General features: G+C 60.4%; 46 protein-coding genes. 20 read left to right on the top strand and 26 right to left on the bottom strand.

Going from position 1 to position 55,763, the window contains the following annotated elements:
- Window positions 1-287 precede the first annotated feature (287 nt).
- The 4 genes from DW58_RS07625 to licT form a co-directional block, all read right to left on the bottom strand.
- Window positions 288-1,679, bottom strand: coding sequence for a glycoside hydrolase family 1 protein (locus tag DW58_RS07625; RefSeq protein ID WP_024547724.1), 1,392 nt, complete (start codon window positions 1,677-1,679; stop codon window positions 288-290).
- A 10-nt stretch (window positions 1,680-1,689) separates the two neighbouring features.
- Window positions 1,690-3,162 (bottom strand): glycoside hydrolase family 1 protein, encoded by a 1,473-nt coding sequence (locus DW58_RS07620; protein WP_024547725.1) that lies wholly within the window; start codon window positions 3,160-3,162, stop codon window positions 1,690-1,692.
- Window positions 3,163-3,171: 9 nt separating this feature from the next.
- On the bottom strand, window positions 3,172-5,028 hold the full coding sequence (locus tag DW58_RS07615) for a beta-glucoside-specific PTS transporter subunit IIABC (RefSeq protein WP_024562568.1): 1,857 nt from the start codon (window positions 5,026-5,028) through the stop codon (window positions 3,172-3,174).
- 145 nt (window positions 5,029-5,173) lie between these two features.
- Window positions 5,174-6,016 (bottom strand): BglG family transcription antiterminator LicT, encoded by an 843-nt coding sequence (licT, locus tag DW58_RS07610; protein WP_024549987.1) that lies wholly within the window; start codon window positions 6,014-6,016, stop codon window positions 5,174-5,176.
- 306 nt (window positions 6,017-6,322) lie between these two features.
- Here licT and dinG point away from each other — a divergent pair, with 306 nt between their 5' ends.
- Both dinG and ybiB read left to right on the top strand, forming a co-directional pair.
- On the top strand, window positions 6,323-8,473 hold the full coding sequence (gene dinG / locus DW58_RS07605) for an ATP-dependent DNA helicase DinG (RefSeq protein WP_024562569.1): 2,151 nt from the start codon (window positions 6,323-6,325) through the stop codon (window positions 8,471-8,473).
- 32 nt (window positions 8,474-8,505) lie between these two features.
- A complete protein-coding gene (ybiB, locus tag DW58_RS07600; RefSeq protein ID WP_024550722.1) occupies window positions 8,506-9,471 on the top strand; it encodes a DNA-binding protein YbiB in 966 nt (321 codons plus the stop codon).
- An 87-nt stretch (window positions 9,472-9,558) separates the two neighbouring features.
- Here ybiB and ybiJ read toward each other — a convergent pair whose 3' ends face one another.
- The 3 genes from ybiJ to DW58_RS07585 form a co-directional block, all read right to left on the bottom strand.
- Window positions 9,559-9,819, bottom strand: a complete 261-nt coding sequence (gene ybiJ, locus DW58_RS07595) for a DUF1471 family protein YbiJ (protein ID WP_024550721.1) — start codon at window positions 9,817-9,819, stop codon at window positions 9,559-9,561.
- 269 nt (window positions 9,820-10,088) lie between these two features.
- Window positions 10,089-10,355, bottom strand: a complete 267-nt coding sequence (locus DW58_RS07590) for a DksA/TraR family C4-type zinc finger protein (RefSeq protein WP_024550720.1) — start codon at window positions 10,353-10,355, stop codon at window positions 10,089-10,091.
- Between the two features lie 93 nt (window positions 10,356-10,448).
- Window positions 10,449-11,075: a flavin reductase family protein gene (locus DW58_RS07585; protein ID WP_024550719.1), complete on the bottom strand. Its 627-nt coding sequence runs from the start codon at window positions 11,073-11,075 to the stop codon at window positions 10,449-10,451.
- 115 nt (window positions 11,076-11,190) lie between these two features.
- Between DW58_RS07585 and rlmF the strand changes: the two genes are divergently transcribed.
- Window positions 11,191-12,117: a 23S rRNA (adenine(1618)-N(6))-methyltransferase RlmF gene (gene rlmF, locus DW58_RS07580; protein ID WP_024550718.1), complete on the top strand. Its 927-nt coding sequence runs from the start codon at window positions 11,191-11,193 to the stop codon at window positions 12,115-12,117.
- Here rlmF and ybiO read toward each other — a convergent pair whose 3' ends face one another.
- From ybiO to rhtA, 6 genes are all read right to left on the bottom strand, one after another.
- A complete protein-coding gene (gene ybiO, locus DW58_RS07575) occupies window positions 12,118-14,373 on the bottom strand; it encodes a mechanosensitive channel protein (RefSeq protein ID WP_024550717.1) in 2,256 nt (751 codons plus the stop codon).
- Window positions 14,374-14,517: 144 nt separating this feature from the next.
- Window positions 14,518-15,240, bottom strand: coding sequence for a glutamine ABC transporter ATP-binding protein GlnQ (glnQ, locus tag DW58_RS07570; RefSeq protein WP_024550716.1), 723 nt, complete (start codon window positions 15,238-15,240; stop codon window positions 14,518-14,520).
- On the bottom strand, window positions 15,237-15,896 hold the full coding sequence (gene glnP, locus DW58_RS07565) for a glutamine ABC transporter permease GlnP (protein WP_024550715.1): 660 nt from the start codon (window positions 15,894-15,896) through the stop codon (window positions 15,237-15,239). Before glnP ends, glnQ begins: the two co-directional genes overlap by 4 nt.
- 86 nt (window positions 15,897-15,982) lie before the next feature.
- Complete coding sequence (glnH, locus tag DW58_RS07560; protein WP_024550714.1) at window positions 15,983-16,729, bottom strand: glutamine ABC transporter substrate-binding protein GlnH; 747 nt, start codon at window positions 16,727-16,729, stop codon at window positions 15,983-15,985.
- 364 nt (window positions 16,730-17,093) lie between these two features.
- Window positions 17,094-17,597 carry a DNA starvation/stationary phase protection protein Dps gene (dps, locus tag DW58_RS07555; protein ID WP_024550713.1) on the bottom strand — a complete coding sequence of 168 codons (504 nt, stop codon included), beginning with the start codon at window positions 17,595-17,597 and terminating at the stop codon, window positions 17,094-17,096.
- Between the two features lie 365 nt (window positions 17,598-17,962).
- A complete protein-coding gene (gene rhtA, locus DW58_RS07550) occupies window positions 17,963-18,850 on the bottom strand; it encodes a threonine/homoserine exporter RhtA (RefSeq protein ID WP_024550712.1) in 888 nt (295 codons plus the stop codon).
- Window positions 18,851-19,210: 360 nt separating this feature from the next.
- Here rhtA and ompX point away from each other — a divergent pair, with 360 nt between their 5' ends.
- Entirely contained in the window at window positions 19,211-19,723 is a 513-nt protein-coding gene (gene ompX, locus DW58_RS07545; RefSeq protein ID WP_024550711.1) for an outer membrane protein OmpX, read from the top strand.
- Window positions 19,724-19,782: 59 nt separating this feature from the next.
- Here ompX and DW58_RS07540 read toward each other — a convergent pair whose 3' ends face one another.
- A complete protein-coding gene (locus tag DW58_RS07540) occupies window positions 19,783-21,366 on the bottom strand; it encodes a phosphoethanolamine transferase (RefSeq protein WP_029592662.1) in 1,584 nt (527 codons plus the stop codon).
- Between the two features lie 291 nt (window positions 21,367-21,657).
- Window positions 21,658-21,786: a manganase accumulation protein MntS gene (gene mntS / locus DW58_RS07535; RefSeq protein ID WP_035885530.1), complete on the bottom strand. Its 129-nt coding sequence runs from the start codon at window positions 21,784-21,786 to the stop codon at window positions 21,658-21,660.
- Between the two features lie 189 nt (window positions 21,787-21,975).
- Between mntS and mntR the strand changes: the two genes are divergently transcribed.
- The 5 genes from mntR (at window position 21,976) to DW58_RS07510 (ending at window position 27,843) form a co-directional block, all read left to right on the top strand.
- On the top strand, window positions 21,976-22,443 hold the full coding sequence (mntR, locus tag DW58_RS07530; RefSeq protein ID WP_024549778.1) for a manganese-binding transcriptional regulator MntR: 468 nt from the start codon (window positions 21,976-21,978) through the stop codon (window positions 22,441-22,443).
- A gap of 2 nt (window positions 22,444-22,445) precedes the next feature.
- Window positions 22,446-23,552, top strand: coding sequence for an SLC13 family permease (locus DW58_RS07525; protein WP_024549777.1), 1,107 nt, complete (start codon window positions 22,446-22,448; stop codon window positions 23,550-23,552).
- A gap of 101 nt (window positions 23,553-23,653) precedes the next feature.
- Window positions 23,654-24,751: an HlyD family secretion protein gene (locus DW58_RS07520; RefSeq protein ID WP_024549776.1), complete on the top strand. Its 1,098-nt coding sequence runs from the start codon at window positions 23,654-23,656 to the stop codon at window positions 24,749-24,751.
- Window positions 24,748-26,319, top strand: a complete 1,572-nt coding sequence (locus DW58_RS07515) for a DHA2 family efflux MFS transporter permease subunit (RefSeq protein ID WP_024549775.1) — start codon at window positions 24,748-24,750, stop codon at window positions 26,317-26,319. The genes DW58_RS07520 and DW58_RS07515 overlap by 4 nt, the downstream gene beginning before the upstream one ends.
- Complete coding sequence (locus tag DW58_RS07510; protein ID WP_029592661.1) at window positions 26,320-27,843, top strand: efflux transporter outer membrane subunit; 1,524 nt, start codon at window positions 26,320-26,322, stop codon at window positions 27,841-27,843.
- Between the two features lie 83 nt (window positions 27,844-27,926).
- On the opposite strand, the gene ldtB is transcribed toward DW58_RS07510, so the two are convergent.
- Window positions 27,927-28,847 (bottom strand): L,D-transpeptidase, encoded by a 921-nt coding sequence (gene ldtB / locus DW58_RS07505; protein ID WP_024551163.1) that lies wholly within the window; start codon window positions 28,845-28,847, stop codon window positions 27,927-27,929.
- A 234-nt stretch (window positions 28,848-29,081) separates the two neighbouring features.
- On the opposite strand from ldtB, the gene DW58_RS07500 reads away from it, so the two are divergent.
- Window positions 29,082-30,677 carry an ABC-F family ATPase gene (locus DW58_RS07500; protein WP_024551162.1) on the top strand — a complete coding sequence of 532 codons (1,596 nt, stop codon included), beginning with the start codon at window positions 29,082-29,084 and terminating at the stop codon, window positions 30,675-30,677.
- Between the two features lie 77 nt (window positions 30,678-30,754).
- On the opposite strand, the gene DW58_RS07495 is transcribed toward DW58_RS07500, so the two are convergent.
- Both DW58_RS07495 and DW58_RS07490 read right to left on the bottom strand, forming a co-directional pair.
- Window positions 30,755-33,118, bottom strand: coding sequence for a glycoside hydrolase family 31 protein (locus tag DW58_RS07495; RefSeq protein WP_024549830.1), 2,364 nt, complete (start codon window positions 33,116-33,118; stop codon window positions 30,755-30,757).
- Window positions 33,119-33,133: 15 nt separating this feature from the next.
- The gene (locus tag DW58_RS07490) at window positions 33,134-34,435 is read right to left on the bottom strand and encodes an MFS transporter (protein ID WP_024549831.1); all 1,302 of its coding nucleotides are present in this window, start codon (window positions 34,433-34,435) and stop codon (window positions 33,134-33,136) included.
- Window positions 34,436-34,745: 310 nt separating this feature from the next.
- Between DW58_RS07490 and DW58_RS07485 the strand changes: the two genes are divergently transcribed.
- On the top strand, window positions 34,746-35,816 hold the full coding sequence (locus tag DW58_RS07485; protein ID WP_024549832.1) for a LacI family DNA-binding transcriptional regulator: 1,071 nt from the start codon (window positions 34,746-34,748) through the stop codon (window positions 35,814-35,816).
- 4 nt (window positions 35,817-35,820) lie between these two features.
- Here the strand turns inward: DW58_RS07485 and DW58_RS07480 are convergent, their stop codons facing one another.
- The 4 genes from DW58_RS07480 to moeA all read right to left on the bottom strand — a co-directional run bounded on the left by DW58_RS07480 (window position 35,821) and on the right by moeA (window position 40,268).
- Window positions 35,821-37,086: a DUF1479 domain-containing protein gene (locus DW58_RS07480; protein ID WP_029592655.1), complete on the bottom strand. Its 1,266-nt coding sequence runs from the start codon at window positions 37,084-37,086 to the stop codon at window positions 35,821-35,823.
- A 150-nt stretch (window positions 37,087-37,236) separates the two neighbouring features.
- The gene (locus tag DW58_RS07475) at window positions 37,237-38,052 is read right to left on the bottom strand and encodes a Cof-type HAD-IIB family hydrolase (protein ID WP_024551124.1); all 816 of its coding nucleotides are present in this window, start codon (window positions 38,050-38,052) and stop codon (window positions 37,237-37,239) included.
- A gap of 223 nt (window positions 38,053-38,275) precedes the next feature.
- Window positions 38,276-39,034: a molybdopterin-synthase adenylyltransferase MoeB gene (gene moeB, locus DW58_RS07470; protein WP_024551125.1), complete on the bottom strand. Its 759-nt coding sequence runs from the start codon at window positions 39,032-39,034 to the stop codon at window positions 38,276-38,278.
- A gap of 1 nt (window position 39,035) precedes the next feature.
- Window positions 39,036-40,268: a molybdopterin molybdotransferase MoeA gene (moeA, locus tag DW58_RS07465; RefSeq protein WP_024551126.1), complete on the bottom strand. Its 1,233-nt coding sequence runs from the start codon at window positions 40,266-40,268 to the stop codon at window positions 39,036-39,038.
- A gap of 205 nt (window positions 40,269-40,473) precedes the next feature.
- Between moeA and DW58_RS07460 the strand changes: the two genes are divergently transcribed.
- From DW58_RS07460 to gsiD, 5 genes are all read left to right on the top strand, one after another.
- Window positions 40,474-41,412 (top strand): isoaspartyl peptidase/L-asparaginase, encoded by a 939-nt coding sequence (locus DW58_RS07460; protein WP_024562445.1) that lies wholly within the window; start codon window positions 40,474-40,476, stop codon window positions 41,410-41,412.
- Between the two features lie 9 nt (window positions 41,413-41,421).
- Window positions 41,422-43,287 (top strand): glutathione ABC transporter ATP-binding protein GsiA, encoded by a 1,866-nt coding sequence (gene gsiA, locus DW58_RS07455; RefSeq protein WP_024547728.1) that lies wholly within the window; start codon window positions 41,422-41,424, stop codon window positions 43,285-43,287.
- Between the two features lie 33 nt (window positions 43,288-43,320).
- Window positions 43,321-44,865, top strand: a complete 1,545-nt coding sequence (gene gsiB / locus DW58_RS07450) for a glutathione ABC transporter substrate-binding protein GsiB (protein ID WP_024547729.1) — start codon at window positions 43,321-43,323, stop codon at window positions 44,863-44,865.
- 217 nt (window positions 44,866-45,082) lie between these two features.
- On the top strand, window positions 45,083-46,003 hold the full coding sequence (gsiC, locus tag DW58_RS07445) for a glutathione ABC transporter permease GsiC (protein ID WP_024547730.1): 921 nt from the start codon (window positions 45,083-45,085) through the stop codon (window positions 46,001-46,003).
- 2 nt (window positions 46,004-46,005) lie between these two features.
- Window positions 46,006-46,917, top strand: coding sequence for a glutathione ABC transporter permease GsiD (gene gsiD, locus DW58_RS07440; RefSeq protein WP_024547731.1), 912 nt, complete (start codon window positions 46,006-46,008; stop codon window positions 46,915-46,917).
- Window positions 46,918-46,990: 73 nt separating this feature from the next.
- On the opposite strand, the gene rimO is transcribed toward gsiD, so the two are convergent.
- Window positions 46,991-48,304, bottom strand: coding sequence for a 30S ribosomal protein S12 methylthiotransferase RimO (rimO, locus tag DW58_RS07435; protein WP_024547732.1), 1,314 nt, complete (start codon window positions 48,302-48,304; stop codon window positions 46,991-46,993).
- Between the two features lie 225 nt (window positions 48,305-48,529).
- Here rimO and DW58_RS07430 point away from each other — a divergent pair, with 225 nt between their 5' ends.
- Both DW58_RS07430 and DW58_RS07425 read left to right on the top strand, forming a co-directional pair.
- On the top strand, window positions 48,530-48,913 hold the full coding sequence (locus DW58_RS07430; protein ID WP_024547733.1) for a biofilm formation regulator BssR: 384 nt from the start codon (window positions 48,530-48,532) through the stop codon (window positions 48,911-48,913).
- Window positions 48,914-49,053: 140 nt separating this feature from the next.
- Entirely contained in the window at window positions 49,054-50,130 is a 1,077-nt protein-coding gene (locus DW58_RS07425; protein WP_152525622.1) for a PQQ-dependent sugar dehydrogenase, read from the top strand.
- Between the two features lie 116 nt (window positions 50,131-50,246).
- Here the strand turns inward: DW58_RS07425 and DW58_RS07420 are convergent, their stop codons facing one another.
- Window positions 50,247-50,873, bottom strand: a complete 627-nt coding sequence (locus DW58_RS07420; RefSeq protein WP_024547735.1) for a glutathione S-transferase family protein — start codon at window positions 50,871-50,873, stop codon at window positions 50,247-50,249.
- Between the two features lie 232 nt (window positions 50,874-51,105).
- Between DW58_RS07420 and dacC the strand changes: the two genes are divergently transcribed.
- Window positions 51,106-52,311, top strand: coding sequence for a serine-type D-Ala-D-Ala carboxypeptidase (gene dacC / locus DW58_RS07415; protein ID WP_024547736.1), 1,206 nt, complete (start codon window positions 51,106-51,108; stop codon window positions 52,309-52,311).
- A 9-nt stretch (window positions 52,312-52,320) separates the two neighbouring features.
- On the opposite strand, the gene deoR is transcribed toward dacC, so the two are convergent.
- Both deoR and ybjG read right to left on the bottom strand, forming a co-directional pair.
- Window positions 52,321-53,082 carry a DNA-binding transcriptional repressor DeoR gene (gene deoR, locus DW58_RS07410; protein ID WP_024547737.1) on the bottom strand — a complete coding sequence of 254 codons (762 nt, stop codon included), beginning with the start codon at window positions 53,080-53,082 and terminating at the stop codon, window positions 52,321-52,323.
- A gap of 93 nt (window positions 53,083-53,175) precedes the next feature.
- Window positions 53,176-53,784 carry an undecaprenyl-diphosphate phosphatase gene (ybjG, locus tag DW58_RS07405; RefSeq protein ID WP_024547738.1) on the bottom strand — a complete coding sequence of 203 codons (609 nt, stop codon included), beginning with the start codon at window positions 53,782-53,784 and terminating at the stop codon, window positions 53,176-53,178.
- 367 nt (window positions 53,785-54,151) lie between these two features.
- Between ybjG and DW58_RS07400 the strand changes: the two genes are divergently transcribed.
- On the top strand, window positions 54,152-55,387 hold the full coding sequence (locus DW58_RS07400) for an MFS transporter (protein WP_024547739.1): 1,236 nt from the start codon (window positions 54,152-54,154) through the stop codon (window positions 55,385-55,387).
- The last annotated feature ends 376 nt before the right edge of the window (window positions 55,388-55,763 follow it).

Raw genomic sequence — 55,763 nt, 5'->3', positions numbered from 1 at the left:
CGGGAACCGCCAGAGGGCGCGAGCCCCGGGATGGGGTATCGCGCCCGACCGGAGCGAGACGCCGGAGGCAAGGGGAGCCCGCAGGGCCGGTTTTTTGGCCGGGAGCCGGGATAGCAAAGGGGGCGGCGGCGAGCCCCCTTTGCACGTTCACGGGCATCCAGGGTCACATAAGCGTGCGGTCGCCCGGTGAACGGAACATCACCGCACGTTCATAGACCAGAGTGCCACGCTCAGCACAGAGCTGCACAGTGAATGGAACCTATAGACTACTACGCCACGCCAGCCCTCTATAACACCTCCCCATGACTGGCAATCACCTGCTGATACCACCCAAAACTGCGCTTCCTGCTGCGCGCCAGCGTACCCCTGCCGTCGTTGTCCTTGTCGACATAGATAAACCCGTAGCGTTTTTTCATCTCGCCGGTACCGGCGCTGATGATATCGATCGGCCCCCACCAGGTGTACCCGATAATGTCGCAGCCGTCGGCGATGGCTTCGGCCATCTCGAGAATGTGCTGCCGGGCATACTCGATGCGCTCGACGTCATCGATGGTGCCGTCCGGCGCCACTTCATCCACGCCGCCGTAGCCGTTCTCGACGATAAACAGCGGCTTGCGGTAGCGGTCCGCCAGCTCGTTACACACCGTGCGCAGCCCCTTCGGATCCACCGGCCAGCCCCAGGCGGTCTTTTTCAGCCAGGGATTGTCTTCCCCCTTTGCGCCGCCGGTGTCGATCTGCATCTGCGCCCCGGCCTTGTGCACCACGCTGCGGTAGTAGCTGAAGCCGAGATAGTCCGAGGGATAGCGGGCGATAAGCTCCAGGTCTTCCGGCTCCATCGCCAGCGTGATGTTGTTGTCGCGGAACAGGCGGGCGCTCCAGGCCGGGTACTCACCGTTCATCATCACGTCGGAATAGAACAGCGACCGGCGGCGCAGCTGCTGGGTTTCAAAAATATCGTCCGGATGGCAGGTCGCCGGGTAGACGGTGCTGAGCGACAGCATGCAGCCGATCTGCGCCTCGGGGATGATCTCATGGCACAGCTTGTTGGCCAGCGCGTTGGCGACGAACTGATGGTGGTTGGCCTGATAGATCTCCTGCAGCGAGGCGTCAGCGTCAACCGCGCCGGTGGCGAACGGCATGCGGTTCATGTTGTTCAGCTCGTTGAAGGTCATCCAGTATTTCACCTTGCCACGGTAGCGGCGGAACACCGTCTCGCAGTAGCGGGTGAAGTGGGTAATCAGCGCCCGGTTTGTCCAGCCGCCGTACTCCTGATAGAGCGCCAGCGGCGTCTCATAGTGCGAGAGGGTGATCACCGGCTCAATGCCGTACTTCAGCAGCTCATCAAACAGTCTGTCATAGAACGCCAGCCCGGCCTCGTTCGGTGTCTGCTCATCGCCGCGCGGGAAGATGCGTGACCAGGCAATGGAAGTGCGGAAGCACTGGAAACCCATCTCGGCAAACAGCGCCACGTCCTCTTTATACCGGTGATAGAAGTCCACCGCCTCGTGGCTGGGGTAGTAATGATTCGGATCAATCACCGCGTCATGCTGGCCGGAGGCGATACCGCCGCGTATCACGTCGGCGATGGACGGCCCTTTGCCGTCCACGTTCCAGGCGCCTTCGGCCTGATTGGCGGCTATCGCGCCGCCCCATAAAAAGTGCTGTGGAAACCGTGCCATCTGCTGCTCCTTAATCACTGAGATCCTGACCGTTGGTGGCGATCACTTTTTTGTACCAGCCGAAGCTTTTCTTGCGCGAGCGGGCGAGGGTGCCGTTGCCCATGTCATCCTGATCGACGTAGATAAACCCGTAGCGCTTGGACATCTGGGCTGTCCCGGCGCTTACCACGTCGATGGGGCCCCACCAGGTGTAGCCAAACAGATCCACCCCGTCGGCGATCGCCTCCTGCATCTGCTCAATGTGCTGGCGCAGATAATCGATGCGGTAGTCGTCACGGATGCTGCCGTCCGGGTTGACCTCATCCACCGCCCCAAGGCCGTTCTCGGCGATAAAAAGCGGCTTCTGATAGCGGTCATAGAGCTGGTTCAGCGCCAGACGCAGGCCTTTCGGGTCGATCTGCCAGCCCCAGTCGCTGGTTTCCAGGTACGGGTTGCGGATACCGCCGGTAATCAGGTTGCCGGTCGCGCCCTGCAGTTTTTCCGGATGGGCGCTGACGGTGCTCGACATGTAGTAGCTGAAGGAGACGTAGTCCACCGGGTACTGGCGCAGGATCTCCTCATCGCCCGTCTCCATCTTCAGGGTGACGCCTTTCTCATCCAGCATGCGCTTCGCCCAGGAGGGGTAGTAGCCGCGCGCCTGCACGTCGCTAAAGAACAGCGACACCCGCTGGGCATCCTCGCAGGCCAGCTGGTCATCCGGGTGGCAGGTGTGGGGGTAGAGGATCTGGTAGCTGATCATGCACCCCACCTGCGAGCCGGGGATAATGGCGTGGCAGGCTTTGGTCGCCAGCGCGCTCGCCACAAACTGGTGATGCGCCCCCTGATACTTGTCCTGTTCAATGTTCGGGTGGTTCTCTTCGATAACCCCCACGCTGACATAGGGGTGATGCTTCACGCAGTTGATCTCATTGAAGGTCATCCAGTACTTCACCTTTTTGCGATAGCGGGTGAAGACGGTGGTGGCGAAGCGCACGTAGAAATCCACCACCTGACGGTTCGGCCAGCCGCCGTAATCGGTGACCAGTGCCAGGGGCATCTCGTAGTGCGACAGCGAGACGATGGGCTCGATGCCGTGCTGGCGCAGGGTGTCGAATACGTCATCGTAAAACGCCAGCCCGGCCTCGTTGGGGGTCGTCTCATCCCCGCGCGGGAAGATACGCGTCCAGGCGATGGACATGCGAAAGCATGTGAAGCCCATCTCGGCGAACAGCGCGATATCCTCTTTATAGCGATGGTAGAAGTCGTTGCCGTTGCGCTTGGGGTAGTACTTTGTGCTGGTGGGATCCTGCGCCTCGGCAACCTGCTGATGGGTCATGCCCAGCCACTGATCCAGCCAGCGCTCCTTCGGGGTGTTGATATCAAAGGTGTAGACATCAGACACCGACAGCCCTTTGCCGTCGACGTTCCAGGCGCCTTCAAGCTGGTTGGCCGCGGTAGCGCCGCCCCACATAAACCCCTCGGGGAATGCTTTCGACATCGTCATGGTTCTCCCTTAGACCGCCGGAGCGGTCAGTTTCAGACAGGCTTCGTTAATGCCGATATCGCCCTGTTTTACCGGGGTAATATCGCCGTAGTTTTCGCTGTTGGTGACAATCACGATCACGCTGGTGTCAATCTGCTGCTGGCGCAGGGCCGCAAGGTCGAAGCTGATGAGCGGCTGGCCGACCTCAACGATATCGCCCGGCGCGATATGGCTGACAAAGCCCGCGCCGCCGAGCTTCACGGTGTCGATACCGATATGGATCAGCACCTCCGCGCCGGTATCGCTCATCAGCGTCAGGGCGTGGCGGGTTTCAAATACCGACTCCACGCGGCCGTTTACCGGCGAGAGTAGCTCGCCGCTCGTCGGTTCGATGGCGATGCCTTTGCCAAACACCTCATCAGCGAACACCGGATCGCTCAGGCGGCTCAGCGGCTTCAACTGCCCGCTCACCGGGGCGAAGATCTGCTCGTCCCTGGCGTTCAGCGGCAGAGGGGCGCCCTGGCTGGCCTCCTGCGGCGGGCTCGCCTCCTCAAAGCCGACCACCACGGTCAGCAGGGCGGCCACCCCAAAGGAGATAGCGAGGCTGACCAGCGCCCAGAGAAACGTCGGACCGACCAGCGCCGGCAGGCCGGAGAGGCCGCTCAGCGCAAAGGCATAGGTTTTTACCCCCATCATCATGGCGAACGCGCCGCCGCAGGCACCGCCAATCAGGGCGCAGGCAAACGGACGTTTGAAGCGGATATTGATGCCGTACATCGCCGGTTCGGTAATGCCGAGCGAGGCGCTGAAGCTGGTAGAGAGCGCCAGGGTTTTGGTCTTCTTGTTACGCGAACGCAGGAACACCCCGAAGGCCGCCCCGGCCTGCCCAAGGTTGGCGACGTAGAACAGGATTTTGAACGGGTCGTAGCCGAGACGGCTGATGTTGTTGATCATCACCGGTACCAGCACGTAGTGCATCCCGGTAATGATCATCAGCGACAGGGTGCCGCCCACCACCACGCCCGCCAGCATCCCCATGTTGGCGACCAGCCACAGAATGCCGCCTGACAGGGCGTTACCGAGCCAGATACCCAGCGGCCCGATGGTGATGAGGGTCACCGGCGTGACGATCGCCAGCGAGAGCAGCGGCACAAACATGGTTTTCAGCGGACCGGGCATCAGGCGATCGATAAACCGCTCGACGTAGCTCAGCAGCCAGACCGCCAGCAGGATGGGGATCACGGACGACGCGTAGGAGACCGGCGAGACCGGCATTCCGAAGAAGGCGATCGGCTCTCCGGCGGCGAACAGCTTGAGCAGCGTGGGGTGGAACAGCGCCGCCGCCATGGCGACCGCCACATAGGGGTTGGCGCCGAACTTGTGCCCGGCGCTGAAGGCCAGCACCAGCGGCATAAAGAAGAACACGCCGTCGCTGATGGCCGACAGAATCAGGTAGCTTTGATTGGTGGCATCGAGCCAGTTCAGGGCCACCAGCAGCGACAGCACCCCTTTGAGGATCCCGGCGCCGGCAATGGCCGGAATGATGGGGGAGAAGATGCCGGACAGCCCCTCCAGCACCGCCGATACCGGATTGCGCCGCTTACGCGGTGCGTCGGCCGCCGGGGGCCGGGCGTCGCGCAGATGGGGGAGCTGGTTAAGGATGGCGTCGCACAGCGGGGCGACCTCGTTGCCGATGATCAGCTGATACTGATCCCCGGAAATGTTAACCCCCATCACGCCGTCAATCTCTTCGAGCGCGGCCCGATCCGCCCGATCCTGGTCGCGCAGCGTAAAACGCAGGCGGGTAATGCAGTGGAACAGCGAGACGATATTATCGGCCCCGCCGATGCGCGCGATAATCGCCTGCGCGGTGTCTGAATAGTGCATTGCCATTCCTCCAGAGCGCGAGGTCAATCGCGCGTAAACAATCGCCGGCAGGGCCGGTCGTCTTGCTTCCTCTGGGGTTTGCCTGATTTAACAGTAACAAGCCTGAACGGAACCGATGGGATAATTCCCGGGGAAATAACCCGCCTCAGGCGGGCGTCATGCGTTTAATAACGTTATCGATATGCACCGTCAGATAAAGTTTTTCCGACTGGCTCATCGTGTGCTGATAATTCTTTTGCACGAAGGCGTTAATCGCCTCAACGCAGGCGACGGTTTGTTTATACCGCTCCTGCACCATGGCAAATAATTCCGCGTCGTCATTATCAATAATCTCGCCGTCTATTACCCGCTGGGCGAAAAATTTCAGATGGGTAATAAAGCGCTGGTAGTTCAGGCTCTCCTCATCCGGATCCACCCGAAACCAGTACTTAACGATATTCTGCACCTGATAAATAAGCTGCGTTATCTGGCTGGTTTTCGCCGTGGTGCTGTTGATGCCCGCATTGACGAGGTGCAGAGCAATGCTACAGGCTTCCGCATCCGGCAGCAGCGTGCCGGTGCGGGCGGCAATCAGCGCCAGCGCCTGCTGGCCGACGCCATATTCCGCCTGATAAAAGTGGCGCACTTCCCACTGCAACGGATTGTGCAGCGGCATATTTTCCTCGCTGCGCTGCAGGGCGAAATGCAGGTGATCGCTGAGGCTGACGTACAGCCCTTCGCTTAATTTATGCGGCAGCGCCTGACGCGCCAGCGCCACGATATCATCGGTCAGCTCGACTATTTCCAGCGGCAGTTCATCCACCAGCACTTTAAATCGCGCGGACACGCTGTCGTCGTGCAGACGAAACGTTTTTTCTATTTTTTGCGCATTAACCCGTTCCCCGGTGGACGCGGAAAACCCTAATCCGCGTCCGGTGAGGATCAATTCCTGACCCTGTTCATCCACCGCGCTGACGACATTGTTATTAAGGATTTGCTTAATAAACATCAACGGCTCCTGAAAGCAAAAACGGGCAAAACATCAATACAGGCTACGGGGAAAAAAGTCCCGCAGTCCGCATTCAGGTTTTGCCCGCCGAACGGTAACAAGCTAATGCATAATAAAAAACCTAACACCCGACTACGGGGGGGTCAATGTAGCGGACGGGGAAAGGATATATTTCAGCCTGAAATGTGATCCGCTTTGCGTATTCATGTTGTGAATTTTTAAGCGCCGCGGGCGGAAAAAAAGGTCAACCTCGACGGCAAAAAATGCCACAATAGTGGCTGTTTATACAGTATCTCAGGTTTCCCGATGGCCCTTTCGAGCGCGCATAAAGCGCAAATTGCCGCCTGGTATAAGGCGCTACAGCAGCAGATCCCCGACTTTATCCCCCGTGCGCCACAGCGGCAGATGATTGCCGAAGTGGCGAAAACGCTGGCCGGGGATGAGGGGCGGCATCTGGCCATCGAAGCGCCAACCGGCGTCGGGAAAACCCTCTCGTATCTCATCCCCGGCATCGCCATTGCGCGCGAAGAACAGAAAACCCTGGTGGTCAGCACCGCCAATGTGGCGCTGCAGGACCAGATCTTCAGCAAGGATCTGCCCCTGCTGCGCAAGATTATCCCGGATCTGAAATTCACCGCCGCCTTTGGGCGCGGGCGCTACGTCTGCCCGCGCAATCTCGCGGCGCTCTCCACCGACAGCCTGGCGCAGGGCGATCTGCTGGCGTTTCTCGACGACGAGCTGACGCCCAACAGTAAAGAGGAGCAGCAGCGCTGCGCGAAGCTGAAAGCCGATCTCGACAGCTACCGCTGGGACGGCCTGCGCGACCACACCGATCAGGCCATCGACGACACCCTCTGGAAGCGGCTCAGCACCGACAAGGCGAGCTGCCTGAACCGCAACTGCCACTATTACCGCGAGTGCCCGTTCTTCGTGGCGCGCCGTGAAATTCAGGAGGCGGAAGTGGTGGTGGCGAACCACGCGCTGGTGATGGCGGCGCTGGAGAGTGAAGCGGTGCTGCCCGAGGCGAAAAACCTGCTGCTGGTATTGGATGAGGGCCACCACGTGCCGGACGTGGCCCGTGATGCGCTGGAGATGAGCGCGGAAATCACCGCGCCCTGGACCCGGTTACAGCTTGACCTGTTCGTCAAGCTTATCGCCACCTGCGTTGAGCAGTTTCGCCCGAAAACCCTGCCGCCGCTGGCTAACCCTGAGCGGCTCAACGCCCACTGCGAGGAGCTTGCGGAGCTGATTGGCTCGCTCAACAGCATTCTCTCCCTCTACCTGCCAGCGGCGAGCGAGGCCGAATATCGCTTTGCCATGGGCGAACTGCCGGCCGAAATCATGGAGATCTGCCAGCGGCTGGCGAAGCTGACCGAAACGCTGCGCGGGCTGGCGGAGCTGTTCCTGAACGATCTCAGCGAAAAGACCGGGACGCACGACATCGTGCGTCTGCACCGGGTGCTGCTGCAGATGAACCGCGCACTCGGCCACTTTGAGGCGCAGAGCAAGCTGTGGCGGCTGGCGTCGATGGCCCAGGCGTCCGGGGCGCCGGTGTCAAAATGGGTTACCCGCGAGCTGCGCGACGGCCAGCCGCACCTGTGGTTCCACTGCGTGGGGATCCGCGTCGCCGATCAGCTGGAAAAGCTGCTGTGGCGCAGCGTGCCGCATGTGGTGGTGACCTCGGCGACCCTGCGCTCGCTCAACAGCTTCTCGCGCCTGCAGGAGATGAGCGGCCTGCGCGAGAAAGCCGGGGACCGTTTTATCAGCCTCGACTCGCCGTTTAATCACGTTGAACAGGGGCGCATCGTCATTCCCCGCATGCGCTATGAACCGCAGATGGAGCACGAAGCCCACCATATTGCCGAGATGGCGGCCTATTTCCGTGCCGAAGTGGAAAAGGGCGAGCACAAAGGGATGCTGGTGCTGTTCGCCAGCGGGCGCGCGATGCAGCAGTTTCTGACGCACCTCACCGATCTGCGTCTGCTGCTGCTGGTGCAGGGCGACCAGCCACGCTACCGGCTGGTGGAGCTGCACCGCAAGCGCGTGGAGGGCGGGGAGCGCAGCGTGCTGGTGGGGCTGCAGTCCTTTGCCGAAGGGCTGGATCTGAAAGGGGAGCTGCTCACCCAGGTGCACATCCATAAAATCGCGTTTCCACCGATAGACAGTCCGGTGGTGATTACCGAAGGGGAGTGGTTAAAAAGCCTCAACCGCTACCCGTTCGAAGTGCAAAGCCTGCCGAGCGCGTCGTTTAACCTGATTCAGCAGGTCGGCCGCCTGATCCGTAGCCATGAGTGCTGGGGCGAAGTGGTGATCTACGACCGCCGTCTGTTCACCAAAGGCTACGGGCAACGGCTGCTGAACGCGCTGCCGGTATTTCCCGTTTCGCAGCCTGACGCCCCAGACGTTATAGTAAAGACAGAGAGCAAAAAAGCCGTGCGCCGCCCTCGTCGGCGCTAAGACGCCTGACAGCATGACGTAAGGAGTAATGGATGGACTACCGCACAATCATCAAAGAAATCGGCCGGGGCAAGAACCACGCTCGCGATCTGGATACCGACACGGCGCGCGCCCTGTATACCCATATGCTGAACGGCGACGTGCCGGAGCTTGAGCTGGGCGGCATCCTGATTGCCCTGCGTATCAAGGGGGAAGGGGAAGCCGAGTTGCGCGGCTTTTATGAGGCGATGCAGCACCAGACGCTGCGCCTGACGCCGCCGGTTGATAAACCGATGCCGATCGTCATCCCGACCTACAACGGCGCGCGCAAGCAGGCCAACCTGACGCCGCTGCTGGCGATGCTGCTCAACCGTCTCGGCTTTCCGGTGGTGGTACACGGCGTCAGCCACGACGGTACGCGGGTGATCAGCGAAACGATATTCACCATGCTGGGTATCAGCCCGACGCTGCACGCCGGGCAGGCGCAGGCGAAGCTGGACGGGCATGAGCCGGTCTACATCCCGGTTGGCGCCCTGTGTCCGCCGCTGGAGAACCAGCTGGCGCTGCGCTGGCGCATGGGCGTGCGCAACAGCGCGCATACGCTGGCGAAGCTGGCAACGCCGTTTGCTGAGGACGCGGCGCTGCGCCTCTCCAGCGTATCGCACCCGGAGTACGTGACCCGTGTCGGGGGCTTTTTTGCCGCCCTTGGCGGACGGGCGCTGCTGATGCACGGCACCGAAGGGGAAGCCTACGCCAACCCGCAGCGCTGCCCGCAAATCAATATCATTGATGAACAGGGCATTCGCGTGCTGTATGAGCGCGCGGCGGAAAGCGATGCCTCCGTGGTGCTGCCCGACTCCCGGGATCCTGACGTCACGGCGCGCTGGACCGAGCGCTGCCTGACCGGCCAGCTGCCGGTGCCGCAGGCGCTGAAGATACAGCTTGCCTGCTGCCTGGTGGCGACGGGCAGGGCGGTGTCGGTGGAGGAGGGGCTGGCGCAGGTGGCCCGGACGTTCTGATCCTGAGACGAAAAAAAGCCCGCGTGGCAGCGGGCAAAAATGAGGGTCAATCTAAATAAAGCAGGTTCAGAGAGGGTAAGGCATAAATCAGTTGTAGATCACCGCGGTGCCGCTCACCTTGTTGTGGCTCATCGCAGAGGTGATGCTGTAGGCTTTGGCGCCCGCCGCGTCGGCTTTGGCACCCAGCTCCGCTTCCAGACCTTCCAGCGTGCTCGCACCCTGCGCAGACACTACGCCAACTTTGTTCAGGTTCTGGGTATCGGCGTTACCGATAAGCTCCGCGGCACCCGCGGTCAGGGAGAAAGCGGTAAGGGCAAGGGCGGCTACAGCATATTTGATGGTTTTCATGGCTAATTTCTCGCAGGTTATTCTGTTTGGGTGACGTTGTTCCGTCGATGTGATTATTGTCACATTCGTCAGCAGAATATAAAACCGAAGAGAATTGACAGCCTTATTCTAAAAATTTGAATGAAACATAGCCAGTTGAATTCATTGAGATTATTGCTTCGCGGCTACGTTTCCTGACCTGAACTGACAGAGCGGGTGGAAGAGGGCACGTTTCGACACACCGCCCCGGTAAAAAGCTGCGCAATAAAAAACGCCGCGCTAAGGCGGCGTTACCGGAGCTGGCTGTCTTTAGAGCCACGCCGGTTATAGGGCGAGAAGCGCGCCTGATGCGCATCTTCCTTTTGCTGGCAGTCGACACACAGATGCACGCCGGGAATGGCTTTGCGTCGTGCTTCCGGGATCGGTTCATCGCACATCTCGCAAAACGCCAGGCTCTCGCCTGTGGGCAGCGAGCGACGCGCCCTTGCTACGGCATCGTCAACGGTGCTGTCGATCTGATCCTGCACCGCGCCGTCATTGGCCCAACCTGAAGCCATAAGACCTCCTTAATGGTTAAACACAGACGTTATTATAGCAAAAAAGCGGGCACTCTGCCGGAGGCGGCCCACCGTAGCGGGCCTGAAGGAGGGCTAGCGGGCGTCAGGACGCACCAGATCGAAGCGCTGGGACTCATCAATGGCGTAGTAGGCGCTGGGGCCGCCGGCGCGCAGCACCGGCTGCGCCTTCGCCGTCTGATAAATACCGTTTTCCAGCAGCGTTTCATCGATATGCACCGCCACCACTTCCCCTAATATCAGCCAGCTGTCGATCAGCGTGCCGTCGGCGCCGGTCAACTGAATATACTGCGACAGGCGACATTCGAAGTTGACCGGGCTTTCCGCCACCCGCGGCGCGCTCACCCGCTTTCCGGGGACCGGCGTCAGGCCGGCGCGGGCGAACTCGTCTTCGCCGTGGGGCAGCGAGGCGGAGGTTTCGTTCATCTGCACCGCCAAATCACGGGTGGCGAGATTCCAGACAAACTCTTTGGTAGCGATGATGTTGCTGACGCTGTCTTTCCAGCCGGTGCTGGAGAAGCCAATGATCGGCGGACGATAGTTAAAGCAGTTGAAGAAGCTGTAGGGTGCCAGATTGCGGCGGCCTTCGGCGTCAAGAGAGGCGATCCAGCCGATGGGGCGCGGCCCGACGATAGCGTTCAGCGGATCGTGCGGCAGGCCGTGGCCCTGCTGCGGCTCGTAGTAGTAGCGTTTTCCTGTCATATTCCACCTGATTAACCGTAAAAAGGCATCTTACCCGACGCCAAAAGTTTCCGTCAGTTATTTACCCCGTCGCAGGCAGCGGGTATCTTACGCGCCGACCTACAGGAGAATCATCATGACGCGCCAGAAAGGGGAACTGCATCCCCGCAACCGCCACCACAGCCGCTACGACTTCGCGAGCCTTACCCGCGACTGTCCGGCGCTCGCCGGGTTTATCATCACCTCGCCACGCGGCGACGAGACTATCGATTTCGCCAACCCGCAGGCGGTGAAAACCCTGAACCAGGCGCTGCTGGCGCATTTCTATGGCGTTACCCACTGGGATATCCCGGAGGGGTTTCTCTGCCCGCCGGTGCCGGGCCGGGCTGATTACGTCCACCATCTTGCCGATCTGCTGGCGGACGATAACCAGGGCGTGGTGCCACGCGACGCCAGCGTGCTGGATATCGGCGTCGGTGCCAACTGCATCTACCCGCTTATCGGCAACCACGACTACGGCTGGCGCTTTACCGGCAGCGACGTCAACGCCGAGGCGCTCAAAAGCGCCACTGCGATTATTGAGGCCAATGGCCTGCAGTCGCGCATTCGTCTGCGCCGCCAGAAGACCCCGGAGGCGATTTTCGCCGGCATCATTCATAAAAATGAGCAGTTTGACGCCACCCTGTGCAACCCACCGTTCCATGACTCCGCCGCGGGCGCCCAGGCGGGCAACGAGCGCAAGCGCCGCAATCTTGGGCTGGCAGACCAGCCGGTGCTCAACTTCGGCGGCCAGGAGGGCGAGCTGTGGTGCAACGGCGGCGAAGTGGCGTTTATCACGCGCATGATTGCCGAAAGTAAAGACTACGCCCGCCAGGTGGTGTGGTTCAGCTCGCTGGTGTCGCGCGGCGACAACCTGCCACCGCTCTACCGCGCCCTTGAGCAGGCAGGCGCGGTGAAGGTGGTGAAGAAAGAGATGAGCCAGGGCCAGAAGCAGAGCCGCTTCATCGCCTGGACCTTCCTTGATGCTCCAGCGCGCCAGCGTCGGCATCAGAAGAAAGGCTGATCACACCGTCGGATTGGCCGGGGGTAACGCACCGCCGGCCCCGGCGTTCATCTCTACCGCACCCGCCCCCGGCTGCATGACCTGCACGGTCTGCACCGGGGCGTGGATACCCGCCAGATCGAAGTGTTTTTTCACCATCGCATCCAGCGCAAAGCGCACCGTCCACTGCTTGAGCGGCTGGGTGGTGAAGCTGACACGCAGGGTAAACGCGGTGTTGGTCAGGCCCACAATCCCCGCGAAGTTCGGCTCGCCAATCACCAGAATCCGGATATCCTCTTTGGTCATCAGCTCCTCTACTGCATCGCGCAGCGCCTGGTTGGCGCGATTCTCATCTTCCCGACGATCGACATCGTAGTTGGCAACAAACGAGCCGATACCGCGCACAAAGTTGGCGAAGGTGGTAATCGATGACCACGGAATAATATGGTATGCCCCGGTGTCCTGCCGCACGCCGACCGAGCGAATCGACATGCGCTCCACCGTCCCGGTCAGCGGGCCAATGGTGACCAGATCCCCGGTGTTCATGCCGTTCTCAAACTGAATGAACACCCCGGTGATGATATCTTTCACCAGCGTCTGTGAGCCGAAGGAGATCGCCAGCCCCAGCGCACCGGCCCCGGCCAGCAGCGGGGCGATATTCACGCCAATCTCCGACAGCACAATCATCACGGTAATGGTGCTGATCACCACCGCCAGCGCGTTACGAAACAGGGTCAGCAGGGTACGGGTACGCGCGCTCGGCAGCGGGCGGCCGTGAATGTCCGAGGCCAGACGGCTCTCAATCAGGCTTGCCAGCAGCGTCCAGCCCACGGCGGAGAAGAACAGGATCAGCGAGACGCGGATCAGTATATCCACCGTTTTCTCACCCGCGCCGTTGGTGAGCCACTCCCAGAAGTCAAACAGCCCCCAGGCGTTAAGCAGCAGCATAATCGCCACGCACACCGTCAGGATGCGCGCCAGCTTGAGCGACACCGATATCCAGCCGTTAACGCGTTTTTGCAGCTCGGGATAGGTCCGCTGCAGCTGGGGCGACAGGGTGATGGTTTTGGCAATCCAGCGCGACAGCAGGCCGGAGACAAAGGCCGCGACGCTGATGATGGCCAGGCTTTTCAGGGAGGCGCCCATCATAAACTTCAGGCTGTTGCCCGGATCGAACAGCGAGAAGAAGAACAGCACGATAAAGTAGGCGCAGGCCAGCCAGTGCCAGACCAGCGCAAAGGCGCGGATAAACAGGCTGAAAAAAGCCATCGACCGGTCTGCCAGGGCGATGAGGTTCTGCTGAATGTGATGCTTGTTATGGAAGATCAGGTACAGCGCCCAGACGGTGATGCTGAGCATGATAACGACGTTTGCCAGCGCGCCGATCTGCACGTTGACCTGGTTTGAGATAATCGGCACCGCTACTAACAGGCCATAACCAATCAGGCTGCTCAGTCCGCTCAGGCGCAGGTTCCAGTAGCGGGCGCTGGCGTCGCTTACCGGGAACGGGCGCAGGGAGGGCACGCGCGGGCAGAAGATAAGGCGCAGGATGGCTTTAAAGAACTCAATCAGGGCAAAGGCATTGAGGAACAGCCCCTGCTGGCGGGCAATGGTGCGGTTGCCGGAGCCGAGCGACTCAATCAGCACCTGGCCGACGGTCAGCGCCAGCGCCAGTAGCGTCAGGTCGATGATAAACGCTCCCACGATCATGGCAGGCAGATGGAGCCAGCTTGAGCGCTCGCGGTTCTTTTTGCGTCCCCATTCCCCCATTTTTCGATACAGAGGCAGGGTGCCGGTGCGCAGCAGCCAGTAGAAGGCAAACACCGCTACCGCCAGCAGGGTGAAGTGGGTCAGGGCGTTGAGAAAGGTCTGCTGATTAAACGGCTTATGGGAGGCGCCGGTGATATTGCGGTAGAGCTGGGCGAAGCGTGACGCCAGTTCGCCGCCGTACTCGCGGCTCAGGGCGGTGACGTTCTCCAGCACCGTGGTGTCCTCCACCTCCTCCTCAACCATCGTCAGCCCAGGCACCGGCTCGGAAGCGGGTGCGTCAGAGACTTTGCGCAGCTGGCCGATAAGTTCAGTGCGCGACTGTTCGTTTTCCAGCACGTCTGCCAGCGCCGCGTAGGCTGCTTTCTTATCCTCGACCGTGGGTTCGGCGGCAGGCGCGCTGGTGGCGCTGTTCGATGTGGTTGTCGCGGCGGCGGCTGCGGCGGGTGATACGGTGGCCTGAACGGGGGCAATAAACAGGCTACACAGCAGCAGAATGATCCACGGCACGGGCTCCTCCGGGTTGAGAACGTCAGTGAAGGGATAAGTATAGCCGCTGGGCTGACGGCGTCTGAAAAGGGGGAATTTTCCGGGTGAGGGCGTTTTGCGGGCAAAAAAAAGCCCCGCAGCGGGGGCTTATCGTGAGGCCAGCACTCAGGAGACGTGCTGTAAAAACTCCTGCAGGCGCGGGCTCGGTGGGTTCTTGATCAGATCCTGCGGGTTGCCGTCCTCGGCGATGCGGCCCTTATCAATAAAGATCAGGCGCGACGCCACTTTCTCGGCAAAGCCGATTTCGTGGGTCACGATCACCATAGTCATGCCTTCCTCGGCGAGATCCTGCATCACCTTCAGTACTTCATGGCGCAGTTCAGGGTCGAGAGCGGAGGTCGGCTCATCAAACAGCATCATCTTCGGTTTCACCGCCAGCGCGCGGGCAATTGCCACGCGCTGCTGCTGGCCGCCGGAGAGTTCAGACGGATAGTGGTGCGCGCGCTCGGCGAGCCCCACTTTCGCCAGCAGGGATTTCGCCAGCGTTTCCGCTTCGGCTTTACTGGCGCCGCGGACGCGGGTCGGGCCAAACATCACGTTTTCCAGCGCCGTCAGGTGCGGGAACAGATAGAACTGCTGGAACACCATGCCGGCTTCCTGACGAATCAGGCGCTCGTCCACTTTCGGGTCGTTAACCTTCAGCCCGTCGACGATCAGATCGCCGCTGGTGATCTCTTCCAGCTTATTGATGCAGCGCAGCAGGGTGGATTTCCCGGAGCCGGACGGCCCAATAATCACCACGACTTCGCCCTGCTTCACGTTCAGGTCAATGTTATGCAGCACCTGGGTCGGGCCAAAATGCTTGGAGACGTTTTTAAATTCAATCACAGGATTTTCATCCTTCTTTCAAGAATACGGAGCACGATGTTCAGAACCTGGGTGATGATCAGATAGATCACCCCGACGGCAGTCCAGATTTCCAGCGCGCGGAAGTTGCCGGCGATGATCTCCTGGCCGCTGCGCGTCAGCTCGGCGGCGCCGATGACGATGAACAGCGAGGTGTCCTTGATACTGATGATCAGCTGGTTGCCGAGCGCTGGCAGCATGCGACGCAGCGCCAGCGGCATGATCACGTGGCGAATCGTTTCGCGACGCGACAGGCCGAGCGCCAGCCCCGCTTCGCTAAAGCCTTTATGGATAGACAGCACCGACCCGCGGGTAATTTCTGCGATATAGGCCCCGGAGTTGATCATGATGGTGATCACGGCGGCGGTGAAGGTGTCGATGCGGATGTCCGGGAAGGCCATCGGCAGGGCGAAGTAGATATACATCACCTGAACGACAATCGGCGTTCCGCGGATGACTTCAATAAAAACAAGGGCGATGTGGTTTGAGATCCAGCCGCCGTAGCTGCGGGCGAGGCCGGCCAACAGACCGATGACGATACCGCCTGCCAGGCCGAGGATCGAAATCCACAGAGTCATTTTGGCGCCTTCCAGCAGAATAGGAATGGCAGGCCAGATGACGCTCCAGTCAAACTCCATAATGTGTTCCTGTTACTGTTACCGTGGTTCAAAAATAACAGGGGCGAAAAGTCGCCCCTGAGAAGGGTGAGACGTAATAAAAATAATTATTTTGTTTCAGTGCCGAACCATTTTTTGTAGATCTCGTTGTAGGTGCCGTTCTCTTTGATGGTCTTCAGCGCGCCGTTCACCTTATCACGCAGCTCGGTGCTGCCTTTCGGGAACGCGATGCCGTACTGCTGGGCTTCCAGCGAGTCGCCTACCGCTTTGAACTGGCCGTTGCCTGCGGTTTTGATGAAGTACAGGATGTTCGGCGTATCGTGCAGCACGGCGTCAGCACGGTTGGTGCCAAGCTCCATGTAGGCGTTGTCGATGTTCGGGAACTGGCGCAGATCTTTGGTTTTGATGTTGGCTTTTGCATAGTCAACGGAACCGGTGCCGCTCTTCACTGCCACTACTTTGCCGTCGAGATCCTTCACGCTTTTCACATCGTTGTTATTGGCTTTCACCATCACCAGCAGGCCGCTTGTGTAGTAGCCGTCGGAGAAGTCGATCGCTTTTTTACGCTCTTCAGTGATGGTGATACCCGCCAGCGCCAGATCGATATTTTTGGTCTGCAGGGCCGGGATGATGCCGCTGAAATCCATCGGCTTCAGGGTGTAGTCAAGCTTCAGCTCTTTGGCGATAGCCGCCCACAGGTCAACGTCAAATCCGACGTATTTGTCACCCTGTTTGAATTCAAAAGGGACGAAAGCTGTATCAGTAGCCACAACCAGCTTCTTCTCTGCTGCCTGAGAGGAGACCGCGAAGGCCAGGGTCAGTGCAGCCAGGGAAACTTTAAAAATCGACTTCATAGCATTTCCTTTTTTAATCCACGGGGCTATCCCCAGCGGGAACGCACCGTAGCATGAAAAAAACGTGCCAGTTTTACAACTTGCTGTTTTTGCTAAGGGAGCATTTTGTAACATTGCACAATGGCGGTTGCAAGTCGGGTGGATTGCACCAGGGTGGTGCGTCACTTTGGTGCAGGAACAGCGAGCGCGACCGCTATGATGGTTTTAACGCACAATACGCCGCAAAAACAATCATTCTTTAACCGTTGTGTGAAGTGATTATTACATCTTGATAACTAAAGCAGGGGAAGGGACGGGCAGGCGTGCATTATTTTGGTGCAATGAACCCCCTCCGGGCGGAGGGGGTGAGATGAAATCCGGTGAATTATTCGATGTTAGATTCGATGAACCACAGGAATTTATCCAGATCGCGGGACGCAGCGGTGAAGATATCCGCGGTGTCTTCGTCCTGCGCTTCGCTCACGGCTTTACGCACGTCGTTGGCAACAATCGCGTAGCGATCGGCCAGCGCTTTCAGGTGATCCTGAACGGTGTGGATATCCAGCGGGTAGCTCTGCAGCGGAGTTTTGCTGTTCACGACCTGAGTGGTACCCAGGGCAACGCCACCCAGCTGAACGGCACGTTCGGCCATGGTGTCCAGGTGGTCGGTCAGAGCGGTACGGAAGCCATCGAGCATTTCATGAACACCAATGAAGTTCGCACCGCGCATGTTCCAGTGAGCCTGTTTGGTGATAAGAGAGAGATCGATGAACTGTACAACCTGGCGGTTCAGCAGCTCGATAGTTGCTTTCTTATCGGCGTCGGCCACATCGTTACGGGTATAAAGCAGATCAGACGCTTTTGATTTTACCAGTTTAGCGGTACTCATAGTCTCATATCCTCTTGATGTTAGTGTCCCAATCAATTACAGGAAATAAGTATAGCACCGGATCTGTGCTTTGCCGGGACGGTATTGCCTATCGGATAAATAGAAACGGCGCCGCGCAGCTAAAATTTTCATTTTTATTTCAGAGTGATAGAGCAATACCGCTTCGTTAATACAAATAGCGCCAATCACAGATTGAAATATGAATAATTATTCGCTTAATTTGCGATAAATAGCGTCCGAAGCCGCAACCGGGCGCGAGTTTATTCTTATCTTGTTCATATAGTGCGCATTCAGAATATTACCCGGCGGTGCCGGGTAAGGGATGTATAACAATTTGTGTCCGGTCTCTGTCAGCCTGCCTGCGTTTACTCAACGTTGACGCAGGTAATCTGTGCATCCCGGCGCAGGGTGAGCGTAGAGCCAACCGAGGCGGCGATGATTGACGCCAGCGCCAGCCACTGGACCATGTTGAGCGTTTCATTGAGGAACAGCATCCCGGAAATCGCGGCCAGGGCCGGTTCCATGCTCATTAAGGTGCCAAAGGTCCGGGTCGGCAGCCGCGTAAGCGCCACCATCTCCAGCGAGTAGGGCAGGGCGGTGGAGAGAATCGCGATGCCGATCCCAAGCGGCAGTACTGACCAGTGCCACAGCGCGTCACCCGCCTGGATGACGCCGATGGGGACGAAGACCACCGCGGCAATCAGCGAACCCAGCGCCACGGTGGCTGGCCCGTGATCGGCCCCGGCGCGCTGGCCGGTAATAATATAGAGGGCCCAGCAGGCGCCCGCGCCAAGCGCGAAGGCTGCGCCCACCAGATCCACATGCGCGACGTCCTTGCCCAGCGGCAGCAGGAACCACAGCCCGGCCACCGCCAGCACCACCCAGATAAAATCCACCGGACGACGCGAGCCAAACAGCGCTACCGCCAGCGGACCGGTGAACTCCAGCGCCACGGCAATGCCCAGCGGGACCGTCTGTATAGAGAGATAGAAGAGGTAGTTCATCGCGCCCAGGGCCAGACCGTAGATCAGCAGCGGCACGCGCTGGGCTTTACTGAAGCGTAGCCGCCAGGGTTTAAACACCACCGCTAAAATCAGGGTGCCGAGCGCGAGACGCAGCGCCGTGACGCCGGGCGCGCCAATCAGCGGGAACAGGGATTTAGCCAGCGAGGCGCCGCTCTGGATCGATACCATCGCCACGAGCAAAAGAACAACCGGCAGCCAGACGGGCAGCTGGCGAGATAAAACGGGCATTACGCATCCTTTCTTTATTTACTGGAGCTGGTGAACTGATTGCCGCAACACTACCGAACATTCGTTACGTCCGTTGATGAATTATTGAAAAAAAACGCGGCGGGAAGGCATACACTATCAGTATTACATCTGAATGCGCACGGCCAGGATTAGGATTTATCTGGATAGATGCGGCAGATGGCACGGTGGATAATGCGTGCATTAAGGGAAAATCTGATGTGTTTTTAAAGGGATACGCTAACATGGAAACGTTTTGTTACAGCAAAAAGACCCTTAGACAGCGTGATCCACAAAGAGTTTCTTCCAATGTTTTGATATATTTAAAACTTAGGACTTAGTTAAAGCACATTTGAGGTGGTTATGAAAAAAATTGCATGTCTTTCAGCACTGGCAGCCGCAGTTCTGGCTGTTTCCGCAGGTACTGCCGTAGCAGCAACTTCCACCGTTTCTGGCGGCTACGCTCAGAGCGATTATCAGGGCGTTGCTAACAAAGCTGGCGGCTTCAACCTGAAATACCGCTACGAAGACGATGTCAACCCGCTGGGTTGGATCGGTTCCTTCACCTACACCCAGAAAACCGACGACCGTTTTGACAGCCACAACAAAAACCAGTACTACGGTCTGACTGCTGGTCCTGCTTACCGTCTGAACGACTGGGCGAGCATCTACGGCGTTGTGGGTGTTGGCTACGGCAAATACCAGAGCAACGACTATCCGTTCCACGACAGCGTTAGCGACTACGGCTTCTCCTACGGCGCGGGTATGCAGTTCAACCCGGTTGAGAACGTTGCTCTGGACTTCTCCTACGAGCAGAGCCGCATCCGCAACGTGGACGTTGGCACCTGGATCGCAGGCGTGGGTTACCGCTTCTAATCGCATCACTGCGATATAAAAAATCCGCCTTCGGGCGGATTTTTTTTGCCTGCTATTCCTCACCGGGTGCGGCTGTCAAAAAGATCGCTGCCCAGATGAGTGTAATCGACTTTTTTAAGTTTGAAGTTAGTAATGTAAATCGGGCCAGCTTTTTGTTCCGAATTGAAGCGGTAGCGATTCACAATCTCTTTGGTTTTGATGCCTGTCCACTGCGAGAAAAACATCAGGAAATCATTCGCTGAACGTCGGGCTTTCACCTGACGATGCTTTTTGTCGTCGCTGGAGATCACCATAAACGGCACCTGAAAGTTTTGCTGGAACTGGTCGTCATGGGCCAGATACTGCACCCGCGTGCCGCGCTCCTTAAATGCCAGACCGTGATCGGAGAAATAGGCCAGCGAAAAACTCTCCCCGGCGTTGCGCAGTTGCTGATAGAGGCGCGCCAGCAGCTCGTCAGTCTGGGTCATGGTGTGCAGGTAGCACGACGTCTCTTTCGACTGCACGAAGGTCGCGTATTTTCCCGCCGTGCGATCGCAGGCCTGGGGATGCGAGCCCATCAGATGTAAAACAATCAGCTGCGGTGTGCTGCGTTTGGTGGTCAACACCTGCGCGGTCATCTTGAGCAGGGCTTCATCGCTGCTGTTTTTATCCGCTTCAAAATCACCGCTTTTCAGAAACTGCACTTCGTCAGCACGCTTGGCAATGCTGGCGATAGCGGTGTCGTACTCGCCGATCTGCCCCTGGTTGGAGAACCACCAGGTCTGGAAACCGGCGCGGTTGGCGAGCGTCACCACGTTATCCTGATACTGCGGCTGATTGTCCACCACGCGATTGAGCGTCAGGCCAAGAGACTTCTGGGTGGAGCCGCTGGCGGCCACGTAATCCATAAACAGCGTACCGTTTATGCTGCTGGCAAACGGGGTGTTGTTCCAGTGGCCGCCGAACGCGCCCAACGCATCGCGCCGCGCGCTTTCGCCAATCACCAGCACATAGGTGTGATAGCGGGGGGCGACGCTCATCACCTGCCAGGTGTCTTTCATCTGCGACAGCTGCGCCATGCGGTTCTGCTCTTCCACCACTTCCGCATTATTCACCACGATATCTTTCACGAAGCGAAATACCGGATAGCCGGTGTCCTTCAGGGCGAATACCCCGCCGTGAACCAGATTCTGTACCGGTGCCACAAAGCAGGCCGCCAGCGCAATCGCCAGGCAGAGATGATCGTGCCACTGCCAGCTACGGGCAGGAGAGGGCTGGCGGCGCACGGCGATGATACCCAGCCCAAAAATCAGCAGCGACACCAGATAGCTGTACCAGGGGAAGATGGTGAGGATCTCTTTCGACTCTTCCATATTGGTGGCGTGCAGCGCCAGCACGGTGTTGAAGTTCGGCGCGCCGTAGGCCTGACCAAACGGGAAGTAGCTGCCCGCCACCAGCGTGCACAGAGCGATCAGCGCCTTTTGCCCGCGCGGAGTGACCTGCCAGAGCAGCATCAGGATCGCGCTGAACGCCACCGCATAGAGCAGGCTGAACGGATAGCCGAGCGCGAGGTTAATCAGCAGAGCGAGAAGAAAATAGAAACCGGTCCAGGGCGTGAGGACGAGGCTGCGCGAAGCAGGGGTATCTTTAACCGTTACGTTCATATACCAACATCAGAAAAACGCCATGCGTAAACCCTGGCGTCGAGGGTCACAATCCTGCCTGAAATTCACACCGAAGAGGAGGGAGGTTCGCATCAACACACCGCAACCAGTGCGGGCTGCGAGAAGATAATGCCGGCTCAGAATAAGGTCAACTGCTGTGTTGCCTCGCTTTTGAGAGCAGGACTACAAATCCGAAAAAAGGGGAAGTGAAAAAGCGCGTGAACCAGAGAAATTCAGAAAAGGGAAAGTAAAACAGCAGAAAGGAAAAAAGGGCCGCGACCGCAGGGAAAACTAGCGGCGCGGCTTTTCATCAGGCTGCGGCTTGCTGCTCAGCAGCTCACATAGCATGTTCACCAGGCGTAAACGCACCTGGAAGGGGGAGTGGGTAAACACTTTCATACACCTCGTAAACTCGTTCATCGTGGGTCTCCTTGCTGAAAAGACACCTGCTCGATCCATGAACCGTTGACTGCATTACATACAGATATAGCACAGGCTATATTACTTAGCTATGGCTATTCAGGAATTTATTTGTCCCGCCCCTCGCCTGGTTTACAATGGCGCCGGAATGACAATAAGAATCAATGCGCCACGAAATGAGGACATGCTATGAGCCGTCAGGCGGGTAAGCGAAGCGAAAAGAAAGTGACGCAGCTGGTCAATGTTGAAGAACACGTTGAAGGATTTCGCCAGGTTCGCGAAGCGCACCGGCGCGAGTTGATTGATGACTACGTTGAGCTGATCTCCGATCTTATTCATGAATCCGGTGAGGCGCGCCAGGTCGACATGGCGGCGCGGCTGGGGGTCTCCCAGCCCACCGTGGCAAAAATGCTGAAAAGGCTGGCGAGCGTCGGCCTGATCGAACAGATCCCGTGGCGCGGGGTGTTTCTCACCCCGGAAGGGGAGAAGCTGGCCCAGGAGAGCCGCGAGCGCCATCAGATCGTTGAAACCTTCCTGCTGGTGCTGGGCGTCAGCCCCGACACGGCGCGCCGGGATGCCGAAGGCATGGAACATCACGTCAGCGAAGAGACGCTGGCGCTGTTCCGCCGCTTTAGCGACGAGCACGGGAAACGCTAACCATGCTTAACCTGCTGCGTCCCTTCCTGCGGGACCGTTTTTTACACCTGCTGCTGATTACCGGCGCGATACTGATGTGTATCGCGCCGTTTCATTTCGCCGCGCTGCCGCAGGCGATCGACTGGCACACCATTATTACCCTTGCGGGGCTGATGATGCTGACCAAGGGCATTGAGCTGAGCGGTTGCTTTGACGTGCTGGGCATGCAGATGGTGAAACGCTTTGCCAGCGAGCGCCAGCTGGCGCTGTTTCTGGTCTGCGCCGCCGGGCTGCTGTCGACCTTTCTGACCAACGATGTGGCGCTGTTTATCGTGGTGCCGCTGACGTTAACCCTGAAAAAGCTCTGCGCTATACCGGTCAGCCGCATCATTATTTTTGAAGCGCTGGCGGTGAACGCCGGGTCGCTGCTGACGCCGATTGGCAATCCGCAAAACATCCTGCTGTGGGGGCGCTCCGGCCTGCCGTTCGGGGCGTTTACCTGGCAGATGGCACCGCTGGCGCTGGCGCTGTTTATCAGCCTGCTGCTGCTGGCCTGGTTCTGCTTCCCGGCCAAACCGCTGGCCTGGCAGGCCCATGAAAAGTCGCACCCGTGGCAGCCGCGGCTGGTGTGGTGCTGCGCGGCGCTGTACCTCGTGTTTCTGGTGGCGCTTGAACAGAAGCTGGCGCTGTGGGGGCTGGCCGTGGTGGCGCTGGGGTTCCTGGTGATGGCGCGTCGCGTGCTGACCGGCATCGACTGGAGCCTGCTGGCGGTGTTTATGGCGATGTTTATCGACGTCCACCTGCTGGTCAGTCTGCCGTCGCTCAACGCGCTGCTCACGCCGCTGGGTCAGGCCTCGGACCTCACGCTGTTCGCCAGCGCCATCGGGCTGTCGCAGTTTATCAGCAACGTGCCGGCCACGATTTTGCTGCTCAACTATGTGCCGGCCTCGGCGCTGCTGGCCTGGGCGGTTAACATCGGCGGTTTCGGGCTGCTGCCCGGCTCGCTAGCCAACCTCATTGCCCTGCGTATGGCGTCCGATCGCCGTATCTGGTGGCGGTTCCATCTCTACTCGCTGCCGATGCTGGTGTGGGCGGCGCTGCTCGGTTACGGATTGTTTCTTATCAGTTAATGCGCATTTGTCAGTTTTTCCTGGCAAATGTATAGCAACGTCCTAATTTTAGATGACGGCGTAAGTGTGACGCCGTTAACTGACAGGAACGTTGCTTATCTATGGCTGAAAATAACCCGACTCCTGATAACAACCAGGAGAATAATAATACCGACACGCGCAAGCGTCCCGGCAAAAAACCGCTCATCATTTTAGGCGTGGTGGTGGTGATCATGGTCATTGTTGCCGTGGTGTGGTGGTTTATGACCCGCAACGAAGAGACCACCGATGATGCCTTTACCGATGGCAACGTTGTCACCGTCGCGCCGAAAGTGGCGGGCTACGTCACCGAGCTGCGCGTTAAGGACAACCAGCGCGTGAAGCGGGGCGATCTGCTGGTGGTTATCGACCCGCGCGATGCCACCGCCCAGCGCGATCAGGCCCAGGCCCAGCTTGGGCTGGCTACCGCGCAGCTCCATCAGGCGCAGGCCCAGCTCGCGCTGTCTAAGGTGCAGTACCCGGCCCAGCGTGATGAAGCCCAGGCCCAGGTGCTGAAAGCCCAGGCGGATTACGCCAACGCGCAGGCCCAGTATCGCCGCCAGCGCGGCGTCGACCCCCGCGCCACCACCCAGCAAAATATTGATGCCGCCAACGCACAGCTGCGCAGTGCGGAAGCGCAGCTTGCCAGCGCCAAAGCGCAGCTGGAAGTGGCCGATCAAACCGGATTGCAGATCCGCCAGCAGGAAACCAACGTCGAAGCACGCGAGCGGCAGGTCGATCAGGCGCGCGCCCAGCTGGAAACCGCAGAGCTGAACCTCTCTTATACCGAGGTGCGTGCGCCGTTTGATGGTTTCGTGACCAAGCGTAACGTCCAGACCGGCACCCTGGTGCAGGCCGGCAGCGCGTTGTTCTCGCTGGTATCGCCGCAGATTTGGGTGGTCGCAAACTTCAAAGAGTCCCAGCTTGAGCGTATGCGGCCCGGCAACAAAGTCAGCATCAGCGTGGATGCCTGGCCGGATATGGAGCTGTCCGGGCATATCGACAGCATCCAGCAGGGCAGCGGCTCGCGCTTCTCCGCCTTCCCGTCGGAAAACGCCACCGGTAACTTTGTGAAAATCGTGCAGCGCGTGCCGGTGAAGATCGTTATCGATAAGGGGCTGGACGAGAACCGCCCGCTGCCGCTGGGCCTCTCCGTTGAACCGAAGGTGACGCTGGAATGACCGACGCGCACCACGAGAACTGGCGGCCTGCCAGCAACCCGTGGGCGGTGGCGATCGTTGTCACCCTCGCGGTGTTTATGGAGATCCTCGATACCACCATCGTCAACGTGGCGCTGCCGCACGTCGCCGGTTCGCTCTCGTCGAGCTATGACGAATCGACCTGGGTACTGACCAGCTATCTGGTGGCAAACGGCATCGTGCTGCCGATTTCGGCGTTCCTCAGCCGGGTGTTTGGCCGCAAACAGTTCTTTCTGATCTGCATTGTGATGTTCACCGTCTGTTCATTCCTGTGCGGCATCGCCACCGAGCTGTGGCAGATGATCCTGTTCCGCATCCTGCAGGGCTTTTTTGGCGGCGGTCTGCAACCCACACAGCAGTCGGTGCTGCTCGACTACTTCAAGCCTGAAGATCGCGGTAAGGCGTTCGGCCTGTCATCGATTGCCATCATCGTGGCGCCGGTGCTGGGCCCGACGCTCGGCGGCTGGATCACCGATAACTACTCCTGGCGCTGGGTGTTCTTTATCAATATCCCGGTGGGCATCGTCACCGTGCTGGCGATCTACCAGCTGCTGGAAGATCCGCCGTGGGAGCGCAAATCAACGAAGAAACTCTCCATCGACTGGACCGGCATCGGCTTTATCGCCCTTGGGCTTGGCTGCCTGCAGGTGATGCTCGACCGCGGGGAGGACGACGACTGGTTCTCCTCCGGTTTCATCCGGCTGTTTGCGGTACTGACGTTTATCGGCATCGTCGGGGCGATTTACTGGCTGCTGTATGCCAAAAAGCCGGTGGTGGATCTGCACTGCATGAAGGATAAAAACTTCGCCGTCTCCAGCCTGTTGATGGCGGGCATGGCGATGATCCTTTACGGCAGCTCGGTGGTGATCCCGCAGCTGGCGCAGCAGGATCTCGGCTACACCGCCACCTGGTCCGGGATGGTGCTCTCGCCCGGCGCGATCCTGATTGTGCTCACCATCCCGCTGGTGCTCAAGCTGATGCCCATCGTCCAGACGCGCTACATCATCGCCTTCGGCTTCTTCTGCCTGGCGGCGTCGTTCTTCTGGACCCGCAACCTGACGCCGAACGTGGATTTCGAAACCCTGGTGCTGTTCCGCAGCGCGCAGTCGATAGGCCTCGGCTTCCTGTTTGTGCCGCTGACCACCATTGCGTTTATTACCATTCCCCGGCAGCTCAACGCCGATGCCTCGGCGCTGTTCACCATGTTTCGTAACGTCGCCGGCTCGATTGGTATTTCGCTCTCCACCGCCGCGATAACCGAGCGCTCCCAGGCGCACAGCGCGTACTTAAGCACTCACGCCACGCCGTTCAGCGAGCAGTTCCAGCAGGCGATCCGCACCTCGGCGCAGGCCATTCGCGACTTTACGACCCAGGCGGGCGATCCGATGAGCATCGCCACCGGGCGGATGTACCAGACGATGATTGAGCAGTCGCGTTTTCTTGCCTACATCGACGTCTTTACCCTGCTGAGCCTGGTGGCGGTCATTCTTATTCCGTTTTGTTTACTGCTTTCGCCGGTCAAGAGCGAAGGCAGCGCAGGAGCACATTAAATGCACAGGCGCTTTACCCCAACCTTAACCCTGCTGGCGCTGCTGACCGGCTGTTCCGTCGGGCCTGACTATCAGCAGCCCGCCCCGCAAACGCCGGGCAGCTGGCACGACAGCGCGGACAGCCGCGTTGCGTCCCGTACCCGCAGCGATGCCGTCAATCCGCGCTGGTGGACCACCTTTCACTCACCGCAGCTTAACAGCCTGATCGAGCGCGCCATCGCTGGCAACCTCTCGCTTCAGCAGACGGTGCTGCGCATCGCCGGGGCCAGGGAGCAGATTAACCAGGCGCGCGGAGCATTCTTCCCGGCGGTGAACGGCAACGTGCAGGCCACGCGCCAGCAGCTCGGCCTGAAAGGGGAGCTGGAGTCCCATGACGTCTACAGCCAACTGGATGAGGTCGACCCCGCGCTGCGCGGCGCGCTCGGGCCACTGACCCAGCCGATCAATCTTTATCAGGGCAGCTTTGATGCCCAGTGGGAGATCGATCTGTGGGGCAAAGTGCGCCGTCAGGTGGAGGCCGCCAACGCTCAGCGTCAGGCCGCCATCGAACAGCGCAACGACGCGCTGGTGTCGCTGGAAGCCGAAGTGGCGCGCGCCTGGCTCCAGCTGCGCGGTGCGCAAAGCATCATTGCCACGCTTAACACCCAGATTACCTCTGCCCAGGAAACTCTGGAACTGACCCAGAACCGCCAGCAGGGCGGACTGGCCCCGCAGCTTGACGTCGAAAACGCCCGGGCGCAGCTGGGAAATCTGGAGGCGCAGCTGCCGCAGTATCAGGCTCAGGAGCGTCAGGCGATGAACGGGCTGGCGATCCTGCTGGGCAAAACCCCCGGCTCGCTGGACAGCGAACTGCGTCGCGCGCAGCCGCTGCCTGCGCTACCGGATATCGTCGCAACCGGCATCCCGTCTACCCTGGCGCGCCGCCGCCCGGACGTGCGCGAAGCGGAGGCAAACCTGCACGCCGCCACCGCTCAGGTGGGCGTCTCGGTGGCGCAGCTGTTCCCGGATTTGACCCTCAGCGGCCAGTTCGGTATGCGCAACAGCGAAGCGGACTGGCTGGACGACTGGAGCAGCCACTTCTACAGCTTCGGCCCGCAGGTGTCGATCCCGCTCTTCCAGGGCGGACGGCTGGTCTCCAGCGTCAAGCTGGCGCGGGCGCAGCAGGGGGCCGCGGTGTTGGCGTATCGCCAGACGGTGCTGACCGCACTCGGCGATGTGGAGAACGCGCTGGTCAGCTATCGTACCGACCAGCAGCGTGAAGCAGGGCTGGATAAAACCATCGAGGCGTCGCAGAACGCGTTCAACCTGGCAAGCGACAGCTACCGGCAGGGGATGGCGACCTTTATCGACGTGCTGGACGCCCAGCGACAGCTCTCCCAGGCCGAGCAGCAGCGCGCCCAGGCGCGGGTGCAGAGCAGTCTGGACCTCGTGGCGCTCTACAAAGCCCTGGGCGGCGGATGGGAACCGTATCAGCAGGTGCGCCTGCCCGAATACGCGGTATTTGGCGACGCGCCGCACGGCTAAACGCGGCGCGCAGGCATAAAAAAACGGGCGATGATCTCTCATCGCCCGTTTTTTTATGGTCGACGGCCAACGCCGTCAACGCATCAGTTCAGACGTACCGGCATCCCGGAACGGTTCTGAATGGCCTGCTCAACCACGTTCTGATCCACATCGCTCTGACCGGTAACGGTCTGAACGCTTTTGGTCAGGGTGATCGGCACAATCTCTTTACCGTTGAACTGGTCTTCCGTGGTGGAGAGCGGGTTGTGCACTTCCACGTAACGGCTGCCGTCCGGCTCGGTGGTCGCTTTCACCGGCTCATCGATAAACTGCACGCGGGTGCCGACCGGCACGTTCTGGAACAGGAACTTGATGTCCTCGTTACGCAGACGCACGCAGCCGTGGCTCACGCGCAGACCGATGCCGAAGTTGGCGTTGGTACCGTGAATGGCATACAGGCGACCAATGTAGAGCGCGTACAGCCCCATCGGGTTGTCCGGGCCGGCAGGCACCACCGCCGGCAGCGGTTCGCCCGCGGCGGCGTATTCGGCGTGCATTTTCGCCGTCGGCGTCCAGGTCGGGCCGGCTTTCTTACGCTCAACCTTGGTGACCCAGTTGATTGGGGTGTCTTTGCCCAGCTGACCAATACCGATCGGCAGAACGATCACGGTGTTGGTGCCTTTCGGGTAGTAGTACAGACGCATTTCGGCGCTGTTGATGACGATACCCTCGTGCGGCGTATCCGGCAGGATCAGCTGCTGGGGGATCGTCAGAATTGAACCGGGTTTCGGCAGATAGGGGTCAACGCCTGGGTTGGCCTCCATCATGTTCGACAGCCCCATCTGGTACTCGGCCGCGTAGTACTCCAGCGGCTGCGAAGCGCCTTCCGGGATGGTGATCACCTGGTTCTGGCCAATCAGACGGCTACCATCTGTCGGCAGGGGATAGGTCACGGCTGAGGCAGTTTTACAAAAACCTACCACCGCAAATGCTGCCAGTAAAAGCGCGCGTATTTTCATAGTCATTTTATGTTTTTTAGAGTCAATGTCTGTGCCACACAGACCGGTTGTTGAGTAAAGGGGGTGACAGTCCGGGAGCGCATTATATGTGCATTCCGGTGCGCAGGGAATTCAGATGTGGACGAAATCACAATTTTCCTTCTTTATTACCTGGCCACGCCGCCGGGAATTGCGGGGCGATTTAGAATCTGAATTATGGCATAATGCGCCGTTTATCACATTTCTACCCAGGACAATACCGTGTTAGTTAGCAGCAACGTCACCATGCAGTTCGGCAGTAAGCCGCTGTTCGAGAACATTTCCGTCAAGTTTGGCGGCGGCAACCGCTACGGCCTGATTGGCGCCAACGGCAGCGGTAAATCCACATTTATGAAGATCCTGGGTGGCGATTTAGAGCCGACGCTGGGCAACGTGTCGCTCGATCCTAACGAGCGTATCGGTAAGCTGCGCCAGGACCAGTTTGCATTCGAAGCGTACACCGTGCTGGATACCGTGATCATGGGTCACGGCGAGCTGTGGGACGTTAAGCAGGAGCGCGACCGCATCTACGCCCTGCCGGAAATGAGCGAAGAGGACGGCTACAAAGTGGCCGATCTCGAAGTGCAGTACGGCGAAATGGACGGTTACTCCGCGGAAGCCCGTGCCGGTGAACTGCTGCTGGGCGTCGGTATTCCGGTTGAGCAGCACTACGGCCCGATGAGCGAAGTAGCGCCAGGCTGGAAGCTGCGTGTTCTGCTGGCGCAGGCGCTGTTCTCCAACCCGGAAATTCTGCTGCTCGATGAACCGACCAACAACCTGGACATCGACACCATTCGCTGGCTGGAGCAGGTGCTGAACGAGCGCGAAAGCACCATGATCATCATTTCGCACGATCGTCACTTCCTGAACATGGTCTGCACCCACATGGCCGATCTGGACTACGGCGAGCTGCGCGTTTACCCGGGCAACTACGACGAGTACATGACCGCTGCCACCCAGGCACGCGAGCGTCTGCTGGCGGACAACGCCAAGAAAAAAGCGCAGATTGCCGACCTGCAATCCTTCGTGAGCCGCTTTAGCGCCAACGCCTCCAAATCGCGTCAGGCGACGTCACGCGCCCGCCAGATCGATAAGATCAAGCTCGACGAAGTGAAAGCCTCCAGCCGCCAGAACCCGTTCATCCGCTTCGAGCAGGACAAGAAGCTGTTCCGTAACGCGCTGGAAGTGGAAGCGCTCACCAAAGGCTTTGAAGACGGTCCGCTGTTTAAAAATGTCAACATGCTGGTGGAAGTGGGCGAGAAAGTCGCGGTTATCGGCACCAACGGCGTGGGTAAATCCACCCTGCTGAAAACCCTGGTGGGCGATCTGCAGCCTGACAGCGGCACCGTGAAGTGGTCCGAAAACGTGCGCATCGGCTACTACGCCCAGGACCACGAGTACGAGTTCGACAACGACCTGACGGTGTTCGACTGGATGAGCCAATGGAAGCAGGAAGGCGATGACGAGCAGGCGGTACGCAGCGTGCTCGGTCGTCTGCTGTTCAGCCAGGACGACATCAAGAAGCCGGCGAAGGTGCTCTCCGGGGGCGAGAAGGGTCGCATGCTGTTCGGTAAGCTGATGATGGAGCGCCCGAATATTCTGGTCATGGATGAACCGACCAACCACCTGGACATGGAGTCCATCGAGTCGCTGAACATGGCGCTGGAGCACTATCAGGGCACCCTGATCTTCGTCTCTCACGACCGTGAATTCGTCAGCTCGCTGGCGACCCGCGTGATTGAAATCACCCCGCAGCGCGTGGTGGACTTCACCGGCGGCTACGAGGATTACCTGCGCAGCAAAGGCATCGACAACTAATTCGCCGTCTTTCACGCTGCAGATGCGTTGGTTTCACCTGTAAACCCCGGTCATCCGGGGTTTACAGGCCTGCCGCACTACACCACCCACTCATTCCCTTCGACGCCATTCACCCGCAGCCTGCGGCTTTCGCCTGCCGGTAACGACACCTTCAGCGCCTTCCACGCCGGACGATAATCGCCGCGTGCGTGGACCTTCAGGTCGATGGTGGTCGCATCACATACCATTTCCCACGTCACCCACAGCGCATTTCCGTGCTGGTAGCCCCAGCTTTCGCCGTCGTCTTCAAACAGCAGCCCCTGGCTGGTACCGACGCCGTTGAGCGGGAACAGCTTCAGCTCGCGGGTATCGTCCTGCCCGGCATCCACGTGGGTAATGCGCTCGCTGAGCGGCAGCCCGGCCCCGGCGCGTACCAGCAGCGGCAGGGTCTCCAGCGGCGCGGGAAGCGTGATCCACTGCCCACCGCTGTACCAGACCCCACTGTAAAAGTCATACCAGCCGGCGTCGTTATCCGGCAGCCAGACGCGGCGCTCGCGCTGCCCGGCCTCCACCACGCTCGCCACCAGCAGGTCGCGGCCCAGCATAAAGTCATCGCACGGCTCGAAGGTCTGCGCGTCATGCTCGTGATCGAGGAAGGTCGGGCGCAGCATCGGCTCGTCGTCGGCATGGGCCTGCCACAGCAGCGTATAGAGCCAGGGCAGCAGGCGATAGCGTAGCGCAATGGCGCTGCGGATGGCGGGCGTAACCGCCGGGTACATCCACGGCTCGTTGACCGTCCGATCGTCATTCCAGGAGTGGATGGTAAAGCGGGGATGCATCACGCCGTTCTGCACCCAGCGCACAAACAGCTCGGCGTCGGGCTTGTCGCCCGAGAAGCCCCCGACGTCATGCCCGACGTTGTACAGCCCGGAGAGGCTCATCCCCAGCCCCATCTGAATGTTGTAGCGCAGGGTCTGCCAGCTGGTGCGGTTGTCGCCGCTCCAGGTCTGGACGTAGCGCTGCATCCCGGCGCAGCCGGAGCGGGAGATCAGGTACGGGCGTTTGTCCGGCGCAAACCGCTGCTGGGCTTCCAGCGAGGCGCGCATCATCAGCAGCGGCATCACCGGCCGGATATGCTTGATGGCGACCGGCGATCCGAAACCGTGGCAGCGCGCTTCGCCGTCCCAGACTTCGTATTCATTATTATCGTTCCAGGTCGAGTCGATACCCATCTCCAGCAGCTGCGTGGTCACGCCGTTTTGCCACCAGGCGATGGTCGCCGGGTTGGTGAAATCCAGATGCGACCCTTCGTCGTCCCAGAAGCTGGAGATCTCCGGCCCGTCGCTCTGGGAGTCGCGAATAAATAGCCCCTGCTGCGCCACTTCCTGATAGCGCGGGTGATCCTGCAGCAGGCAGGGTTTGATGTTGGCGGCCAGCTTCAGCCCGGCATCGTGGAACGCGGCGCTCATCGCCTTCGGCTGCGGCACTTTGTCGTAGTTCCAGTTAAAGACGTAACGCTTGTTGTTGATCGAGGTATAGCCGGAGGACAGCTGGAACGAGTCGCAGGGGATGGCGTGCTCGCGGCACAGGCGGATGAAGTTGCCGAGCTGCGCCTGCGCGTCCGGCGCGTCGGTATAGTGCATGGTGGAGCCGCTGTAGCCGAGGCTCCACTTCGGGCCAAACAGGGTTTTCCCGGTCAGGCGAACAAAGGCTTTGGTGACGTCCAGCGTCCGCGCCCCGGTAAACAGGTAGTAGTCGATATCCCCGGCCTCGGCCTGCCAGCGGCGGTAGGGGGCGTGATAGTTGTCAATCTCATTGCCCAGATCCAGCCAGCAGCTGGCGAGGTTGTCGTAGAACAGCCCAAAGCTGATGTCGTCGCGCCGGGTGAGGGTGAAGGGAATATGCTTGTAGAGCGGGTCGGTGCTGGCGGCGTTGTACCCCATCGCATCGAGGTTACGCATCTCATAGCGCTTGCCGTTGCGCAGCAGCGGACCGGCTTTTTCACCCAGCCCGTAATAGCGGTCGTCCGGCTCGCGGCGCTGATAGTGCGCCACGCCGTCGCCGTGGGCGTTGAGCAGGTAGGCGCTGGTGGGGCGATCGCTGACCAGCGGCTGCCAGTCGCCCTGCGCGGTGCGATAGTGCCACTCCAGCCACAGCGGCTGATGCACCGTCACGCGCAGCTGCTCGGTAGAGACGGTCACCCGGCCATCGGCCTGCTCAAGCTGCCAGTCAGGCAGGCTGAAGCCCGAGAGATCCTCGCGTGGCCGGCCTTCCCACGGCACATCCTCGGCCGGGGCGATGCTCCAGGTGCGATCCAGCGCCAGCTCGCCCCGGCGTTTAATCAGCACGCGAAACAGATTCTGTTCCAGCACATAGAGGCAGAGCTGGTGCTGCCCGTCCACGGTCAACGTGATGTGGTGCGCCTCGGTGCGCGTTACGGTCCAGTTTTTCAGGGTTTTCATTCCACTCATCCCTTGTCATGCGCGCGATGCGCGACGTTCAGCAATAAAAGCAATCAGGAACACGGCGCCAATCAGGTCAAACAGGCCCATAGCGATAAACAGCGGGTTAAAGCCAATTTTGTCGGCGGTCACGCCAATCAACAGTGAGAACAGGAAGCTGGCGATCCAGGCGCAGGAGCCGCGCATGCCGTTGACCGTCGCCATCTGGCCCTTATCAAACGACTCCACCACCAGCGCGCTGAGCATGCAGGAGATAATCTGGTGGCCGAAGCCGCCGATGGAGATCAGCGCAATGGTGATGTACGGGTCGCGGGTCAGGGTCACGATGGCCAGCGACACCATCAGGAACGCGCCGGTAACCGAACTGGCGACGATGGAGTTAACCCGGGTGCAGCCGAAAACGCGCACGTAGACTTTCGTCAGGTAGCCGCTGGCAACGCTCCCGAGGTCGGCGGCGAGAAACGGCAGCCAGGCGAACATGGCGATCTGCTTGAGATCCATGCCGTGCTCTTTGGCAAGGTAGAGCGGCACCCAGAAGCTCATCACCGCCCAGGCCGGCTCTGCCATAAACGCCGGAATGGCGATGCCGTAGAAGCGCTTGTTCTTGCCCACGGTTTTCAGGGCGGTGAAGAAGGGGAGGCGCACCGCGGGCGGCTCGTTATCCTGCTTGATGTAGGCCAGCTCTTCCGTGCTGAGGTTGGGGTGTTTTTCCGGGGACTGATAGAACAACCACCACAGCACCACCCAGAGCAGCGCCAGCACGCCGGTGAACATAAACGCACCCTGCCAGCCAAACGACGCGTGGGCAAAGTAGATGATCGGCGGGGCCAGCATCGCGCCAATCGAGAAGCCGACGCCAGCCCAGCCGGCGGCCACCGGCCGCTCCTTTTTCGGGAACCACTCCCCGAGGGTTTTGGCGTTGGCCGGGGTGGCCGCCGCTTCGGCGCTACCCATAAAGAAGCGCAGGATGGCCAACTGGATCCAGCTTCCCGCCCCGGCGTGGAAGATGCACATCAGCGCCCACAGCGTGGCGCAGATCATAAAGCCCAGCTTGAGGCCGATTACGTCAATCAGCCAGCCGCAAATCGGCTGAAACAGGGTATAGGCGAGCTGAAACGCACCCACGATCCACGAGTACTGCTCGGTGGTAATCCCGATGCTGCTCTTTAGCTCGGGAGCGAGGATCCCGAGCGAGTTACGCGTGATGTAGTTGACCGTTACACCCATCAAAAACAGGCACAGCACCCACCAGCGCAGATGGCGCACCACGCGCCGGGTTTTGCTGGCGCTGATGCCAGCATTAATTCCTTGACTCATTGCGTTCTCCACGTCCCGGTTGATTAATGTAATTGGTATAACAACCTGCCGCCTGCGTCCAGGAACGGCAGCAGAGACCAACATCCCTATAAATTACAGGGTGTTAGGGTTTTTATATGCCGGAAGGTAGAGGTAAGGCTGTCCGACAACCCGAGAGTAGGCGAGAGTAAAACGCCGCTGTAGCGGAAATTATGCAAAAATTCTCACCATAAGGCGTTTCTGGTATGGCAGTATGGCAATATTCCCCCGACAGCCTGTAGGTTCCCGCTGTGAGATTTTTTTCATTTCACAAACGGAGATGGATCACATAATGAGCAAAAAGCTAAAAATCACTCAAATCGCCGCCCGGACCGGGCTGTCGGTCAGTACCGTTTCCCGGGTGCTGGCCGGGAAAGCCAACACCAGCGATGCGGCGCGCCAGCGGGTGATGGCCTGCGCGGAACAGCTTGGCGTGTTGCAGGGCATGGCGGCCGGCCGGCTGCTGCTCAACAGCCTGGTGGTGTTTGCGCCGCAGCGCGCCTTCGATGAACGCTCCGACATCTTCTATTACCGGGTGATTCAGAGCATCAACCAGGCGCTGGCGCCCCATGAGGTGCGGCTGCGCTACTGCGCGCTGGAGGAGAATGACAGCGACGCCAACCTGTTTCTCGCCCGTATGAATGACGCCCAGGCCCAGGCTGCGATGCTCATCGGCATCGACGATCCGCATATCTACGATCTCGCCGCCGATCTCGGCAAACCCTGTGTGCTCATCAACTGCCGGGACGGCAAGATGCGCCTGCCCGCCGTGGCGCCGGATCATCGCCTGCTGGGGGAGTGTGCGGCGCGCTACCTGTTTGAGATGGGCCATAAGCGCGTGATGTCGATGCTCTGCCTGCGCCGCTACACCATGGAGCTGCGGCTGGCCGGTATCCGCGATGCCTGGGACGCGGCCAACATGCCGTTCAGCGACGAGCAGCACCTGCTGGTGGCCCAGAGCTTCAGCGCCCGGGAGGGGGAGGCGGTGATGACGGCGTTTCTTGAACAGACCCCGGCGCGGGAACTGCCCAGCGCGATGCTGGTGGGCGGTGACTTTTTAGCGGCGGGGGTGGTCAGTGCCCTGCAAAAACGGGGGCTGCGCGTGCCCGCCGACATATCGGTGATGAGCATTGACGGCGCGAATCTGGCGGCCATCCAGGATGTTCCGCTGACCACGCTTCAGGTACCGCGTGACGAGTTGGGTACCGAGGCGGTGCAGATGCTGCAGCAGCGGCTCATCCGGCCTGATGCCCCGGCCGGGACGCTGCTGCTGTATGGGAAACTGACGGCGCGGGAATCGGTGCGCCGCATCCGTCCGGGGAAAACCCGCACCCTGGTGCAGGGTGACGGGCTCTACGAGTAGCCGCTCAGCGTTCCAGCCCGAGGCTGCGGCGCCCGTTATGGTTGAGGTCGGCCGGGGTAAAGCGGTCCTGCCAGCTCACTTCGTAATCCTCGCGCGGGAAATCCCCCGGTGACTGGCCGGTGGTCAGCGCCTGGGCCACCTTATGGGCGTAGGCCAGGTTTTTAGGGCACATCGGTGCGGCGGGAATATACATCACGTTCCCCCAGCCCTGCTGATCCTCCACCGGCGCCACGGCGTGTATCACGTCGCAGTGCCACCACACCGAATCGCCCGCGTTCAGCGCCGGAATGGAGGTCAGGGCCGCCATCAGCTGCGGATGCCACTTTTCAGATATCGGCAGCACGCGGCCGGGCGCAACGCCGCACAGCTCCTCTTCCGGCACATCGTCGAGCAGGGGACGCAGCAGCACCATCGCCATCGCCTCGGGGATGGGAATCACGTGCAGCAGCCCCTGACCCGGCAGCATATCCGACAGCGCGGTCCAGCCCTGGAAGGTACGGAACACCGAGCATTTGGTGGTGTTATCCACCTGGTATTCATCTACCTCGGTGCGGTGCGCCGCATCCCAGGGGTCGTAGCGGTCAATATCGCCGCTGAACACGTGGCGGAAGACCTGCTGATAGGCCGGAAGCAGCCAGCGCTCCAGCGCCCCGGAATCGGTGTGTGCTCCAAGCCCTTTGGAGGTGGTGCCCGGCGGGCGACGGCGGATGCGGTCGGGATAGATCACGCTGACGTCCGGGTCGAACCACTGGGTATCGCCGTCGCGGTAGGTCCAGAGGCGGTTCAGGAAGGACTGCGCGCGCGCCATGCGGTCGCTCTGCCGGGCTTCCATCTGCGCCCGGGACCAGTAGATCGGGTAGATTTCCGGGCGCGATGCCTCAAGCGATCCGAAGAAGCTGTCTCCCGGCCCGCGGTACTGGGCATCGAAATCGTTTTTCGCCAGGTAGTCCAGCATCGACTGGTCCCACGCCAGCGCCTCGTCGCGCGGGAAGTGGCCCTTGATGACCGCACAGCCGTGCCTTTTGATGTCGGCAATCTGGGCAGGGGTTACGCTGCCGCTGGCTATCTGCTCCCAGGGGATCACCGGCCAGATGGGATCGCCCGCAGCCTGGCGCTGCTGGATTTCCGCCACGCGGGTGGCAAGGCGTGCGCTGAGACGGTCCCAGACCGCCTGAACGTCGCCGATATGGGCTCTCAGCTCCCGCTTCATCTGGCGGATAGCGGATGCCGGGTCGTCAGGCAGAGTGGCGTGTTCGAAGGTAAAGGGCATGGCAACCTCGCTGTAACTTTCATTCGAAAGTAATTGTGATTACACATGACAATTTAAGTTAATGGTTGGTTAATGCAAGTTTAAAAACCTGCATCAGTGCACAAATCGAAGAAAGAAGAGGCCGAGGCGCATGCCCCGGCGTGAGGAGGATTACTGGTCGAAGGGCGCGCTGCGCGTGAGGACGGCGTCAATCACATTGAGCGCGCCTTCGTTATTGTTGCTGTCGGTCTGGAAGCGCGCCGCCTGGCGCACCACCGGCGAGGCATTGCCCATGGCAAAGGACCACTTCACCAGCTCCAGCATTTCGACGTCGTTGGCGCTGTCGCCGATGGCAACACATTCCTGAGGTGAAATGCCCCAGCGCTGCAACAGGCGACCCAGACCGCTGGCCTTGTGCAGGCCGGGGATGATCAGATCGACAAACCCGTAGCCGCTGGTCACCGGCTTCATGATGCCGTCGAGGCTCTGATGCAGAACGTCGATAAGCTCGGGGATCGCCTCGTCGCTCAGGTTGAGCGAGAACTTAAACAGCGTGTCGTCGATGTCGCGGTAATCTTTTACCCGCTCCAGGCGGTGGTAGTGTTTTGACATCAGCTCCACCAGTTCGGCGGGCGCGCTGTCGATGATATAGGCGCTTTTCAGCCCACAGGCCACGAACTTCAGGGTGGGATCCTTGCTCAGTTCGCCCAGCACCTTACGCGCTTCGTTGCGGGTCAGTTCGCCGTGGAAAATCTCCTGGCCGTGTTCGTACACCAGGGCACCGTTTTCGGCAACAAAGGAGATGTCGTCTTTCAGGGTCGGGAAGAAGGAGATCAGCTGGTAGTACTGGTTTCCGCTGGCCACCACGAATTCGATATTCTGCGCCTTAAGCTGCTGGTAGAGGCGCAGAAAGCGCTCGCGGTTATACTGCTTGTGGTCGTCAAGAAAGGTTCCGTCCATATCGACGACGACAGCTTTAATAGTCATACCTGGAACTCCTGGAAGGTTTACGGCAGTGCGAAACATTCTAGTTAGCAGCGTTACGATTACAAGCGCAATCAGGCTTCAGGATTTTTATCTGAGTAAAAACAAGGAACTACGCATCAGGCGTGAGCGAATGCGCGCTATTTCCCGCCGCCAGGCTAATCCTTAGAAAAAATAGAAACCAGAGCGGCAGAAATAAACAGCGGCGGGTCACGACGGGTTATTATCAGGCGGTATGCGCATCGCCGCAGATATCGCACTGCGGATTGCGCGGCAGCGTCATCTCCCGGAACTGACAGGTCATGGCGTCGTACATCACGATTTTTCCGGCGGGCGGCGTACCGTACTGGGCGATAAGCTTGATGGCCTCCATAGCCTGCAAAGCACCAATCACCCCGACCAGCGGCGCCATCACGCCGGCTTCGACGCAGCTTAAGGTGCCGTCGCCGAACAGACGGCTCAGGCAGCGGTAGCAAGGGGTGTCCTCCGCCCAGGTAAACACCGTAATCTGCCCCTCCATGCGGATCGCCGCCCCCGAGACCAGCGGCACCCGCGCGCCAAAACAGGCGGCGTTGAGCTGATTGCGCACCGCAACGTTGTCGGTGCAGTCCAGCACCAGATGGTGCTCGGCCACCAGCGTGGCGATAGCCGCGTCGTCCAGCAGCGTATCAAGCGTGGTCAACTGGCAGTATGGATTCAGCGCCTGCAACGCCGCTTTTGCCGAGGCCACTTTCGGCTGCCCGACGGTGGCGTCGCTGTGCAGGATCTGTCGTTGCAGGTTGGAAAGCGACACGGTGTCGAAATCGAGCAGCGTCATCGCCCCGACGCCCGCCGCCGCCAGATAGCTCGCCGCCGCACAGCCCAGCCCGCCGAGACCGACCACCAGCACGCGCGCACCTTTCAGCGCCTCCTGGCCCTCAAAGTCAAAGCCGCGCAGCACGATCTGGCGGTTATAGCGCATCATCTCCTGGTCGGTCAGCTCCATGTCAGCCTCCGAACAGAGCGTTGAACGGCTCGATGTCCACCATCTCGCCGGCTTCCACGTTGCCGCGCTCGCGCTCCAGCACGATAAAGCAGTTGCCCTGGCTGAAGGAGCTGAAGATATGCGAGCCCTGATGGCCGGTGGTGGTCACCTCCAGCGCGCCGTTTTCATCCTGACGGAAAATGCCGCGCTGGAAATCGAGGCGGCCAGGGGCTTTTTTCAGGCGCGTGGCGGCGCGGGCACGCAGCCGCACCGGGGTACGCTTCTCCACCGCACCGCTGAGGGTCGCCAGCAGCGGACGCACCAGCTGATAGAAGGTCAGGGCGGCGGAGACCGGGTTGCCCGGCAGGCCGCAGAACCAGCTGTTTTTCAGGCGGCCAAAGGCGAAGGGTTTACCCGGCTTGATGGCCAGCTTCCAGAAGTGGATATTGCCCATCTCTTCCAGAATGGTTTTGGTGTAGTCGGCTTCCCCGACCGAAACGCCGCCGGAGCTAATCACCACGTCCGCCTGACGGTCGGCCTCGACAAAGGCAGCGCGCAGCGCATCGGGGGAGTCAGGGATGATGCCAAGATTAATCACCTCGCAGCCGAGCTGTTCAAGCATCACATGCACCGCCAGACGGTTGGTGTCGTAGATCTGCCCGTCACCCAGCGGCTGACCCGGCAGCACCAGCTCGTCACCGGTGGAGAACACCGCCACGCGCAGGCGACGCACCACCTCAACGTTGGCAATGCCGAGCGAGGCCAGCACCGGCAGCTCCGCCGCGCTCAGGGTCTGCCCGGCTTTGAAGACCACGGCACCGGCACGGATGTCTTCTCCGCAGCGGCGCACGTTCTGCCCGGCACGCACCGGCGCGGTAAACCGCACCCCGGCGTCGGTGACCTCGGTCTCCTCCTGCATCACCACGGCCTCGCAGCCCGCCGGCACCGGGGCGCCGGTCATGATGCGGATGCAGCTCCCGGCAGGCCATTCGCCGTGAAACGGCTGCCCGGCAAAGGCTTTACCGGCCACCGGCAGCGCCGCGCCTGAGGACGCCTCGTCAACCCGCACCGCATAGCCATCCATCGCCGCGTTATCAAACCCCGGCACGTTCAGCGGCGAGGCGACGTCTGCTGCCAGCGTGCGTCCGAACGCCTGCACCAGCGGCAGGGTCTCGCGGCCGCTAACCGGCGCAAGGCCGTTCAGCATGTTATCAAGGGCGGTATCGAGGGAGATAAGGCCTGCGGTCGGTTCCATGAAATACTCCAGCGGGGATGATCGAAAGCGCTCATTATGGCAGAAAACGGGGCCAGGCTGCATGTACCGATTTAGCGGTACGGCCGGGAACGGCTTTACAGCACTTTTACATCTTTCTATATTCAAAATTCGTATGAGAGAGCGGTCACGGTAATGATATTTATAGAAAAACCGCCGCAAGCCACACTACACCGGGTGAAAAAAGATGGGTAAAGCAGTGATTGCCATTCATGGCGGTGCCGGGGCGATAAGCCGGGCGCAGATGAGTCCGGCGCTGGAGCAGCAGTATATCGCGGCGCTGTCGGCGGTGGTGGAGGCCGGTCAGGCTATCCTGGCGGCAGGGGGCAGCGCGCTGGACGCGGTGACCGAGGCGGTACGCCAGCTGGAGGAGTGCCCGCTGTTTAACGCCGGTAAAGGCGCGGTGTTTACCCGCGACGCCACCCACGAGCTGGATGCCTGCGTGATGGACGGCTACACCCTCAAGGCCGGGGCGGTCGCGGGCGTGAGCCGTATTGAAAATCCGGTGCTGGCGGCGCGTCTGGTGCTGGACGCCAGCCCGCACGTGCTGCTGGTGGGCGAGGGGGCGCACGCGTTTGTCGCCTCTCAGGGGATGCCGCTGGTCGACCCGGCGCTGTTTTCCACCCCGGAGCGGCTGGCGCAGCTTCAGCGCGCCCAGGCGGGTGACGATATTGTGCTGGATCACGACGCGCCGCTCGATCCTGACCGCAAATTCGGAACCGTCGGTGCTGTGGCGCTCGATCTACAGGGTAACCTTGCCGCGGCGACCTCAACCGGCGGCATGACCAATAAGCTGCCGGGGCGGGTGGGCGACAGCCCGCTACCGGGCGCGGGCTGCTATGCCAATAACGCCAACGTGGCGGTCTCCTGCACCGGCAGCGGGGAAGTGTTTATGCGCACCCTTGCGGCCTATGACATCGCCGCGCTGATGGAGTATGGCGGCATGAGCCTTCATGAGGCCTGTGCCGGGGTGGTGATGGACAAAATTCCGGCGCTGGGCGGCAGCGGCGGCGTTATCGCCATCGACCGGGAGGGGAACGTCGCACTGCCTTTCAACTGTGAAGGCATGTATCGTGGTTATGGCTATGTGGGCGACGCGCCCAACGTCGGTATTTATCAGGAATAAGGAGTTCGGGTGCCAGAACCACAGGAATTACCCCAGGAACAGGTGTTGAACGTGCGCGATCTCGCGGTGCGCTTCCGGCACGATGCGCAGATAACCGAGGCGGTACGCGGGGTGTCGTTCACGCTCAACCGTGGGGAGACGCTGGCTATCGTCGGTGAGTCGGGGTCGGGAAAGTCCGTGACCGCCCTGTCGCTGATGCGTCTGCTTGAGCAGTCCGGCGGCGAGGTGTCCAGCGAGGCGATGCTGCTGCGTCGGCGCACCGGTCACATCGTTGACCTGCGCACGCTCACGCGCAAACAGATGCGCGACGTGCGCGGCGCCGATATGGCGATGATTTTCCAGGAGCCGATGACCTCCCTCAACCCGGTGTTTCCGGTCGGGGAGCAGATCGCCGAGTCGATTCGCCTGCACCAGGGGCTGAATCGCGACGCGGCGATGAAAGAGGCGAAGCGGATGCTCGATCTGGTGCGCATTCCCGAGTCGCAGGCGATCCTGTCCCAGTTTCCCCATCAGCTCTCCGGCGGGATGCGCCAGCGCATTATGATCGCGATGGCGCTCTCGTGCCGTCCGGCGGTGCTGATTGCCGATGAGCCGACCACCGCGCTGGATGTCACCATCCAGGCGCAGATCCTGCACCTCATTCGCGTGCTGCAAAAAGAGATGGCGATGGGGGTGATTTTTATCACCCACGACATGGGCGTAGTGGCGGATATGGCGGATCGCGTGCTGGTGATGTACCAGGGCGAAGCGGTGGAAACCGGCTCGGTGAACGAGATATTCGCCGCGCCGCAGCACCCCTATACCCGCTCGCTGCTGGCTGCTGTCCCAAGGCTGGGTGCGATGAAAGGCACCTCCGCGCCGCGCAAGTTCCCGGTGGCGGGGGCAGAAGAGACGCTGCGCGCACCGAGCCGCAACACGGTGGTGGACGACGGCGGGCCGATCCTGGAAGTGCGCGATCTGGTGACCCGCTACCCGGTGCGCAGCGGCATTCTCAACCGCGTCACCAGCGAAGTGCACGCCGTGGAGAAAGTGAGCTTCGATCTCTGGCCGGGTGAGACGCTGTCGCTGGTGGGCGAGTCCGGCTGTGGGAAATCCACCATCGGGCGCTCGCTGCTGCGGCTGGTGGATATCCAGGGCGGCAGCATCACCTTCAAAGGGCAACGCATTGATACCCTCGGCAGCACGCGGATGCAGGCGGTGCGCCGGGATATTCAGTTTATTTTTCAGGATCCCTGGGCGTCGCTCGACCCGCGCCTGACGGTCGGCTATTCGATTATGGAGCCGCTGCTGGTGCATGGCGTGCTGGATGAGGCCAGTGCAAAGCGGCGCGTCGCCTGGCTGCTGGAGCGCGTCGGGCTGAAGCCCGAGCACGCCTGGCGCTATCCGCACGAGTTTTCCGGCGGGCAGCGGCAGCGCATCTGCATTGCCAGAGCGCTGGCGCTCAATCCGCAGGTAGTGATTGCCGACGAATCGGTGTCGGCGCTGGACGTGTCGATTCGCGCCCAGATCATCAACCTGCTGCTCGACCTGCAGCAGGAGTTCGGCATCGCGTTTCTGTTTATTTCGCACGATATGGCGGTGGTGGAGCGCATCAGCCACCGCGTCGCGGTGATGTATCTTGGGCAAATTGTGGAGATTGGCCCACGTCAGGCGGTGTTTGAACATCCTCAGCATCCCTACACCCGCAAACTGATGGCGGCTGTGCCGGTGGCCGATCCGTCGCACCCGCGCAGCAAACCGGTACTGCTTTCCGATGAGATCCCAAGCGCTACGCGAAAGATCGGCGACGAACCCGAGGTCTCCCCGCTGGTTGCCGTTGGCCCCGGTCATTTCGTGGCGCGGCATCCTGTCGGGTTACGACCAGGCCCCTATTAAAACATGACAGGCAGGGATAATAAGGAGAACACAATGAAACAACCCAACGGGCATACGCTGGCGGCAGCGCTGGGTCTGGGCGTCGCGGCGATGCTGTGCGCCACGCCTGCGCTGGCCGCGAAAGATATCGTCGTCGCGGTGGCGTCCAACTTCACCACCCTCGACCCCTATGATGCCAACGACACCCTGTCGCAGGCGGTGGCCAAATCCTTCTATCAGGGGCTGTTCGGGCTTGATAAAGAGATGAAGCTCAAAAACGTGCTGGCGGAGAGTTATAAGGTTTCTGATGACGGGCTGACCTGGACCATCGCCCTGCGCAAAGGGGTGAAATTCCAGGATGGAACCGACTTTAATGCGCAGGCGGTCAAGGTGAACCTCGATCGCGCCAGCAACCCGGAGAACCATCTCAAACGCTACAACCTCTACAAAAACATCAGCAAAACCGAGGTGGTGGACGATCACACGGTGAACATCGTGCTGAAGCAGCCGTTCTCGGCGTTCATCAACATTCTTGCCCACCCGGCGACGGCGATGATCTCGCCGAAGGCGCTGAAAGAGCAGGGCAAACAGATTGGTTTCCACCCGGTGGGAACCGGCCCCTATCAGCTGGTGACCTGGAATCAGACCGACTTCGTGAAGGTGAAGAAGTTTGACGGCTACTGGCAGAAAGGGCTGCCGAAGCTGGATGGCATCACCTGGCGCCCGGTGGTGGATAACAACACCCGTGCGGCGATGCTGCAAACCGGCGAAGCGAACTTTGCCTATCCGATCCCGTACGAGCAGGCGCCGCGGCTGGAGAAAAACAGCAAGCTGGCGCTGGTCGCCAGCCCGTCGATCATGCAGCGCTACATCAGCATGAACGTCACCCAGAAGCCGTTTGATAATCCGAAGGTGCGCGAGGCGGTCAACTACGCCATCAACCGTCAGGCGCTGGTGAAGGTGGCGTTCTCCGGCTTCGCCACCCCGGCGACCGGCGTGTTGCCGCCTGCTATTGAGTACGCCCAACGTTACCAGCCGTGGCCTTACGATCCGGCGAAAGCGCGCGAGCTGTTGAAAGAGGCAGGCTATCCGAACGGCTTCAGCACAACGCTCTGGTCATCCCACAACCACAGTACGGCCCAGAAAGTGCTGCAGTTTACCCAGCAGCAGCTGGCGCAGGTGGGTATCAAGGTTAAGATCACGGCGATGGATGCTGGCCAGCGCGCGGCGGAAGTGGAGGGCAAAGGGCAGAAAGAGAGCGGCGTCAGAATGTTCTACACCGGCTGGACGGCCTCCACCGGGGAAGCCGACTGGGCGCTCTCCCCGCTGTTCGCTTCACAAAACTGGCCGCCGACGCTGTTTAATACCGCGTTCTACAGCAATCCGCAGGTGGATAAGGATCTGGCCGAGGCGCTGAAAACCACCAACAGCGACCAGAAAGCGACGCTCTACAAGGATGCCCAGGACACCATCTGGAAAGAGGCGCCGTGGGCACCGCTGGTGGTGGAGAAGCTGGTTTCTGCCCACAGTAAGAACCTGACCGGGTTCTACGTGATGCCGGATACCGGGTTCAGCTTTGAGGATGCGGACCTGCAGTAGCGGTCGGTTTCTGTCTCCCCGCCTGTTGCCGGGGAGCGGGGAACGCCGCCGACGTAACGAACGAAGAAGGGCGCGCCTTCGCCGTCAGGGCTGAAGGCGCGATCGTGCTTGTGCGGTAACAACAGAACATGGAGCCAGGTTTTCCCCTCTCAGTCCTGAGAGGGCCGGGTGCAGGCCACTCACTAACCTGATAGAGGCGTAGAAATGAAGGATTTGCATGGTTAATTACGTCATAAAACGCCTGCTGGGGCTGATACCGACCCTGTTCATCGTCATGGTGCTGGTATTTTTATTTGTTCATCTGCTGCCCGGCGATCCGGCGCGGCTGATTGCCGGGCCGGAGGCGGACGCCGAGGTGATCGCCCTGGTGCGTCAGCAGCTGGGGCTGGACCAGCCGCTGTGGTACCAGTTCTGGCACTACATTTCGCATGTGGTGCAGGGGGATTTTGGCATCTCGATGGTGTCGCGCCGCCCCGTAGCGGAGGAGATCGCCAGCCGCTTTATGCCGACGCTGTGGCTGACGCTGACCAGCATGGCGTGGGCGATGCTGTTCGGGCTGGCGACCGGCATCGTGGCCGCCGTGTGGCGCAATCGTTGGCCGGATCGGCTGAGCATGACCGTGGCGGTAACCGGTATCTCATTCCCGGCGTTTGCCCTGGGAATGCTGCTGATGCAGGTCTTTTCCGTGCAGCTTGGCTGGCTGCCGACGGTGGGGGCCGACAGCTGGCAACACTACATCCTGCCGTCGCTGACCCTCGGGGCCGGCGTGGCGGCGGTGATGGCGCGCTTTACCCGCGCCTCGTTTGTCGAGGTGCTCAACGAAGACTACATGCGCACCGCGCGGGCAAAAGGGCTAAGCGAACGCTGGGTGATCCTGAAACACGGCCTGCGCAACGCGATGATCCCGGTGGTGACCATGATGGGGCTGCAGTTCGGTTTTCTGCTGGGCGGCTCGATCATTGTCGAACAGGTGTTTAACTGGCCGGGACTGGGCCGCCTGTTGGTTGCCTCGGTGGAAATGCGCGATTATCCGGTGATTCAGGCGGAAGTGCTGCTGTTTTCGCTGGAGTTTATTCTTATCAACTTAGTGGTCGACGTGCTCTACGCCGCCATTAACCCCGCTATCAGGTACAAATAAGGATGCGACTTTTTAACTGGCGCCGTCAGGCTATCCTCAACGCCATGCCCACCCTGCGCCCGGAGAGCGTGCGCACGCCGGGACGCGAGTTCTGGCGTCGTCTCCGGCAGCAGCCCACCGCCCTGGCGGCGGGGGCGTTTGTGGCCGGGCTTATCATTCTGGCGGCGATCGCGCCCTGGATTGTGCCCTACGACGTGGCGAACTACTTCGACTATGAACGCCTGAATGAGGGGCCGTCGATGGCGCACTGGTTTGGGGTGGACTCGCTGGGGCGCGACATCTTCAGCCGCGTGCTGGTGGGGGCGCAGATCTCGCTCGCCGCCGGGGTGTTTGCGGTGCTGATCGGCGCGCTGATTGGCACCGTGCTCGGCCTGGTGGCGGGCTACTACGAAGGCTGGTGGGATCGCATCATCATGCGCATCTGCGATGTGCTGTTTGCATTCCCCGGTATTCTGCTGGCGATTGCGGTAGTGGCGGTGATGGGAAGCGGCATGACCAACGTGATCGTGGCGGTGGCGATTTTCAGCATACCCGCCTTCGCCCGTCTGGTGCGCGGCAATACCCTGGTGCTGAAGCATCAGACCTTTATTGAATCGGCGCGCAGCATCGGCGCATCGGACCGCACCATCCTGTTCCGGCATATCCTGCCGGGCACGGTGTCGTCCATCGTGGTCTACTTCACCATGCGCATCGGCACCTCGATTATCTCCGCCGCCAGCCTGTCGTTTCTCGGGATGGGCGCGCAGCCGCCTACGCCGGAGTGGGGCGCGATGCTCAACGAGGCGCGCGCGGATATGGTGATGGCCCCGCACGTGGCGATCTTCCCGAGCCTGGCGATTTTCCTCACCGTGCTGGCGTTTAATCTGCTGGGGGACGGGCTGCGCGATGCGCTCGACCCAAAGATTAAAGGGTAAATGGCCTGGCTGAACCCCGGCGACACGCATAAAAAAAAGGCTGCCATCGGCAGCCTTTTTCACATCAGCACGCTCAGACGCGGCTGCCCCACAGGTCGTACTCGTCGGCGTTCTCCACCTTAACGCGTACCACATCGCCCGGCTTCACGCCGGTTTCACCGTTGAGGTAAACCGCGCCGTCAATCTCCGGTGCGTCAGCCATGCTGCGGCCAATAGCGCCTTCGTCGTCTACTTCGTCGATGATGACCATGATTTCACGGCCCACCTTCTCCTGCAGACGTTCGGCGGAGATCTGCTGCTGAAGCTGCATAAAGCGGTTCCAGCGCTCCTCTTTGATCTCTTCCGGCACCTGATCCGCCAGTTCATTCGCGGTCGCGCCTTCAACCGGGCTGTACTTAAAGCAGCCGACGCGATCCAGACGCGCTTCCTTCAGGAAGTCGAGCAGCATCTGGAAGTCTTCTTCGGTTTCCCCCGGGAAGCCGACAATAAAGGTCGAACGCAGGGTCAGTTCCGGGCACACTTCACGCCACTGCTTGATGCGCGCCAGCTGGCGATCGACGGAACCTGGACGCTTCATCAGTTTGAGAATGCGCGGGCTGGCGTGCTGCAGCGGGATATCCAGATACGGCAGGATTTTGCCCTCGGCCATCAGCGGGATAACGTCGTCCACGTGCGGATAGGGGTAGACGTAGTGCAGTCGCACCCAGATACCGAGCTTCGCCAGCTGTTCGCACAGGCTGACCATGCTGGTTTTGACCGGCTCACCGTTCCAGAACCCGGTGCGATGCTTGACGTCCACGCCGTAAGCGGAGGTGTCCTGGGAGATCACCAGCAGCTCTTTCACGCCCGCTTCGGCCAGGCGTTTGGCTTCCGCCAGCACGTCACCGATTGGACGGCTGTCGAGATCGCCGCGCATCGAGGGGATGATGCAGAAGGTGCAGCGGTGGTTGCAGCCTTCTGAAATTTTCAGGTAAGCGTAGTGACGCGGGGTCAGCTTCACGCCCTGTTCCGGCACCAGGCTCAGGAACGGGTTGTGCTTCGGCTTCGGCACATAGTGGTGAACGTGCTTAAGCACCTGCTCGTAGCTGTGCGGCCCGGTGATCTCCAGCACTTTCGGATGCACTTCGCGAATTTGATCTTCTTTGGCACCCAGGCAGCCGGTCACAATCACCTTGCCGTTTTCATTCAGCGCTTCGCCGATGGCTTCCAGCGACTCCTGCACGGCGCTGTCGATAAAGCCGCAGGTGTTGACGATGACCATGTCGGCGTCATCGTAGCGTGGCACCACGTCATAGCCTTCGGTGCGCAGCTCCGTCAGGATGCGCTCGGAGTCGACGAGGTTTTTCGGGCAGCCGAGGGAGACAAACCCAATTCGCGGTTGTTGCATGCTTGTACGCTCACAAAGTAAACAGAAAATAAAAAACCGGCAGATTCTACACGGGTTTGCAGCGGGGCTCTACTGCTAGTTGGCAATGCCGACGGACGAGGGGGCACTGGCGCGGGGAGCCTTACGCCCGGCAATAGCGGCCGGAACATTGACCTAGCGCATAAATTAGTACGAAAAGTAGCCATATTATCGTTGTGATATCCACGTAACTGAGGAGATAACCGTATGAACGGGAATATGTCCGTTGTGCAGTGGCTGTTACGCGCCGAGGACGCCGATCGGGCACTGAACGCCTATCTGCAGCTGCGTCAGGCCAAGGGCTATATGTCGACCCGGGACAACGATGCGCTGCGCCGTCAGCTGAGCGATCTGTATCAGGACAGCCGGCGGATTCGCCCGGCGGATAAAGCCAGCCTGAAAGCCTGCCAGGGCATGGCGCTGATGGATGCCATCGAAGCCTTTTCCTCCGCGGCGGTATGCCTGATGACCGGGCGGCATGATACCCCGGCCTGGATTGCGGTGGACGCCATCAAGCTGGAGCGGGCGGTCAACACCATTCACCCGGCGCTGGGGCTGCTTGCCGAACTGCGCGACCCCCACCACGCCTGATCCGGGGGAGGCGACTCCCCCCGACCTTAAGATTGTGTAAAAAACACCCGCTCTCCCGGCTGGCTGGCTACCCTTAGCCTGATACCCTAAAGGAGACGCGTATGCCTGTTCCCGCCCGCCGATTACTGCTGTCCACCCTGATGCTCTCCCTCTCCTGGCAGGTCAGCGCCGCCGGGGAGAAGGTTGAGGTGCTGCAAACCAAACTTGATCACCCCTGGTCCCTGGCGTTTTTGCCTGAAGATAAGGGGATGCTGATTACCCTGCGCGGCGGTCAGCTGCGCCACTGGCAGGCCGGGAAAGGGCTGTCGGACCCGATAACCGGCGTGCCGAAGGTGTGGGCCAACGGGCAGGGCGGGCTACTGGATGTGGTACTGGCCCCGGATTTCGCTCAGAGCCGTAAGGTATGGCTCAGCTTTGCGGAAGGCGGCAGCGACGGTAAGGCCGGCACTGCGGTGGGTGTGGGCAGACTTTCGGAGGATGTTACCCGGCTGGACGATTTTAAGGTGGTGTTCCGCCAGCAGCCGAAGCTCTCTACCGGCAACCACTTCGGCGGCCGCATGGTGTTTGACGGTAACGGCTATCTGTTTATCGCCCTCGGGGAAAACAACCAGCGCCCGACCGCCCAGGAGCTGGACAAGCATCAGGGCAAGCTGGTGCGGCTGACCCAGGACGGCGCGGTGCCGGATGATAATCCGCTGGTGGGCAAAGCCGGTCAGCTGCCTGAGATCTGGGCCTGGGGGATCCGTAATCCGCAGGGCATGGCGATGAATCCCTGGAGCAACGCGCTGTGGCTGAACGAGCACGGCCCGCGCGGCGGGGATGAAATCAACATCCCTCAGAAGGGTAAAAACTACGGCTGGCCGATCGCCACCTGGGGGATCAACTACAGCGGTTTTGCCATCCCCGAAGCAAAAGGGGAGATTGTCGCCGGAACCGAGCAGCCGGCCTTTTACTGGAAGGATTCACCGGCGGTAAGCGGAATGGCGTTCTATAACGCTGACCGTTTTCCGCAGTGGAAAAACAAGCTGTTTATCGGCGCGCTTAAGGACAAGAACGTGATTCAGATGACGGTGAACGGCGATAAAATCAGCGAGGACGGGCGCATCCTTGACGATCGCGGCCAGCGCATTCGCGATGTGCGCGTCGGCCCGGACGGATACCTCTATGTCCTGACCGATGAGTCCGACGGCGAGTTACTAAAGGTGAGTCCGCCGTAAATCACACCGTTATGCCAGAGGGGGCGGTGAGCCCCCTTTGGTCGTTCATGAGTTTCATGGAAATGCGGTGTCACGGTGAACGGCATCCTCACCGAGGTAGCAGAGATGCTGTGCCCTCAGCTTACCGGGATCATCACCACTTTCTGATACGCCGGGCGCTCAGCCAGCTGCGCGTACCAGCGCTCAAGGTGAGGGTATGACGGCCAGCTTACGCCGCAGTTAAACAGGTTCCAGATGTAGGGCGCGACCGCGATATCGCCGACGCCGAACGCCTCGCCGGAGAGCCAGTCCTGGGAGGCCAGCGCGTTGTCGAGCAGGGTGAACAGGCCGTTACACTCCTCAATGCCCTGGTCGATTTCGCTCTGGTTGCGCTGCGCCGGTGGGGTTCGCACCAGGCCCATCAGAATTTTACGGTGCGACGGGGCAAGCGTCGCGCCGCTCCAGTCCATCCATTTTTCCGCCTGGGCGCGGGCGGCCGGGGCGTCAATCCACAGGCGGCTCTGGCCGTACTGCGCCGCCAGATAGCGCACAATGGTATTGGATTCCCACAGCACCATCCCGCTTTCCTCATCGCGCAGGCAGGGCACCAGCCCGTTCGGGTTCATGGCGAGATATTCAGGCGTGTTATTAATCCCGAATTTTCCCCCGGCCGGAATGACGTTATACGGCAGCGCCAGCTCCTCCAGACACCACACCACTTTCTTCACATTGGTCGAATTATCGCGACCCCAGACGGTAATCATCAGCGGCTCCTTAAGCGCAGGTTGACTCCCTGCATCGTCAGCCAATAATGGAAAAGATGCAAATGTTGCTGAAAAACCCGGCGACGTGGAGGCTGTGTTTAAACGTCATGGCATAAACTTTAAAAACTTTACGTCCCCGCTGTTTCCCCGGCGCAATTTGTGCGGTTTACTCAGCCTTCAGTCTAATTAAGTGATTTGTATTGATTTTTGGAACGGACCTCGGGTGGTATCTATGACTTTTTTCACGTGTTTTTCAACCTTCAGGCGCGCAGCCGCCTCGGGCATACTGCTGCTGGGCATCGTTCCGGCAGTGCAGGCCGCCGAGCCGCCTGCGCCACCGCAGCTTGACGCCCGCGCCTGGATATTAATGGACTACGCCAGCGGCAAAGTGCTGGCCGAAGGCAATGCCGATGAAAAACTCGATCCGGCCAGCCTGACCAAGCTGATGACCAGCTACGTGGTGGGCCACGCGCTGAAGTCAGGAAAGATTCACCTGGATGATATGGTAACCGTCGGGAAAGACGCCTGGGCCACCGGCAACCCGGCGCTGCGTGGCTCGTCGCTGATGTTCCTGAAGCCTGGCGACCAGGTGTCGGTCGCCGATCTCAACAAGGGCGTGATCATTCAGTCCGGCAACGACGCCAGTATCGCGATCGCCGACTATGTGGCGGGCAGTCAGGATTCGTTTATCGGTCTGATGAACGGCTACGCGCGTCAGCTCGGCCTGACCAGCACCACCTTTAAAACGGTACACGGCCTGGACGCGCCGGGGCAGTACAGCACCGCGCGGGATATGGCGAAGCTGGCCCAGGCGATGATCCGCGACGTGCCGGAAGAGTACGCCATTCATAAAGAAAAATCGTTTACTTTCAATAATATCCGACAGCCTAACCGCAATCGCCTGTTGTGGAGCAGCAATCTTAACGTCGACGGGATGAAAACCGGCACCACGGCGGGGGCGGGCTATAACCTTGTCGCCTCGGCAACCTCAGGCGATATGCGCCTGATTTCGGTGGTGCTGGGAACCAAAACCGATGCCATTCGCTTCCGCGAGTCCGAATCGCTGCTCACCTGGGGTTTCCGCTTCTATGAAACCGTCAGCCCGATCAAACCCGGCAGCACCTTTGTGTCGCAGCGGGTGTGGTTCGGTAATACGCCGGAGGTGAAGCTCGGCGCCGGGGATAACACGGCCATCACCATTCCGCGCGGACAGCTGGCGAAGCTGAAAGCCAGCTTCACGCTGGACAATCCGCAGCTTACCGCGCCGTTGAAAAAGGGACAGGTGGTAGGGCGTATCGATTATCAGCTCGACGGAAAAACCATCGAGCAGCATCCGCTGGTGGTGATGGAGGCCGTCGAAGAGGGCAGCTTCTTTAGCCGTATCTGGGACATGGTGTTGCTTAAGTTCCACCAGTGGTTCGGTGGTTTCTTCTCCTGATAGCCCGCGCTACCAGAGCAGTTCGACCTTTTCCTGCGCGGCGAATGCCGCAAACTCATCGTCCGGACGCTGGTCCGTGACGATGAGGCTGAACGCGCTCACCGGTCCCATGCGGGCCGGACGTATTTTGCCAAACTTGCTGTTATCCACCACCAGCACGTGCTGCCGGGCGCTCTCCAGCGCCCAGTGCTTCACCGGAAGCTCATCCAGATTGAAGCAGGTCACGCCCTGACGCGGGGTGATTCCGGCGGCAGAGAAGAAGGCGATATCCGGGCAGAGGTTGCGCAGCGTTTCGTGAAAGTTCAGCGGCTTGAAAATCGCGTTGCTGGCGTGAAACTCACCGCCGCACAGGATCACCCGGCAGTGCGGTTTCTCCTGCAGCGCCAGGAAGGTGTTCAGCGAGTAGCAGATGCCGGTGAAGGGCAGTTCGTTGTCGAGCGCGGCGATGATCCACGGCGTGGTGGTACCGCAGTCAAAAAACAGCGTCTGATGCGGGCGCACCAGCGCGGCAGCGCGCACGGCGGCGCGGCGCTTCTCCTCAACAAAACGGGTCTTTTCATCGCTGAGCAGGTAGTGGCTGGACGCGCTGCGCGGCTCCAGCACGATGTAGCCGCCGAGCAGCACCACCGGCGCACTGTGGGCGTTAAGATCGCGACGGATGGTCATTTCTGAGACGCCGAGCAGGGCGGCGGCCTCTTTCAGGTGAAGTTTATCGCTGCGTTTTAACGCCTGAATGAGCTGGCTGATTCGCTCGTCGCGCCGTGTTTCCATGATGCCTCACGCTGGGTTAGCGCAGGCATAGCGCCCCCGGAATCGGGGTAACGCTGCCTGCCTCAGCCGGCCATCTTACCCGGCGCGCCGGGGTTAGTCACGCACCCAGCCCTTGCGGATAGGGAGAGCGAAGCAGATGCGGTAAATGCGTAGCGCCAGCTGGCCAATCGCTTCTCCGGCGTAATTCCAGAACATCTGCGCGGCCAGACACGCCACCATCCCTACCAACAGTCCGCCCAGCATATCCAGCGGCCAGTGCACCCCCAGATAGACCCGCGACCAGGCGATCAGCAGCGCGACCGCGCTCATCAGTACGCCCGACCACAGGCGGTGCCAGCACAGGAACGCCACGGCGAAGGTGAAGATCACGGTGCCGTGGTCGCTGGGGTAGGAGTAGTCCGGGGCATGGTGCAGGAACTGGTAGCCGACCCCTTCAACGAACGGGCGGTCATGGGGATAAAGCTGACCCAGCGTCCAGGAGAGCGCTACGCTGGCCAACAGCGCCAGGGCCGTTTTCATCACCATGACGCGCTGCTGGGGAACCTGACGACGCGGTCCCCACAGCCAGAGCGCCACAACCAGCAGCGGTGCGACGATAATCAGATCCTGGGCAACCCAGGTAGCGAAGCGGATCGTCCACGCCGGCGAGGACGGCGTAGCATTCAACAGGTAAAACAGCGTGTGGTTAAGGCTTTCCAACATCGTGAACCGATCTCCAGATAAAACGGCGAACAGGGAAGCCCTGTCGCCGGGTACAGCTCCAGCCGTACCCGTCAGCCCATTTCGGGTGAACACGTGCATCCCGCGCGGCGGGAGTGAAAGTCGTTAAGCATAAAAGCCTGCCGCAGCGGGTAAAACCAGCATTGTCCTGGTTTGCCTGAAGGCAATGCGAAAACAACCGGTTAGGGGGTGTTGTCGTCGCCCACGCAGCAAGCCTACCGCGCCCGGCTTAACGAAACCTGAACCGCGAGGAAACCGCGGCGAGAAAGGCTGAAATCGACCACAATGTAGTATCGCTGTGACGGCCATTTCATTACACTCTGCGCGAAATCGTGGATAAAGAGTCGATATGGAAAACAAACACCTGTCTGCAAAACGTCTTGGGCGTCAGGCGCTGCTGTTCCCGCTGTGTCTGGTGCTGTATGAATTCTCAACCTATATCGGCAACGATATGATCCAGCCCGGCATGCTGACCGTGGTGGAGCAGTACCAGGCCGGCGTCGAATGGGTGCCAACCTCGATGACCGCCTACCTCGCGGGCGGCATGTTTTTGCAGTGGCTGCTCGGGCCGCTGTCGGACCGTATTGGCCGTCGTCCGGTAATGCTCGCCGGGGTGCTGTGGTTTATGGTGACCTGTCTTGCCACGCTGCTGGCGCAGAACATCGAGCAGTTCACCGCGCTGCGCTTCCTGCAGGGGATCAGCCTGTGCTTTATTGGCGCCGTGGGCTATGCGGCAATCCAGGAGTCGTTTGAGGAGGCGGTGTGTATCAAGATCACCGCGCTGATGGCGAACGTGGCGCTGATTGCGCCGCTGCTTGGGCCGCTGGTCGGCGCGGCCTGGATACACGTCGCGCCGTGGGAGATGATGTTTGTACTGTTTGCGGTGCTGGCGGCGATCTCCTTCTACGGACTGGCGAAAGCGATGCCGGAAACCGCGACGCGGCTTGGCGAGACGCTGTCGATGAAAGAGCTGTGGCGCGACTACAAGCTGGTGTTGAAAAACATCCGCTTTGTGGCCGGGTCGCTGGCCATTGGTTTTGTCAGCCTGCCGCTGCTGGCGTGGATTGCTCAGTCGCCGGTGATCATCATCAGCGGCGAGGGGCTGACCACCTATGAGTATGGTCTGCTACAGGTGCCGATTTTCGGGGCGTTGATCGCCGGTAACCTGCTGCTGGCGCGCTTGACGTCGCGCCGCACGGTGCGCGCGCTGATTATCCTTGGCGGCGGCCCTATCGTGCTGGGCCTGGTGCTGGCGGCGTTCGCCACCGTCTTTTCCGCCCATGCCTATCTGTGGATGACCGCCGGGCTGAGCCTTTACGCTTTCGGCATCGGGCTTGCCAACGCCGGCCTGGTGCGCCTGACGCTGTTCGCCAGCGACATGAGTAAAGGTACGGTATCGGCGGCGATGGGGATGCTCCAGATGCTGATCTTTACCGTCGGGATTGAGGTGAGCAAACACGCCTGGGTGGGCGGCGGCAACGGGCTGTTCAGCCTGTTTAACCTGGCCTGCGGCATTATCTGGCTTGGGCTGATGGTGATCTTCCTGCGCGACAAACAGGTGGGAAGCGGCTTACAGCCGCAGTAAAGAAAGGGGTCGTTGCAGTGGTCAGCCCGAGATACACGGGGCGACCACCGGGTTTGGCGCCCCTCCGGGGACCAAAACCCCGGCGTTTCCCCTAAAATGCAGCATCGGTGTGGCTGGGGCAACGAACCGCATCGCTTACCGGTCGAACGGCGGCTTACAGCCTCAGTCAGGCGAAGGGTTCGTTGCAGCGGTCAGCCCGAGATACCCGGGGCGACCACCGGGTTTGGCGCCCCTCCGGGGACCAAAATCCCGGTGTTTCCCCTAAAGTGCAGCATCGGTATGGCTGGGGCAACGAACCGCATCGCTTACCGGTCGAACGGCGGCTTAGAGCCTCAGTCAGGCGAAGGGTTCGTTGCAGCGGTCAGCCCGAGATACA

This window comes from Siccibacter turicensis LMG 23730, assembly GCF_000463155.2.
GTDB lineage: Bacteria > Pseudomonadota > Gammaproteobacteria > Enterobacterales > Enterobacteriaceae > Siccibacter > Siccibacter turicensis.
The sequence above is the reverse complement of the archived record's forward strand: the minus strand, read 5'-3'. Positions and strand labels throughout refer to the sequence as shown.

What these genes read in the sequence shown, in the direction of transcription:
- DW58_RS07485 (WP_024549832.1), top strand. Translation starts at nt 34,746, where the DNA reads ATGAGCAAAAAGCTAAAAATCACTCAAATCGCCGCCCGGACCGGGCTG.
- DW58_RS07490 (WP_024549831.1), bottom strand. Translation starts at nt 34,435, where the DNA reads ATGAGTCAAGGAATTAATGCTGGCATCAGCGCCAGCAAAACCCGGCGC.
- DW58_RS07515 (WP_024549775.1), top strand. Translation starts at nt 24,748, where the DNA reads ATGACCGACGCGCACCACGAGAACTGGCGGCCTGCCAGCAACCCGTGG.
- gsiD (WP_024547731.1), top strand. Translation starts at nt 46,006, where the DNA reads ATGCGACTTTTTAACTGGCGCCGTCAGGCTATCCTCAACGCCATGCCC.
- DW58_RS07520 (WP_024549776.1), top strand. Translation starts at nt 23,654, where the DNA reads ATGGCTGAAAATAACCCGACTCCTGATAACAACCAGGAGAATAATAAT.
- licT (WP_024549987.1), bottom strand. Translation starts at nt 6,016, where the DNA reads ATGTTTATTAAGCAAATCCTTAATAACAATGTCGTCAGCGCGGTGGAT.
- ybiB (WP_024550722.1), top strand. Translation starts at nt 8,506, where the DNA reads ATGGACTACCGCACAATCATCAAAGAAATCGGCCGGGGCAAGAACCAC.
- dps (WP_024550713.1), bottom strand. Translation starts at nt 17,597, where the DNA reads ATGAGTACCGCTAAACTGGTAAAATCAAAAGCGTCTGATCTGCTTTAT.
- DW58_RS07620 (WP_024547725.1), bottom strand. Translation starts at nt 3,162, where the DNA reads ATGACGATGTCGAAAGCATTCCCCGAGGGGTTTATGTGGGGCGGCGCT.
- DW58_RS07430 (WP_024547733.1), top strand. Translation starts at nt 48,530, where the DNA reads ATGAACGGGAATATGTCCGTTGTGCAGTGGCTGTTACGCGCCGAGGAC.
- deoR (WP_024547737.1), bottom strand. Translation starts at nt 53,082, where the DNA reads ATGGAAACACGGCGCGACGAGCGAATCAGCCAGCTCATTCAGGCGTTA.
- ldtB (WP_024551163.1), bottom strand. Translation starts at nt 28,847, where the DNA reads ATGACTATGAAAATACGCGCGCTTTTACTGGCAGCATTTGCGGTGGTA.
- DW58_RS07425 (WP_152525622.1), top strand. Translation starts at nt 49,054, where the DNA reads ATGCTCTCCCTCTCCTGGCAGGTCAGCGCCGCCGGGGAGAAGGTTGAG.
- glnP (WP_024550715.1), bottom strand. Translation starts at nt 15,896, where the DNA reads ATGGAGTTTGACTGGAGCGTCATCTGGCCTGCCATTCCTATTCTGCTG.
- DW58_RS07540 (WP_029592662.1), bottom strand. Translation starts at nt 21,366, where the DNA reads ATGAACGTAACGGTTAAAGATACCCCTGCTTCGCGCAGCCTCGTCCTC.
- DW58_RS07400 (WP_024547739.1), top strand. Translation starts at nt 54,152, where the DNA reads ATGGAAAACAAACACCTGTCTGCAAAACGTCTTGGGCGTCAGGCGCTG.
- DW58_RS07615 (WP_024562568.1), bottom strand. Translation starts at nt 5,028, where the DNA reads ATGCACTATTCAGACACCGCGCAGGCGATTATCGCGCGCATCGGCGGG.
- DW58_RS07590 (WP_024550720.1), bottom strand. Translation starts at nt 10,355, where the DNA reads ATGGCTTCAGGTTGGGCCAATGACGGCGCGGTGCAGGATCAGATCGAC.
- DW58_RS07420 (WP_024547735.1), bottom strand. Translation starts at nt 50,873, where the DNA reads ATGATTACCGTCTGGGGTCGCGATAATTCGACCAATGTGAAGAAAGTG.
- DW58_RS07510 (WP_029592661.1), top strand. Translation starts at nt 26,320, where the DNA reads ATGCACAGGCGCTTTACCCCAACCTTAACCCTGCTGGCGCTGCTGACC.
- rimO (WP_024547732.1), bottom strand. Translation starts at nt 48,304, where the DNA reads ATGCAACAACCGCGAATTGGGTTTGTCTCCCTCGGCTGCCCGAAAAAC.
- DW58_RS07460 (WP_024562445.1), top strand. Translation starts at nt 40,474, where the DNA reads ATGGGTAAAGCAGTGATTGCCATTCATGGCGGTGCCGGGGCGATAAGC.
- dacC (WP_024547736.1), top strand. Translation starts at nt 51,106, where the DNA reads ATGACTTTTTTCACGTGTTTTTCAACCTTCAGGCGCGCAGCCGCCTCG.
- DW58_RS07480 (WP_029592655.1), bottom strand. Translation starts at nt 37,086, where the DNA reads ATGCCCTTTACCTTCGAACACGCCACTCTGCCTGACGACCCGGCATCC.
- ybjG (WP_024547738.1), bottom strand. Translation starts at nt 53,784, where the DNA reads ATGTTGGAAAGCCTTAACCACACGCTGTTTTACCTGTTGAATGCTACG.
- moeB (WP_024551125.1), bottom strand. Translation starts at nt 39,034, where the DNA reads ATGGAGCTGACCGACCAGGAGATGATGCGCTATAACCGCCAGATCGTG.
- DW58_RS07475 (WP_024551124.1), bottom strand. Translation starts at nt 38,052, where the DNA reads ATGACTATTAAAGCTGTCGTCGTCGATATGGACGGAACCTTTCTTGAC.
- mntS (WP_035885530.1), bottom strand. Translation starts at nt 21,786, where the DNA reads ATGAACGAGTTTACGAGGTGTATGAAAGTGTTTACCCACTCCCCCTTC.
- DW58_RS07495 (WP_024549830.1), bottom strand. Translation starts at nt 33,118, where the DNA reads ATGAAAACCCTGAAAAACTGGACCGTAACGCGCACCGAGGCGCACCAC.
- rhtA (WP_024550712.1), bottom strand. Translation starts at nt 18,850, where the DNA reads ATGCCCGTTTTATCTCGCCAGCTGCCCGTCTGGCTGCCGGTTGTTCTT.
- glnH (WP_024550714.1), bottom strand. Translation starts at nt 16,729, where the DNA reads ATGAAGTCGATTTTTAAAGTTTCCCTGGCTGCACTGACCCTGGCCTTC.
- dinG (WP_024562569.1), top strand. Translation starts at nt 6,323, where the DNA reads ATGGCCCTTTCGAGCGCGCATAAAGCGCAAATTGCCGCCTGGTATAAG.
- ybiJ (WP_024550721.1), bottom strand. Translation starts at nt 9,819, where the DNA reads ATGAAAACCATCAAATATGCTGTAGCCGCCCTTGCCCTTACCGCTTTC.
- mntR (WP_024549778.1), top strand. Translation starts at nt 21,976, where the DNA reads ATGAGCCGTCAGGCGGGTAAGCGAAGCGAAAAGAAAGTGACGCAGCTG.
- rlmF (WP_024550718.1), top strand. Translation starts at nt 11,191, where the DNA reads ATGACGCGCCAGAAAGGGGAACTGCATCCCCGCAACCGCCACCACAGC.
- gsiB (WP_024547729.1), top strand. Translation starts at nt 43,321, where the DNA reads ATGAAACAACCCAACGGGCATACGCTGGCGGCAGCGCTGGGTCTGGGC.
- gsiC (WP_024547730.1), top strand. Translation starts at nt 45,083, where the DNA reads ATGGTTAATTACGTCATAAAACGCCTGCTGGGGCTGATACCGACCCTG.
- moeA (WP_024551126.1), bottom strand. Translation starts at nt 40,268, where the DNA reads ATGGAACCGACCGCAGGCCTTATCTCCCTCGATACCGCCCTTGATAAC.
- DW58_RS07585 (WP_024550719.1), bottom strand. Translation starts at nt 11,075, where the DNA reads ATGACAGGAAAACGCTACTACTACGAGCCGCAGCAGGGCCACGGCCTG.
- DW58_RS07625 (WP_024547724.1), bottom strand. Translation starts at nt 1,679, where the DNA reads ATGGCACGGTTTCCACAGCACTTTTTATGGGGCGGCGCGATAGCCGCC.
- DW58_RS07525 (WP_024549777.1), top strand. Translation starts at nt 22,446, where the DNA reads ATGCTTAACCTGCTGCGTCCCTTCCTGCGGGACCGTTTTTTACACCTG.
- ompX (WP_024550711.1), top strand. Translation starts at nt 19,211, where the DNA reads ATGAAAAAAATTGCATGTCTTTCAGCACTGGCAGCCGCAGTTCTGGCT.